87 protein-coding genes (2 of these 87 only partly in view) are annotated in these 52,647 nt (G+C 42.4%); 79 read left to right on the forward strand and 8 right to left on the reverse strand.

The features are described from left to right. The 45 genes from HUG15_RS05280 to HUG15_RS05505 all read left to right on the forward strand — a co-directional run. A protein-coding gene (locus HUG15_RS05280; RefSeq protein WP_246516505.1) for a hypothetical protein crosses the window boundary here: on the forward strand, window positions 1-338 show its 3' portion. 1,171 nt of this gene lie to the left of the window's left edge; the window shows 338 of its 1,509 coding nt (coding positions 1,172-1,509); the start codon falls outside the window, past its left edge; its stop codon occupies window positions 336-338. 24 nt (window positions 339-362) lie between these two features. Beyond that, on the forward strand, window positions 363-2,192 hold the full coding sequence (locus HUG15_RS05285; protein WP_200127637.1) for a DNA primase family protein: 1,830 nt from the start codon (window positions 363-365) through the stop codon (window positions 2,190-2,192). A 504-nt stretch (window positions 2,193-2,696) separates the two neighbouring features. Then, complete coding sequence (locus tag HUG15_RS05290) at window positions 2,697-2,885, forward strand: hypothetical protein (protein WP_200127639.1); 189 nt, start codon at window positions 2,697-2,699, stop codon at window positions 2,883-2,885. Continuing rightward, window positions 2,882-3,451 carry a dUTP diphosphatase gene (locus HUG15_RS05295; RefSeq protein ID WP_200127641.1) on the forward strand — a complete coding sequence of 190 codons (570 nt, stop codon included), beginning with the start codon at window positions 2,882-2,884 and terminating at the stop codon, window positions 3,449-3,451. The genes HUG15_RS05290 and HUG15_RS05295 overlap by 4 nt, the downstream gene beginning before the upstream one ends. Further along, window positions 3,441-3,779 carry a deoxycytidylate deaminase gene (locus HUG15_RS05300; protein WP_200127643.1) on the forward strand — a complete coding sequence of 113 codons (339 nt, stop codon included), beginning with the start codon at window positions 3,441-3,443 and terminating at the stop codon, window positions 3,777-3,779. Before HUG15_RS05295 ends, HUG15_RS05300 begins: the two co-directional genes overlap by 11 nt. Continuing rightward, window positions 3,764-4,063, forward strand: coding sequence for a DUF3310 domain-containing protein (locus HUG15_RS05305; protein ID WP_200127645.1), 300 nt, complete (start codon window positions 3,764-3,766; stop codon window positions 4,061-4,063). Before HUG15_RS05300 ends, HUG15_RS05305 begins: the two co-directional genes overlap by 16 nt. Then, on the forward strand, window positions 4,044-4,739 hold the full coding sequence (locus HUG15_RS05310; RefSeq protein WP_200127647.1) for a sigma-70 family RNA polymerase sigma factor: 696 nt from the start codon (window positions 4,044-4,046) through the stop codon (window positions 4,737-4,739). Before HUG15_RS05305 ends, HUG15_RS05310 begins: the two co-directional genes overlap by 20 nt. A gap of 82 nt (window positions 4,740-4,821) precedes the next feature. Beyond that, window positions 4,822-5,172, forward strand: a complete 351-nt coding sequence (locus tag HUG15_RS05315; RefSeq protein ID WP_200127649.1) for a hypothetical protein — start codon at window positions 4,822-4,824, stop codon at window positions 5,170-5,172. 223 nt (window positions 5,173-5,395) lie between these two features. After that, window positions 5,396-5,599, forward strand: coding sequence for a hypothetical protein (locus tag HUG15_RS05320; RefSeq protein WP_200127651.1), 204 nt, complete (start codon window positions 5,396-5,398; stop codon window positions 5,597-5,599). A gap of 3 nt (window positions 5,600-5,602) precedes the next feature. After that, on the forward strand, window positions 5,603-5,908 hold the full coding sequence (locus tag HUG15_RS05325; RefSeq protein WP_200127653.1) for a hypothetical protein: 306 nt from the start codon (window positions 5,603-5,605) through the stop codon (window positions 5,906-5,908). Continuing rightward, on the forward strand, window positions 5,905-6,048 hold the full coding sequence (locus HUG15_RS05330; RefSeq protein ID WP_200127654.1) for a hypothetical protein: 144 nt from the start codon (window positions 5,905-5,907) through the stop codon (window positions 6,046-6,048). Before HUG15_RS05325 ends, HUG15_RS05330 begins: the two co-directional genes overlap by 4 nt. Further along, window positions 6,041-6,265 (forward strand): hypothetical protein, encoded by a 225-nt coding sequence (locus HUG15_RS05335; protein ID WP_200127656.1) that lies wholly within the window; start codon window positions 6,041-6,043, stop codon window positions 6,263-6,265. Before HUG15_RS05330 ends, HUG15_RS05335 begins: the two co-directional genes overlap by 8 nt. Further along, window positions 6,262-6,459, forward strand: a complete 198-nt coding sequence (locus HUG15_RS05340; RefSeq protein WP_200127658.1) for a hypothetical protein — start codon at window positions 6,262-6,264, stop codon at window positions 6,457-6,459. Before HUG15_RS05335 ends, HUG15_RS05340 begins: the two co-directional genes overlap by 4 nt. Before the next feature lie 276 nt (window positions 6,460-6,735). Further along, window positions 6,736-7,164 (forward strand): DUF722 domain-containing protein, encoded by a 429-nt coding sequence (locus tag HUG15_RS05345; RefSeq protein WP_200127659.1) that lies wholly within the window; start codon window positions 6,736-6,738, stop codon window positions 7,162-7,164. 458 nt (window positions 7,165-7,622) lie between these two features. Further along, window positions 7,623-7,817, forward strand: coding sequence for an HNH endonuclease (locus HUG15_RS23470; RefSeq protein ID WP_343073149.1), 195 nt, complete (start codon window positions 7,623-7,625; stop codon window positions 7,815-7,817). Next, a complete protein-coding gene (locus tag HUG15_RS05355) occupies window positions 7,810-8,025 on the forward strand; it encodes a hypothetical protein (protein WP_200127661.1) in 216 nt (71 codons plus the stop codon). The genes HUG15_RS23470 and HUG15_RS05355 overlap by 8 nt, the downstream gene beginning before the upstream one ends. A 204-nt stretch (window positions 8,026-8,229) precedes the next feature. Next, window positions 8,230-8,883, forward strand: coding sequence for a hypothetical protein (locus tag HUG15_RS05360; protein ID WP_200127662.1), 654 nt, complete (start codon window positions 8,230-8,232; stop codon window positions 8,881-8,883). Window positions 8,884-8,898: 15 nt separating this feature from the next. Beyond that, a complete protein-coding gene (locus tag HUG15_RS05365) occupies window positions 8,899-9,393 on the forward strand; it encodes a phage terminase small subunit P27 family (protein ID WP_200127663.1) in 495 nt (164 codons plus the stop codon). Further along, window positions 9,383-10,933, forward strand: coding sequence for a terminase large subunit (locus HUG15_RS05370; RefSeq protein ID WP_200127665.1), 1,551 nt, complete (start codon window positions 9,383-9,385; stop codon window positions 10,931-10,933). Before HUG15_RS05365 ends, HUG15_RS05370 begins: the two co-directional genes overlap by 11 nt. A gap of 9 nt (window positions 10,934-10,942) precedes the next feature. Next, a complete protein-coding gene (locus HUG15_RS05375) occupies window positions 10,943-11,113 on the forward strand; it encodes a hypothetical protein (RefSeq protein ID WP_200127667.1) in 171 nt (56 codons plus the stop codon). Continuing rightward, window positions 11,082-13,109: a phage portal protein gene (locus HUG15_RS05380; RefSeq protein WP_211202349.1), complete on the forward strand. Its 2,028-nt coding sequence runs from the start codon at window positions 11,082-11,084 to the stop codon at window positions 13,107-13,109. Before HUG15_RS05375 ends, HUG15_RS05380 begins: the two co-directional genes overlap by 32 nt. Window positions 13,110-13,124: 15 nt before the next feature. Then, on the forward strand, window positions 13,125-13,817 hold the full coding sequence (locus tag HUG15_RS05385) for an HK97 family phage prohead protease (protein WP_200127672.1): 693 nt from the start codon (window positions 13,125-13,127) through the stop codon (window positions 13,815-13,817). Further along, window positions 13,814-15,049, forward strand: coding sequence for a phage major capsid protein (locus HUG15_RS05390; protein ID WP_200127674.1), 1,236 nt, complete (start codon window positions 13,814-13,816; stop codon window positions 15,047-15,049). Before HUG15_RS05385 ends, HUG15_RS05390 begins: the two co-directional genes overlap by 4 nt. After that, window positions 15,049-15,324: a hypothetical protein gene (locus HUG15_RS05395; protein ID WP_200127676.1), complete on the forward strand. Its 276-nt coding sequence runs from the start codon at window positions 15,049-15,051 to the stop codon at window positions 15,322-15,324. Before HUG15_RS05390 ends, HUG15_RS05395 begins: the two co-directional genes overlap by 1 nt. Further along, window positions 15,317-15,808 (forward strand): head-tail connector protein, encoded by a 492-nt coding sequence (locus HUG15_RS05400; RefSeq protein WP_200127678.1) that lies wholly within the window; start codon window positions 15,317-15,319, stop codon window positions 15,806-15,808. The genes HUG15_RS05395 and HUG15_RS05400 overlap by 8 nt, the downstream gene beginning before the upstream one ends. Beyond that, window positions 15,808-16,140 carry a phage head closure protein gene (locus HUG15_RS05405; RefSeq protein ID WP_200127680.1) on the forward strand — a complete coding sequence of 111 codons (333 nt, stop codon included), beginning with the start codon at window positions 15,808-15,810 and terminating at the stop codon, window positions 16,138-16,140. The genes HUG15_RS05400 and HUG15_RS05405 overlap by 1 nt, the downstream gene beginning before the upstream one ends. After that, entirely contained in the window at window positions 16,133-16,492 is a 360-nt protein-coding gene (locus HUG15_RS05410; RefSeq protein ID WP_200127682.1) for an HK97-gp10 family putative phage morphogenesis protein, read from the forward strand. Before HUG15_RS05405 ends, HUG15_RS05410 begins: the two co-directional genes overlap by 8 nt. Further along, window positions 16,489-16,905 carry a DUF3168 domain-containing protein gene (locus HUG15_RS05415; RefSeq protein WP_200127684.1) on the forward strand — a complete coding sequence of 139 codons (417 nt, stop codon included), beginning with the start codon at window positions 16,489-16,491 and terminating at the stop codon, window positions 16,903-16,905. Before HUG15_RS05410 ends, HUG15_RS05415 begins: the two co-directional genes overlap by 4 nt. 2 nt (window positions 16,906-16,907) lie before the next feature. Next, window positions 16,908-17,453, forward strand: a complete 546-nt coding sequence (locus tag HUG15_RS05420; protein WP_200127686.1) for a phage tail tube protein — start codon at window positions 16,908-16,910, stop codon at window positions 17,451-17,453. A gap of 1 nt (window position 17,454) precedes the next feature. Then, window positions 17,455-17,709 carry a hypothetical protein gene (locus tag HUG15_RS05425; RefSeq protein WP_200127688.1) on the forward strand — a complete coding sequence of 85 codons (255 nt, stop codon included), beginning with the start codon at window positions 17,455-17,457 and terminating at the stop codon, window positions 17,707-17,709. A 49-nt stretch (window positions 17,710-17,758) separates the two neighbouring features. Next, the gene (locus tag HUG15_RS05430; RefSeq protein WP_200127690.1) at window positions 17,759-18,124 is read left to right on the forward strand and encodes a hypothetical protein; all 366 of its coding nucleotides are present in this window, start codon (window positions 17,759-17,761) and stop codon (window positions 18,122-18,124) included. A 23-nt stretch (window positions 18,125-18,147) separates the two neighbouring features. After that, window positions 18,148-18,450, forward strand: coding sequence for a hypothetical protein (locus tag HUG15_RS05435; protein ID WP_211202350.1), 303 nt, complete (start codon window positions 18,148-18,150; stop codon window positions 18,448-18,450). A 46-nt stretch (window positions 18,451-18,496) separates the two neighbouring features. Further along, entirely contained in the window at window positions 18,497-22,705 is a 4,209-nt protein-coding gene (locus tag HUG15_RS05440) for a phage tail tape measure protein (protein ID WP_200127694.1), read from the forward strand. A gap of 133 nt (window positions 22,706-22,838) precedes the next feature. Next, window positions 22,839-23,687 carry a phage tail family protein gene (locus tag HUG15_RS05450; RefSeq protein WP_200127698.1) on the forward strand — a complete coding sequence of 283 codons (849 nt, stop codon included), beginning with the start codon at window positions 22,839-22,841 and terminating at the stop codon, window positions 23,685-23,687. A 13-nt stretch (window positions 23,688-23,700) separates the two neighbouring features. After that, a complete protein-coding gene (locus tag HUG15_RS05455) occupies window positions 23,701-23,838 on the forward strand; it encodes a hypothetical protein (RefSeq protein WP_200127700.1) in 138 nt (45 codons plus the stop codon). Window positions 23,839-23,940: 102 nt separating this feature from the next. After that, entirely contained in the window at window positions 23,941-25,110 is a 1,170-nt protein-coding gene (locus tag HUG15_RS05460; RefSeq protein ID WP_200127702.1) for a hypothetical protein, read from the forward strand. Continuing rightward, window positions 25,110-25,442, forward strand: coding sequence for a hypothetical protein (locus HUG15_RS05465; protein ID WP_200127704.1), 333 nt, complete (start codon window positions 25,110-25,112; stop codon window positions 25,440-25,442). The genes HUG15_RS05460 and HUG15_RS05465 overlap by 1 nt, the downstream gene beginning before the upstream one ends. Further along, the gene (locus HUG15_RS05470; RefSeq protein WP_200127706.1) at window positions 25,414-25,668 is read left to right on the forward strand and encodes a Gp37-like protein; all 255 of its coding nucleotides are present in this window, start codon (window positions 25,414-25,416) and stop codon (window positions 25,666-25,668) included. Before HUG15_RS05465 ends, HUG15_RS05470 begins: the two co-directional genes overlap by 29 nt. Window positions 25,669-25,708: 40 nt before the next feature. After that, a complete protein-coding gene (locus tag HUG15_RS05475; protein ID WP_200127708.1) occupies window positions 25,709-26,458 on the forward strand; it encodes a hypothetical protein in 750 nt (249 codons plus the stop codon). 1 nt (window position 26,459) lies between these two features. Next, window positions 26,460-26,633, forward strand: coding sequence for a hypothetical protein (locus tag HUG15_RS05480; protein WP_200127709.1), 174 nt, complete (start codon window positions 26,460-26,462; stop codon window positions 26,631-26,633). Window positions 26,634-26,719: 86 nt separating this feature from the next. Then, window positions 26,720-28,447, forward strand: a complete 1,728-nt coding sequence (locus HUG15_RS05485; protein ID WP_200127710.1) for a Gp37-like protein — start codon at window positions 26,720-26,722, stop codon at window positions 28,445-28,447. A gap of 10 nt (window positions 28,448-28,457) precedes the next feature. Continuing rightward, complete coding sequence (locus tag HUG15_RS05490; protein WP_200127711.1) at window positions 28,458-28,781, forward strand: hypothetical protein; 324 nt, start codon at window positions 28,458-28,460, stop codon at window positions 28,779-28,781. 13 nt (window positions 28,782-28,794) lie between these two features. Then, window positions 28,795-29,130: a Gp37-like protein gene (locus HUG15_RS05495; protein WP_200127712.1), complete on the forward strand. Its 336-nt coding sequence runs from the start codon at window positions 28,795-28,797 to the stop codon at window positions 29,128-29,130. Then, the gene (locus HUG15_RS05500) at window positions 29,131-29,505 is read left to right on the forward strand and encodes a phage holin, LLH family (protein ID WP_200127713.1); all 375 of its coding nucleotides are present in this window, start codon (window positions 29,131-29,133) and stop codon (window positions 29,503-29,505) included. It begins immediately after the preceding gene. 41 nt (window positions 29,506-29,546) lie between these two features. Further along, the gene (locus HUG15_RS05505) at window positions 29,547-30,518 is read left to right on the forward strand and encodes a peptidoglycan recognition protein family protein (RefSeq protein WP_211202351.1); all 972 of its coding nucleotides are present in this window, start codon (window positions 29,547-29,549) and stop codon (window positions 30,516-30,518) included. Window positions 30,519-30,634: 116 nt separating this feature from the next. Here HUG15_RS05505 and HUG15_RS05510 read toward each other — a convergent pair whose 3' ends face one another. From HUG15_RS05510 to HUG15_RS05535, 6 genes are all read right to left on the reverse strand, one after another. Beyond that, window positions 30,635-30,817 (reverse strand): hypothetical protein, encoded by a 183-nt coding sequence (locus HUG15_RS05510; RefSeq protein WP_200127715.1) that lies wholly within the window; start codon window positions 30,815-30,817, stop codon window positions 30,635-30,637. Window positions 30,818-30,846: 29 nt separating this feature from the next. After that, entirely contained in the window at window positions 30,847-31,119 is a 273-nt protein-coding gene (locus HUG15_RS05515; protein WP_200127717.1) for a hypothetical protein, read from the reverse strand. A 32-nt stretch (window positions 31,120-31,151) separates the two neighbouring features. Beyond that, complete coding sequence (locus HUG15_RS05520; protein WP_200127719.1) at window positions 31,152-31,367, reverse strand: hypothetical protein; 216 nt, start codon at window positions 31,365-31,367, stop codon at window positions 31,152-31,154. A gap of 386 nt (window positions 31,368-31,753) precedes the next feature. After that, the gene (gene sda / locus HUG15_RS05525; RefSeq protein WP_200128852.1) at window positions 31,754-31,888 is read right to left on the reverse strand and encodes a sporulation histidine kinase inhibitor Sda; all 135 of its coding nucleotides are present in this window, start codon (window positions 31,886-31,888) and stop codon (window positions 31,754-31,756) included. A 455-nt stretch (window positions 31,889-32,343) separates the two neighbouring features. Further along, window positions 32,344-33,312 carry a hypothetical protein gene (locus tag HUG15_RS05530; protein ID WP_200127721.1) on the reverse strand — a complete coding sequence of 323 codons (969 nt, stop codon included), beginning with the start codon at window positions 33,310-33,312 and terminating at the stop codon, window positions 32,344-32,346. A 12-nt stretch (window positions 33,313-33,324) separates the two neighbouring features. Beyond that, a complete protein-coding gene (locus tag HUG15_RS05535; RefSeq protein ID WP_200127723.1) occupies window positions 33,325-33,717 on the reverse strand; it encodes a hypothetical protein in 393 nt (130 codons plus the stop codon). A gap of 120 nt (window positions 33,718-33,837) precedes the next feature. Here HUG15_RS05535 and HUG15_RS05540 point away from each other — a divergent pair, with 120 nt between their 5' ends. Next, window positions 33,838-34,014 (forward strand): helix-turn-helix transcriptional regulator, encoded by a 177-nt coding sequence (locus HUG15_RS05540; RefSeq protein ID WP_200127725.1) that lies wholly within the window; start codon window positions 33,838-33,840, stop codon window positions 34,012-34,014. 239 nt (window positions 34,015-34,253) lie between these two features. Here the strand turns inward: HUG15_RS05540 and HUG15_RS05545 are convergent, their stop codons facing one another. Together HUG15_RS05545 and HUG15_RS05550 are read right to left on the reverse strand one after the other, a co-directional pair. Beyond that, window positions 34,254-35,348: a site-specific integrase gene (locus HUG15_RS05545; RefSeq protein ID WP_200127727.1), complete on the reverse strand. Its 1,095-nt coding sequence runs from the start codon at window positions 35,346-35,348 to the stop codon at window positions 34,254-34,256. A 14-nt stretch (window positions 35,349-35,362) separates the two neighbouring features. Beyond that, complete coding sequence (locus HUG15_RS05550; RefSeq protein ID WP_200127729.1) at window positions 35,363-36,232, reverse strand: XRE family transcriptional regulator; 870 nt, start codon at window positions 36,230-36,232, stop codon at window positions 35,363-35,365. A gap of 198 nt (window positions 36,233-36,430) precedes the next feature. On the opposite strand from HUG15_RS05550, the gene HUG15_RS05555 reads away from it, so the two are divergent. The 33 genes from HUG15_RS05555 to HUG15_RS05700 all read left to right on the forward strand — a co-directional run. Then, the gene (locus HUG15_RS05555; protein WP_200128849.1) at window positions 36,431-36,658 is read left to right on the forward strand and encodes an XRE family transcriptional regulator; all 228 of its coding nucleotides are present in this window, start codon (window positions 36,431-36,433) and stop codon (window positions 36,656-36,658) included. Next, entirely contained in the window at window positions 36,655-36,975 is a 321-nt protein-coding gene (locus tag HUG15_RS05560; protein WP_200127619.1) for a DUF771 domain-containing protein, read from the forward strand. The genes HUG15_RS05555 and HUG15_RS05560 overlap by 4 nt, the downstream gene beginning before the upstream one ends. Before the next feature lie 13 nt (window positions 36,976-36,988). After that, window positions 36,989-37,705, forward strand: a complete 717-nt coding sequence (locus tag HUG15_RS05565) for a phage antirepressor KilAC domain-containing protein (RefSeq protein WP_200127621.1) — start codon at window positions 36,989-36,991, stop codon at window positions 37,703-37,705. A gap of 86 nt (window positions 37,706-37,791) precedes the next feature. Further along, a complete protein-coding gene (locus HUG15_RS05570) occupies window positions 37,792-37,965 on the forward strand; it encodes a hypothetical protein (RefSeq protein WP_200127623.1) in 174 nt (57 codons plus the stop codon). A gap of 2 nt (window positions 37,966-37,967) precedes the next feature. Further along, window positions 37,968-38,165 carry a hypothetical protein gene (locus HUG15_RS05575; RefSeq protein ID WP_211202348.1) on the forward strand — a complete coding sequence of 66 codons (198 nt, stop codon included), beginning with the start codon at window positions 37,968-37,970 and terminating at the stop codon, window positions 38,163-38,165. Continuing rightward, window positions 38,166-38,510 (forward strand): hypothetical protein, encoded by a 345-nt coding sequence (locus tag HUG15_RS05580; RefSeq protein WP_200127627.1) that lies wholly within the window; start codon window positions 38,166-38,168, stop codon window positions 38,508-38,510. After that, entirely contained in the window at window positions 38,495-38,632 is a 138-nt protein-coding gene (locus HUG15_RS05585; protein ID WP_200127629.1) for a hypothetical protein, read from the forward strand. The genes HUG15_RS05580 and HUG15_RS05585 overlap by 16 nt, the downstream gene beginning before the upstream one ends. Next, window positions 38,629-38,931, forward strand: coding sequence for a hypothetical protein (locus tag HUG15_RS05590; RefSeq protein ID WP_200127631.1), 303 nt, complete (start codon window positions 38,629-38,631; stop codon window positions 38,929-38,931). Before HUG15_RS05585 ends, HUG15_RS05590 begins: the two co-directional genes overlap by 4 nt. A 53-nt stretch (window positions 38,932-38,984) precedes the next feature. Beyond that, a complete protein-coding gene (locus HUG15_RS05595) occupies window positions 38,985-39,599 on the forward strand; it encodes an MBL fold metallo-hydrolase (protein WP_246516503.1) in 615 nt (204 codons plus the stop codon). Window positions 39,600-39,610: 11 nt separating this feature from the next. Then, window positions 39,611-40,378 carry a DUF1351 domain-containing protein gene (locus tag HUG15_RS05600; RefSeq protein ID WP_200127633.1) on the forward strand — a complete coding sequence of 256 codons (768 nt, stop codon included), beginning with the start codon at window positions 39,611-39,613 and terminating at the stop codon, window positions 40,376-40,378. Window position 40,379: 1 nt separating this feature from the next. Further along, on the forward strand, window positions 40,380-41,012 hold the full coding sequence (locus tag HUG15_RS05605; protein ID WP_246516504.1) for a hypothetical protein: 633 nt from the start codon (window positions 40,380-40,382) through the stop codon (window positions 41,010-41,012). A gap of 45 nt (window positions 41,013-41,057) precedes the next feature. Further along, window positions 41,058-41,840 carry a hypothetical protein gene (locus HUG15_RS22840; protein WP_246516506.1) on the forward strand — a complete coding sequence of 261 codons (783 nt, stop codon included), beginning with the start codon at window positions 41,058-41,060 and terminating at the stop codon, window positions 41,838-41,840. A gap of 108 nt (window positions 41,841-41,948) precedes the next feature. Beyond that, window positions 41,949-42,740, forward strand: coding sequence for a hypothetical protein (locus HUG15_RS22845; protein WP_246516507.1), 792 nt, complete (start codon window positions 41,949-41,951; stop codon window positions 42,738-42,740). A gap of 24 nt (window positions 42,741-42,764) precedes the next feature. Then, window positions 42,765-44,594, forward strand: a complete 1,830-nt coding sequence (locus HUG15_RS05615) for a DNA primase family protein (protein ID WP_200127637.1) — start codon at window positions 42,765-42,767, stop codon at window positions 44,592-44,594. 504 nt (window positions 44,595-45,098) lie between these two features. Further along, complete coding sequence (locus HUG15_RS05620; RefSeq protein ID WP_200127639.1) at window positions 45,099-45,287, forward strand: hypothetical protein; 189 nt, start codon at window positions 45,099-45,101, stop codon at window positions 45,285-45,287. Beyond that, complete coding sequence (locus tag HUG15_RS22850) at window positions 45,284-45,379, forward strand: dUTP diphosphatase (RefSeq protein WP_246516508.1); 96 nt, start codon at window positions 45,284-45,286, stop codon at window positions 45,377-45,379. Before HUG15_RS05620 ends, HUG15_RS22850 begins: the two co-directional genes overlap by 4 nt. Before the next feature lie 14 nt (window positions 45,380-45,393). Then, a complete protein-coding gene (locus HUG15_RS23320) occupies window positions 45,394-45,630 on the forward strand; it encodes a dUTP diphosphatase (protein ID WP_281393596.1) in 237 nt (78 codons plus the stop codon). Further along, a complete protein-coding gene (locus HUG15_RS05625) occupies window positions 45,545-45,850 on the forward strand; it encodes a dUTP diphosphatase (RefSeq protein ID WP_281393597.1) in 306 nt (101 codons plus the stop codon). Before HUG15_RS23320 ends, HUG15_RS05625 begins: the two co-directional genes overlap by 86 nt. After that, window positions 45,840-46,178: a deoxycytidylate deaminase gene (locus tag HUG15_RS05630; protein WP_200127643.1), complete on the forward strand. Its 339-nt coding sequence runs from the start codon at window positions 45,840-45,842 to the stop codon at window positions 46,176-46,178. Before HUG15_RS05625 ends, HUG15_RS05630 begins: the two co-directional genes overlap by 11 nt. Beyond that, window positions 46,163-46,462, forward strand: coding sequence for a DUF3310 domain-containing protein (locus HUG15_RS05635; RefSeq protein WP_200127645.1), 300 nt, complete (start codon window positions 46,163-46,165; stop codon window positions 46,460-46,462). The genes HUG15_RS05630 and HUG15_RS05635 overlap by 16 nt, the downstream gene beginning before the upstream one ends. Beyond that, entirely contained in the window at window positions 46,443-47,138 is a 696-nt protein-coding gene (locus HUG15_RS05640; protein ID WP_200127647.1) for a sigma-70 family RNA polymerase sigma factor, read from the forward strand. The genes HUG15_RS05635 and HUG15_RS05640 overlap by 20 nt, the downstream gene beginning before the upstream one ends. A gap of 82 nt (window positions 47,139-47,220) precedes the next feature. Then, a complete protein-coding gene (locus HUG15_RS05645; RefSeq protein ID WP_200127649.1) occupies window positions 47,221-47,571 on the forward strand; it encodes a hypothetical protein in 351 nt (116 codons plus the stop codon). A 223-nt stretch (window positions 47,572-47,794) separates the two neighbouring features. Beyond that, on the forward strand, window positions 47,795-47,998 hold the full coding sequence (locus HUG15_RS05650; protein ID WP_200127651.1) for a hypothetical protein: 204 nt from the start codon (window positions 47,795-47,797) through the stop codon (window positions 47,996-47,998). Window positions 47,999-48,001: 3 nt separating this feature from the next. Next, entirely contained in the window at window positions 48,002-48,307 is a 306-nt protein-coding gene (locus HUG15_RS05655) for a hypothetical protein (RefSeq protein ID WP_200127653.1), read from the forward strand. After that, window positions 48,304-48,447, forward strand: a complete 144-nt coding sequence (locus HUG15_RS05660) for a hypothetical protein (protein WP_200127654.1) — start codon at window positions 48,304-48,306, stop codon at window positions 48,445-48,447. Before HUG15_RS05655 ends, HUG15_RS05660 begins: the two co-directional genes overlap by 4 nt. Further along, a complete protein-coding gene (locus HUG15_RS05665) occupies window positions 48,440-48,664 on the forward strand; it encodes a hypothetical protein (protein WP_200127656.1) in 225 nt (74 codons plus the stop codon). The genes HUG15_RS05660 and HUG15_RS05665 overlap by 8 nt, the downstream gene beginning before the upstream one ends. After that, a complete protein-coding gene (locus HUG15_RS05670; protein WP_200127658.1) occupies window positions 48,661-48,858 on the forward strand; it encodes a hypothetical protein in 198 nt (65 codons plus the stop codon). Before HUG15_RS05665 ends, HUG15_RS05670 begins: the two co-directional genes overlap by 4 nt. Before the next feature lie 276 nt (window positions 48,859-49,134). After that, window positions 49,135-49,563: a DUF722 domain-containing protein gene (locus HUG15_RS05675; RefSeq protein WP_200127659.1), complete on the forward strand. Its 429-nt coding sequence runs from the start codon at window positions 49,135-49,137 to the stop codon at window positions 49,561-49,563. Between the two features lie 458 nt (window positions 49,564-50,021). Then, on the forward strand, window positions 50,022-50,216 hold the full coding sequence (locus HUG15_RS23475; protein WP_343073149.1) for an HNH endonuclease: 195 nt from the start codon (window positions 50,022-50,024) through the stop codon (window positions 50,214-50,216). Further along, complete coding sequence (locus HUG15_RS05685) at window positions 50,209-50,424, forward strand: hypothetical protein (RefSeq protein ID WP_200127661.1); 216 nt, start codon at window positions 50,209-50,211, stop codon at window positions 50,422-50,424. Before HUG15_RS23475 ends, HUG15_RS05685 begins: the two co-directional genes overlap by 8 nt. Window positions 50,425-51,050: 626 nt before the next feature. Then, on the forward strand, window positions 51,051-51,284 hold the full coding sequence (locus HUG15_RS22725; RefSeq protein ID WP_211202352.1) for a hypothetical protein: 234 nt from the start codon (window positions 51,051-51,053) through the stop codon (window positions 51,282-51,284). Between the two features lie 15 nt (window positions 51,285-51,299). Beyond that, window positions 51,300-51,794 carry a phage terminase small subunit P27 family gene (locus HUG15_RS05695; RefSeq protein WP_200127663.1) on the forward strand — a complete coding sequence of 165 codons (495 nt, stop codon included), beginning with the start codon at window positions 51,300-51,302 and terminating at the stop codon, window positions 51,792-51,794. Then, window positions 51,784-52,647, forward strand: the 5' portion of a protein-coding gene (locus HUG15_RS05700; protein ID WP_200127665.1) for a terminase large subunit. The gene runs 687 nt beyond the window's last position; 864 of the gene's 1,551 nt are visible here — the first part of the coding sequence; the start codon lies at window positions 51,784-51,786; its stop codon lies beyond the right edge, outside the window. Before HUG15_RS05695 ends, HUG15_RS05700 begins: the two co-directional genes overlap by 11 nt.

The raw sequence follows: 52,647 nt of genomic DNA on the forward strand, positions 1-52,647 counted from the left end.
TTGTTTATGGTAAGGACATTATTGACAACCTACAAGAACATTTAGATAAACCGATGTTGTTCCAATATGTACTCCAAGCTGGTTCAACTTACCAAGGAACTTTTGACGATAAGGGTAATCAGTATAACAAAGTGAATCGGGTTTTCCCAACGTTTCCGGGGAAAGGAACCACTCTATACAAAAAGAGGGAAGACGGAGGTTTGGTTATGTTCCCCGATATGTCAAACGACATGTATTTGTTTAATGGGGAATTAACCGAGTTCCACGATTTTAAAAAGATCATTAACATTGATCACTATTACCAAATCGTGTTGAAACGTCTGGAACGCTGGGGCTAATGAAAATTAAGAAGGAGTATGTATATGTATGTCGAGTTTAAAGCAGGTGAAAAACATGCCGCCAAAGGTGCTGATATAGCAGAGACTCATGACGCTTTCCAAGATGCTGGATACATCCTAACAACGGATGACCTTGTTGTTGACATTGACGATTTACCAAAAGAGACTATCCAAAATATATTAGACATCTTTAACATCCGAACAGAAAGGGTCTGGACGACAAGGGGTGTCCATCTCTACTTTAAAAAGCCCGACGGTTTTAAAGGTGCTTCAAAGGTTATTCCACTAGGGTTTAACGTGGAGTTTAAACATAACAAAAACACCTACGCAACAGCCGTCAAACAAAATGGAGAGGAGCGTCTAATAGAGAACCCAGGAATTAGAGAAGACTTACCCTCCATTTTGCATACAAGGAAAACATTACAGAACTTACAAGGGTTATCCGACGGTGATGGTAGGAATAACGCCATGTTCAACCATCGGGTCAAGATACAGGGTTTGGTGGACAACTGGGAGCAAGTCTTACGTTTCATCAACAATCACATTTTCGCCGATCCATTGAGTGACCAAGAATTTCAGACGTTGGCTAGGGATGACATTCCCGTGGACAAGAAGGACATGAAAGAGCCTGATTATGCTAATTTGATCATGCGTAAGTACAACGTAGTGATGTTTACAAATAACCTCTATTTCCGTTTAAACGATGAATATACAAATGATGAGCACAGGCTTAGACGAATGGTGGCAAATGAGGTAGGGGCTGTAAAAACAACATTTATGGACGAGGTGATTAAGCAGATGCGTTATACGGCTCCGCTTATTGAGGATGATAAGGCGTTTGATATTAAATTTTCCAACGGTATTTTAAGAAATGGTAAGTTCATCCCTATTGACTTCAAAGAGTTTACGCCCTATTACGTCAAGATCCCGTACACCCCGGATGCCGAGCCTGTCAAAGAAGTGGACGACTACCTATACATGCTGACAGAAGGCGATGAACAATATAAAAACCTAGTGTTAGAAGTTTTAGGACATACTCTCGTTACGGATAAAGAGTTTAAAAGGTTGTTGGCCAAGTTTTTTGTGTTCGTTGGCAGCGGCGGGAACGGTAAGGGAACGTTGCTGGAAATCATAAGGAACATTTTAGGTAGGGATAACTGTTCGTCACTAAGTATTAAAGACATGGCTGATGAAAGGTATCTTTACAACATTAAAGGTAATTTGGCCAACTTGGGTGATGACATTGAAGACGAGCCTATTAATAACGAGCGGATCAAAATATTGAAGAACATCAGCACATGTGACGACATTAGTATCCGTGCGATGAGGGAGAACTCTGAAACAGTTTCGATTACAACGTCATTAATATTTACCTCAAATCATCTCCTTAAATCGTGGGAAAAAGGGGATGCATATAAGAGGCGTATATTATGGCTCCCGATGTATACAAAACCGACCAATAAGGACCCAAAGTTTATCACCAAGATTACAACGGACAAAGCGCTAGAATATTGGGTGAAATTGGTTGTTGAAGGTTATTTCAGGCTTTATGAAAATAACGGGTTTACCCATTCAGACAAGGTTGAACAGTTCAACCAGGAGTATCACTATGAGAACGATTCTATACAACAATATTTGGAGTTGGTCGAACAAGACGATTTTATTAATCAGCCCGTGGCAGACGCTTTTAAAGTGTATGAGGAATGGTGTGAGGATAACCTGATTAAACCTAGGAGTACAAGGGCGTTTTCCAAAGATATAAAGGAAAAATATAATTTAACAGCTAAACAAAGGAAGGTTAACGGTAGGAATAAGAAGACGTTTTTACTTTCTGAATCTGAAATAAAACCATAACAAAGGTAGGTTTGCAAATGTTCATAGAAGTGACGAGCAAAACAAACGGGGAGAAGATCATGGTTAACCTCCATAATGTTGAACAAATAAAAAGTCATACTGGTCATGATTGTATTATGTATTTCGGCCAAGGTAACCATTCAAAGGTGATTATCGAGGAAAATTATGACTGGATCAAAAGTTTATTACGTACAAAAGGGATCATCTTTTAACAATAAGTATTACTTTATTTCGGTTACCCTAGTTACCTCTTGGTTACTATTTCGGTTACCTAGTCAAAGTACTGTCGAATTAGTATTTACTCGGTTAAGGTAACCGAGTAACCGAAATATAACACTATTAGAATATAAGAATAAAAAGTAAGTGTTTAAAGACTTACTCTGTAAAACGTAAATGGAATGGGTTTTGAACGGTTACGGATACCTACCAATCATGAACCCTGTTGTGATAAGGATTTGGATGGGTAACCAATTATAAAACTTGAACGAATGAAGGAGCAATAACATGCCAAAAACAAGCCAAATGCACACCCTGCAAATAAGAATCACACGCTGCACATTGCAAGAAGCTTATGCGTCAATTCTGGAAAATGAAAAACGAGGCTATCAGCAAGTGGGGGATATTGGAGAGACCAGAGATCAAAATGGTGCTCCCCGGTATATTGTGACGATGAGGAAGGTGGCGGAGGAATGAACCTAACCAAACTATTTGAAACGCAGAAAGCATTAGATGATCGCATCATTGAAAAACATGGTTTGCAGGACATGGACAGACTCCCCTATTTAATTATAGCACTCCAAGTGGAATTGGGCGAGTGCGCCAACGAGCATAGAGGATTCAAATATTGGTCGGAGGATCAGGAACCGAGAAATAAAGTTTTTACAATGAACCCCGGAGAAAACGATCAGGAAGCACCTTTAGGCGGATATAAAAACCCACTCCTCGAAGAATACGTGGACTGCCTGCATTTTATCCTATCTATTGGCTTGGAACTGAACATCACAGAAAAACAACCGTTGAAGCCGAAGTTTCCAAATAACGATGTCACAAAGCAATTTATTTACGTGATGGATAAGGTGACCGGGCTGTACAAAAACATAAAATTAAGCTTTGGAAACAACAAAGATCAAATTTGGCAAAGGATATTTTCAGAGTTTGTCAGATTAGGCGAGAGCATGGGCTTTTCCTGGAACGAAGTCGAACAAGCCTATTTTGCCAAAAACAAAGTAAATCACGAAAGACAAGCAAATGGCTACTGAGCGTTGCCAAAAGTTATACGTCAAAGCTGTGGTCTATAAAGGCAATCGAATATTAGGGGCGGGCGAGAACCGCCCCATCACTCCATGCGATGATCATACGTGCCATCACAACAATCATTGTATTAACAGTGTCCATGCAGAAGCCAAGGCGCTACTGGAAGCAGGAAAGCAAGCAAAAGGTGCAAGTATGCGAACGACGCATGAACCCTGTCACCAGTGCAGGAAGCTGATTATAGCGGCTGGTATTGAAAAGGTCTATTACGAAAATGAAAAGCACGATCCACTTAATTATAAATTTAGAGGTGAGGTTAAATGGGTGAAGGTTTGACAAAAGAAGGTAAAAGAGAGATTGGTCAGGCTTATTGGAATGCTATTAAACCGGATAAAGATAATATCAACTCCCCTGATCACTACACGTCCGGCGATATCGAATGCATCGATGCAATCAAGGAAGCAACAAAACACTTAGACGGATTTGAAGGCTACCTTACCGGAAACATTATGAAATATCTGTGGCGGTACAAGCACAAGAACGGTGTGGAGGATTTAAAAAAAGCTTCTGTTTATCTGAAATGGTTGGAGGAATATGTAAATGGAAACGAAAAACCTTGACGGAAAGGATTTGACCATAGAAGAAGCATTAACCCAATACCGAAACTTGATCAAGAAGATAACAAACAAAATGTTCATCGAAGGTAAGTATCGTGATATGGACCGAGAAGATGTGTCTCAATTAGTCTCTATGTCTTTAGTCCATGCTTATAACACGTACGATCATGAGCGAGGTAAAACGTTTTTGGCATATGCGTATTTTATTATGATAAGGCAAACATTAAATCAGATGAGAGGTTACAACAACGGTATCCACATTCCTCCACGTGTGCGGGAAACGATGGGGAAGATTCGGAAGCATGAAATGGAAGACTATAGCGCTGATATTATTAGCAAAACGTTTAACCAATCACTCGTGGATGCTCAAAGGGCGCTGAAGTATCTATCATATTTTTCCATACGAACGTTTTCTGACTTTGAATATGACGATGACGAAGAAAGTTATATCTTGGAGGGGGCGTTAAGCGATTCGGATGATTTTACATCACCTGTGGTTAACGATTTTATAAAGTCCTTGGATGATGGTCAACAAACAATCGTTCGTATGCGCCTGTCTGGGTTTAAACTAAGGGAGATTGGTGATGTGTTTGGGATCACACATCAGGCGACTCAAAGGCGACTTATGGTAATCAGGAAACGATGGTATGAATTTAAAGGAGATATAGCGCATGTTTAGGCGTATAGGCGTTGGTAAGATTTTGTTTATTTTACTGTTCGTCTGGATATTTGTGGAATTGATAATAAGGGAGTGGTAGAGGGTGAAAGATTTAAAAGATGATCAAAAAAGCGGTCTAGTATCAACGGTTAATTTCATTTCTAGGGTTGGTTATTTCTTCTTAGTTGCTTTTGTTTTGATGAAGATATGGGGATGGTTTGTGACTCCTTTTGGAATTACTGAGCTATCTTATGCCCATTCTTTAGGTTTATTGTTTTTCTTTCGATTGATCAAAACAAAAGGTACTGAGGTTGAAACGCTAAATATGTTAGGCCAGTTCGTGGGAATAGGTAGAGGATGGAAACAGGAAGCAAATTTAATGAACACCCTCGCTTCAATAATTGTTGTATTGCTCTTTTTAGGATTCGGTTGGATTATTCAATTGTTTATGTAGGAGGGGTAGCGAATGAGTGAACCATGCTATGTCCGCATAAAAAAAGACTAGATCGAAGGCTAGTGTGTAGGCGTGTTCCAGTATTCGAAACCTCATGATGCATCGTTGATGGTCGGTGGCCACCCAGGTGGAATTGTTGCGTACCCTGTTGCAGTTGTAAAGGTGGACAAAAAGTTCCTAGAGGTCAGAGTAAATGATGTGATTTTTATGGAGGGTGAAATTAATGGCAACTAAACAAGAGTTGATAGATTTTTACCACAGCGAGTGCGAGAGGTACTTTGAAGCGGCGCAAGACGGAAGGGTAAAAGCAGCAAATGCAGCAGATGAAGAAGATGCACACTTCTATTCTAAAGCAATCAGAGAAAATGCATTGATTGCGTCGATATGCAAACAGTTTGTGAAAAACTTGGAGGAAATGGAGGGGTAGCGAATGAGCGAGCGGTTAGACAACAAAGTAATCATACGTGACGCAAACGGCAACATCATCGCTAAAAATGAAAACATGATAACGAGTGATGATTTGAGCAGGGATACGCACCCTGTCCATATGACGGAAAATCAATATCGGTGGTATCGGGAGCAAGCCGAGAAAGCGGAGCGGTATGAACGGTTTCATAAAGATGTGTTAAATGCCTTTTATCCTATCCTAGAACCTCCTGCTACACAAGAAACGAACGAGAAATCTCTAAAAGAAATAGGTAGATTATTACAAGAATTGGAGGATGACAGCGAATGAAAACCTTAACGCTAGGTGAAGCGATTATCTATATTTGCAAGCAAACAGGAAAAACCGAGGAGGAAGTCTTTGAAATGCCTCTACAAAAAATCATGGCATTGATGATGTCTAATCAAATGGAGGACGTAGGTGATGAATAAAGACACGTGGATTAAAACGAAAGATTTGGATACACCTTTAAATCAGGTATTCCCCGGAACTATGACCAGGAACACTGTTCGTGATTTTGTTCGTCGGTCTGAAAAAGTGCTGTCCATAACACCGGAAAACATTGAAAAGATGGGATATATAAAGCTTAATCGTTATGTAGACAAGCTAGATAAAAAATTAATGGAATTGGAGGGTGAATACGAATGAAAATATACGAATTGACCATCCACGCAGATGATGTTGAATGGGACGGCGTAGTGGGAGCGACTGTACTTGCCCACGATGAAAACGAAGCTATCCAGATAGCTGAAAGTGAACACCCTGATTTGCGGTGGTTTTTGCTGGACGTTTATGAGATAGACGAGCCTAAGTTGATTGGTGTCTATACTATAGATGGTTAAATTTTAAAGGGGTGTTAGCGATTGAAACTGTATCTTTATGAATGTGGCAATTGTTCAGACCAATATGCTGTTGATTATGAAGGACCTCTATCCTGTCCGTATTGTGATGCTGGCGCCAGTAAAAAAGATTATATCAGAGAACTTTTAACAAAGGAGGACGATGGTGAATGACCCTACCAGATTGGTTAATCACAATCGGATTGATACTAACAGCGCTCGTAACGATACCTCTTATAGCTATTGCCATCATGTACAAAAGGAAGTAGGAGTGGTTGGATGCAAGGAACGGAATTGAAAGGTGCCACCTTTAAATATATAGAGTCCGAACTATATGCTTATCCTGATTATCAGAGAGAGATAAGACAGATAAGGGATGAGATCATACACGGACAAGGAGAAGTTGATGAGAATATAGGCGCTGGTAAGAACTCTTACCGAAGTCCAGGCCAACCCACTGAAATAAGAGCAACAAAACTAGAAGCTAACAAAAGGCTCAGGAGATTAGAGGAGATAAGTAATGCCATTGAACGGGTGTATGAGCAGTTAGATGACACACAAAAGAACCTAGTGCATCTTAGGTATTGGTCTAAGCGTGGTGCTAACTGGGAATATGTTGCTGATGAATGTTTTGTAAGTAGGCGTACAGCTTTTAATTATCGGCGGGAGATTGTTTATGCTATTGCTCATTTACTAGGAGAAAATTAACTTGCACTCCTGTTGCACTTTTGGGGTCAACTTAGGTGTTATTATGATAGTGTGCCAAATGACTGACAGCATAAGCTGACCATCATGCACATGACATATCTCCCTCCTTTGTCCATTAGTGTGCCCTGGGTTGTTAACTATACCCGGGGTATTCTTGTGTGGGTGCCGAGTGCTATGCAGTGGCAGGCCCTATGTATATATGGCAGTACCCCTGTTTGTATATAGAGGTACCCCTATCACATATACACATAGCCCCTATTGATATATACATACTCCCCAGACATTGATAGGAGGTATAACTCATGCCTGTACGACCAGGGAGAGCATGTCAGTACGGAGGTTGCGCAAACATAACTGTAGGATCATTCTATTGCGATGAGCATAAGAACATAAGCGAGCGCTCTCGTCTCTCATCTACAGAGCGTGGATACAATCGAACATGGCAGAAGGCGAGACTAATGTTTCTTAGAAGGAATCCTTTATGTGTTCATTGTGAGGAAGATGGATTGTTAACGCCAGCGACTGAAGTGGATCACATTGTTCCGCACAAAGGTGACAAGGAATTGTTTTGGGATAGTGAAAACAATTGGCAATCATTATGTAAGTCTTGCCATTCGATAAAGACAAATAAGGAGATGGATAGACATGGATAACGGATTGATTGACGTTAAGGATAAAGCTTTGGTGTTTGTGCAGGAATATTGCGGCGAGCACTGCCGAGTATTTCAGGATGGAAAGGAATTACATGGCGTAACAGGCGTTCGTATTACAGCAGACGAGGGAGAACCCACTTATCATGAGATTGAATATCTAACAGGAAAAACAAACAGGAAAAATAAAATTCCTGAGTTTCGTGGATAAAATAGATTTTCCAGTTTCAGATTTTCAGATTTTGATTTTCAGATTTCAAAAATAAAATTTCAAAAATATATTTGTTGAGAAATTCCCGGAAGGGATAGGGGATTAAATCGATGGCTGGAAAGCCCGTCATACCGGCGGCCAGCTTCGCGTGAAATTTTTCGCAGGTTTTTACGAACGTGTTTTCGACGGCAAGGAGGGGTAGATATGCAAACATATCGGCGTGAGGGCACAAATCGTGAACTTAGAGCGATCATGCGTGGGGAAAGCGCAAGGGAAGCAATAGGGGAACTCTATCCTGGTTGTGAAATTTTCGGTTTAACAAAAGGACAGTTCTCGTTGATCCACTTGCTTAAAAATATCTTACATCAAACGGGGCCGGCTAACGTTTCTCTCGCTACATGGACAGCGGCGAAAGCAGAAATAAACGCCGCCTACCGTTTGCTTAACGAAGGGAGTATCACTCACCTTCGTTTTTTAGTGGATCGTAGCTTCCCGACTCGACAGCCTGCCTATTGTCAACAGTTAATAGATACGTTTGGGGCAGATAGTTTAAGACTCACTCGTACCCACGCAAAATTTATATTGCTTGATAACGATGATTGGCATTTAGTAATCAGGACAAGTATGAACTTAAATGAAAACGCCCGTGTGGAAAACTTTGAAATAAGCGATGATCCTGACATGCACGCATTTATGATGCAGTTAGTCGATGAAGTTTGGGATCAAGGTGATTGGGATGAATCTAATTTTGAAGATTTATCCATGGGGAAAGAACGGATAAACAAACGAACTGATAATCGCAAGGTTTACAAAGATGAATTTCCGGGCGATCTTGAATTAGATCAACCCGGTTTGTGAAAGGAGGTAAAATAGATGGGAAAACGAGGACCAGCACCTAAGCCAACAAACTTGAAAGTCATGGAAGGGAATCCGGGGAAACGTCCTTTGAATGAGAACGAACCGGAACCAACTAAAGAAACACCTGAATGTCCTGAATGGTTGACAGATGAAGCTAAGGAAGAATGGGATCGGGTTGTTCCAGAACTTGAACGGTTAGGATTGCTTACCGTCGTTGACGGCGCATCATTAGCTAGTTACTGCGCATCTTGGGCCAGAGCTGTGGAAGCAGAATCATGGATGGCCAAGAATGGGCGATACTATGTCACCCGTGATAAAGATGGGGACATTAAATCGATGAGTAAAGTACCTCACGTTGCCATTGCTGAAAAATCATTTGCTGAAGTGCGAGCATTTGCGAAAGAGTTCGGCCTAACGCCATCCTCCCGATCTGAATTGTCTGCTGTTGCGAAGGATGAGAAAAAGTCGCCAATGGCAGAGTTTTTGGAGCGAAAGAAAAATGGTTCATGACAAAGAAAAAGCAATGGAGCCTATTGAATTTTTACAGATGCTCAAACTCACTGATGACTTTTTCGGCGAACCTTTTGTTTTGATGGATTGGCAGCATGACGTGCTTTGGGATGTATACGGAACCGTAAAGGATGATGGTTATCGTCAATATCAGTATGCATATCTGGAAATTCCTAAGAAGAACGCAAAAACAACCACCATAGCTGGTCTGGCTGTCTATCATCTTACATGCGATGGTCCGGAAGGTCAGATTTATTGTTGTGCTGCTGACAGAGGTCAAGCAACACTTGTGTATAAAGCAGCTAGAAGCATGATAGACCAAGATGAAGTGCTTGGCGATTTGTTGAAAGTTACAGACAGTCGAAAAGAGATTATGAACCGTGAAACAGGAACGGTTTTGAAGGTGTTGTCTGCCGAGGCGTATTCCAAGCACGGGATTAATCCTTCGGTCGTCATATTCGACGAGTTACACGCCCAGCCCAACCGTGACCTTTGGGATGTCATGACCTTTGGTGCTGGATCATCCCGCAAGGAACCTCTTTGGTGGGTGATTACAACGGCTGGTGATGACCCCGATCGGCACAGCATCGGTTGGGAAGTACACGACTACGCTCAAAGATTGATTGATGGCGAGATTGAAGATCCCATTTGGTATGCAAAAATATTTGGGGCGGACGAGGAAGATGATATTTACGACGAGCGGACATGGTATAAAGCGAATCCATCATTAGGTAAGACGATTGATATTAATACATTGCGTCAAGAATCCGTAACAGCCCGAAACAGCGAATCATCTGAACGTTTATTCCGTTGGTTAAGACTGAATCAATGGATATCACTAAAACGTGATGGGTGGCTCCCTCTCTCTCTGTGGGATCAGACGCAGGGTGAATGGGATTTGTCCGAACTGGTTGGCAAACGTTGTTATGTCGGCCTGGACTTGGCAAGCACGATTGATATTACAGGGGCTTGCTATCTGTTCCCGCCACAATCAGGCGTGGACGAGTGGAGAGCCATTTTTGATGCATGGATACCCGAGGATAATATGAAAGAGCGGATCAAGCGGGATAAAGCGCCGTATGATCGTTTTGTGAATGAAAAGATACTGCAAGCTACACCCGGTGATGTGGTTGACTATGAGTTTGTAGAAAGCCGTTTGATTGGAGCGAGCAAGCAATATAATATTCAAACGCTCGGCACCGACCCATGGAATAGCCGGATGCTTACCCAACGCTTAATGAAGCAGGGTGTTAACGTCATTGAAATATCCCAAACGATCAAAGGGTTAACTGAAGCTATGAAAATGATCGAACGTATGATGCGGTCAGGGCAGTTTACGCATGAAAAAAACTCTCTCGCTCGTTGGTGCTTCGGGAATATGATCGTTTCCACAGATGGTAATGAAAACATTAAACCTATGAAAAATAAATCAAGGGAACGCATTGACGTTGCTGTGGCACTTATCAATGCAATGGCAACGGCGCTTATGTACGAGGAGTCTAGATCCGTATACAACGTACGTGGTATTCGGGCGTTTTAGGAGGGAGACATGGATCTAAGGGACATAACCGCACTGATAGGAATATTACTTATCTCTGTCGGTGTGGGATTAATCTATATACCAGCAGCGCTAATTATATTAGGGCTGTTTTTTATATTACTAGCATTCTTCGGTATTGGAGGTGATGATGATAGGGATAATTACGAGAATGAAGGGTGAGTTTCGTTCGTCTGATGGTGAACGGTTCACGCTAAAAGACGGAAGTTCTATTTTCGGTGGCGGCACCAATACTAATTCAGGCGTGAATGTCTCTGAATCAAGGGCGATGCAGTTAACCGCCGTGTACGCATGCGTACGTATATTATCAGAGACTGTGGCACATTTACCGTTCCCTGTATATAAGCGTGTTAATCACGGTAAGGAAAAGGCGACAGATCACCATTTATATAATATTTTGCAGAGTCGGGCTAACCCGCATATGACGGCGTTTAATTTTAGAGAAACGGCGATGAATCACCTGTTATTGCGTGGGAATTTCTACGCTGAAATTGAGCGAGATGAAGCCAACCGACCTAAGGCGTTATGGCCTCTCCGCCCGGACAAAATGGATGTAAAACGAACGAGAGACGATAGAGGATTGGAATACTATTATGTTGATCCTGATGGCGGTAATAAAATTTTCCCTAACCACCTCATTTTGCATATTCCGGGTATGGGATTTGATGGATTGCTCGGTTATAGCCCTCTCACACTCGCCCGTGAAGCTATCGGAATGGGCGTTGCGGCCGAGAAATACGGTGCAAGCTTTTACAAAAATGGCGGGCGACCATCTGGCGTGCTTGAAAGCCCTCAAGCGATTGGTGATGAAGGGGCAACGCGCATGCAAGAGGATTGGGAAAGGTTGCATGATGGTCTTGAAAATAAGCACCGTGTAGCTTTATTGGAGCAAGGAACAACGTACAGGGAGATTGGCGTTACCCCTGACGAAGCCCAATTTTTGAGCACAAGGAAGTTTCAAACAGAGGAAATCGCGCGGTTTTTCCGTGTTCCTCCTCATATGCTTGGCGATTTAGAACGCGCTACTTTTAGTAACATTGAACAGCAATCCATTGATTTTGTCACCCACTCTATAACCCCATGGATTAAGAGATGGGAGCAAAATGTACACATGCAGCTATTCGGGCAAGGAACACAAAAGACACACTTCCCGGAATTCGTACTTGAAGGATTGCTTCGCGGAGATACTGAAAGTCGATATAATGCTTACTCGAAAGCTATACAAGATGGTTGGATGAGCCCGAATGATGCCCGAGAAAAAGAAAATAAGAACCATGTTGACGGGTTAGATATTTACAGATTCCCTGTTAACATGGTGCCGGCTGATAAGGCGTATGAAAGGATGGAACAACAACCCACGCCGCCTGATAATAACAGTCCGTTTGAGCAAGAGGGCGAAGATCGCTCCATTAAGTACCACACGCAACAATTAAAACCTGCTCAAAAGCGGGCTATTCATTATAGATCAAATATCCGTGACTCGAATAAGAAAATTATTCGTAGCACCTTAAAACGTATTTTTGAACGAGAAGAAAAAGACGTGATGGCTAAGGTCAAGGATACGTTTGAAGAACGAAACGTCGATGAAACCTTTGCGTCTTGGCTCTCTGACTATTACGGGGAAGAACGAGAAACAATTGAACAAGAAATGGCTCCGGTTATGGAATCGATAGGAACACAGGTTTATGCTTCTGTTCAAGATGAATTGGGAACAGCAAGCGATATGCCGACAAGTGTTCAAGATTTCATCCAAGACTATATACAGGGTATGGCGAAACGGATTAGTGGTAACTCGTTTAGTCGATTGATAACCCAATTAGAAAATAACCCTGATGATGTGGTTTCAGCTTTTCAAGGTGAATTTAATCACTGGCAGGAAAATCGTATTGATTCAGTTGCTGACGAAGAAACCGTACGATCGAGCGGTGCTATTACAACGACGGCTTTTGTGTTACTCGGTGTTGTTACTATGCGCTGGGTGTCACAAGGATCAGAGTCTTGCCCGTATTGTCAAGAAATGAACGGAACGGTTGTGGGTGTGAATCAGAAGTTTGTTAATAGTGGCGATACAGTTGGCGAGGATTTTGTAACAAGTAATGATGTTGGGCATCCGCCCCTCCACGGCGGTTGTATTTGTGAAATCGTTGCGGAAGATTAGAAAGGTGGTGAGCAGATGAAAGAACGGCGCTATTTTGAAACAAAGATTGAGTTACGGGATGAAGGTGAAGATAAACCGTCATCTATCATTGGATACCCTGCTTTATATAACTCACTAAGTGAGGATTTAGGCGGTTTCCGTGAAAAAATTGCAGAAGGAGCATTTACACGGACATTGCAAGAGGGTTCAGACGTTCGTGCATTAATGAATCACGACCCCAATTATGTTCTTGGTCGTAACAAATCAGGAACATTGAAACTTGAAGAAGATGGTCGTGGTTTACGCATGGAAGTTGATCCACCTGACACTGGATGGGCAAATGATTTGCGAACATCCATGTCCCGTGGCGATATCAACCAAATGAGTTTTGGTTTTATGGTTGACCGTGATAACTGGGAAGTCCAAGGCGGTCAAAATATACGAACGCTGGAAGAAGTTGAACTATTTGATGTATCGGTAGTCACTTACCCAGCTTACCCCGAAACGAGCGCAAATGTGCGTTCGTTTTTTAATGATGTTGGATTGGAATTTGACCAGATCGCGGCGATCATTGCCCGGTCAAAGCACGGGTTGGATGTATCCGACGCTGACCGGGAGGTGGTTAAGCGGTCGATTGGCTACCTTGAAAGTCTTCTGAAAGATGGAAATCAAGAATCTATGAATCTTAGAAAAGCAAGACTCAAATTACTGGAGGTCGAAAATACATGAATGTACAAGAAATGAGAGAAAAACGGGCGAATCTCGTTAGCCAAGCCCGTGATTTGATTGAGACAGCGGAAAAAGAAAACCGAGAACTGGACACGAAGCAATATGACAAAATCATGGCTGATGTGGACGATCTGAAAGCCAAAATTGACCGTCAAGAAACACTTGAGCAAGAGGAACGTTTTCTTGAGCAATCTCAAGGGCGCGTTGCTACAAATTATCAACCGGGTGAAATGCCTGGTGAAGAACGTGAAACTAATCCACGCAAAACAGAACAGTACCGTAGTGCGTTCTGGGAAGCGCAGCGGAAAGGCAAAAATGCGATCAATTCAGAACAGCATAATCTATTGCACCGCCAAGACGTTCGCTCCCTTGCTATCGGTAATGACGCTGTGGGCGGTTATATTGTTCCGGATGAATTTGAAGCTAATCTCATTCGATTAGTAGAAGATAACAACGTCATGCGTGGATTAGCTACAACCATTCAAACCGGAAGCGGTGTGCGTGAATTCCCGATTGAACGTGATCGTGGCGAAGCGTTTTGGATTGGTGAGGAAGAAGATTATGAGACTAGTGACGCTGAGTTCGGAAACATCACGCTTGGTGCTCACAAGCTGACAACTGCAACGTTTGCGTCGGAAGAACTTTTAAACGACGCTTTCTTCGACATTGAAGCGTATGTATCTGACATTTTCGGAACCCGGATTGCGGAGAAAGAAGAACTGGCGTTTATTGATGGTGATGGAGATAACAAACCGACAGGCGTACTTGAAGATGCTACGGACGAAGTGGAAGTTTCTTCAGCTAGTCAACTAAAAGCGGACAAGCTGCTTGATTTGTACCATTCCTTGCGTCGGAATCATCGCCGAAACTCCACATTCTTGATTCATGATTCGATGGCTAAAGCGATCCGTAAATTGAAAGACGGAAACGGTCAGTTTATCTGGGCGCCGGGCATCCAAGCTGGACAACCGGATACAATTTTAAACCGCCCTGTCGCTATATCTGACCACATGCCTGAGGCTGAAGCAGGCAACCAAGTGATTGCGTTTGGTGACTTTTCTCGTTACTACATTGCTGACCGTGTAGGTATGGCGATGCAACGGTTGGACGAAGTACGTGCCATGAGGGGGCAAATTGGTTTCCGTATGTATCGACGTTTGGACGGTCGATTGATGGATAGTACGGCTGTTAAAACACTATCATTTGCTGATTCGAGTGGAGGCGATAGCTAATGGCTCACGAACCTAAAAACTATAAGACAGACGGTGGCGACACATGGGTTGTCACCGGTAAATTAGATGTCACCGACGGCGAGATTGAAGGTGTTGACGGCGGGAGCGGTGAGAGAGGACCGGAAGGACCACAAGGTCCACCGGGCGAAGATGGCGAGCAAGGACCGCCCGGTGAAGATGGTTCGGACGGTGCTGATGGTTTCCCCTCTGAATCCGACTGGGATGACCTAGTAGCGAGGGTTGAAGCGCTAGAAAATGGTGGCGACGATGAGTAACCTCATGATCGTAACCTTAGATGAAGCAAAGTTATACCTCCGTATTGATAACGATATGGAGGATGACTTTATAAAAGGATTGATTATCACCGCCGAGGAACACATCAAAAACGTCACTCGTTCTAGCTTGAAAGTGCATGATAGAACGTATGTTGTGGATAACCCTGATTCGGTCGTGGAAATACCTGACAAAGACATTGTCCAACTTGACGAGGTGAAGGCATTCGATTCAAACGGTATTGGGTTTAAAACAAAAGCTTTCCGTGATGGAAACGTAATCACCCACACAACACCGGGAGTTCCGCAAATGGAAATCAAATATAAGGTGTATGACGAGTATGTGCCGGAACCATTACGGCAGGCAGCCCTTTTGCTGATTGCTCACCTATACGAAAACAGAGGTATTATCACAGATACCAACGCCACGCAAATACCGTTTACGTTCCAAGCCCTTGTCGCTCCCTATCGAAAGGGCTTTTTCTGATGCGTGCGGTCAGGATAGGTAAGCTGGACAAGCGTATCGAAATTGGCGATGTGGAGGAAGTGCGGCAGGAAAACGGGCGATATGAGGAAGAATTTGTTTCCTATCATAAGTGTTGGGCACGGGTACACCCTCTCTCTGGATCGGAAAAGTTTGCGGCACAGCAAATAGAGTCTGAACTCACGCATCGTGTGGAAATTAGGTATTTCCCCGGCATTCGTCCACAGCAGGTGATTAAATACGGCAGTCGAACGTTTGAAATTGAAGCTGTGATTGATTTGGATGAGCAGCACCGGGAAATGCATCTCGACTGTGTGGAGGTTGGTGATGGCTGATGTTGAAATCGAAGGTCTTGAAAAGGCTATGCGGAAGTTTTCTAAAATAGCTGGTCAATCGAAGAAAGACATGAAAGAAGCGATTAAGAAGAATGCAGAAGCGATTGAGCAGGATCAAAAAAGATCTGTAGCACAGCGATCAGGGGCGACTGAAGGAAGTATCTCCATTGAATATGAGGATGACGGTTTAACAGCCGACATTCGCCCACGAGGAAGCGAAGGGTTTCGCCGGCACTGGATCGAATTTGGAACGGTCAACCACGGAGCGCAGCCGTTTATGATACCCAGTTATGAAAAAAACAAAGATAACTACGTCAAAGATGCGAATGATGTATTGAGGAATCTCAAATGATTGTCGATTATCACGCAATACAAAACAATATTGACCACTTGCTTTACTACGATGACAAACTAAATAACCTTGTCAAAGGCATTTATATCAACAGGGGCGTACCTGACGGTGCGTCCTTTCCTTATGTCTCAAAAGGTTCGGGTTTCGCCAACCCCGGCGACACCAAGCAAACAGACGGTGCTAATGTCACCTATCAAATAGATGTTTGGGGTCGAAGGGATGACTGGGAAATCCACGAAATTATGATGGCGGTACAAGACGCCATGCAGGGCTTCCGGGCGGAGACAGACCGTACGGAAGTTTTTGATTGCCGTTTGAATTACACAGACGTGCAACTTGATCCCGATGGTTACACACGCCATGGGATTTTGCAGTATCGAATCTTTCAAACTCAAAAAGAAAGAAGGTTTTAGCTATGCCAAGAACAGGTGTAGACGTGCTCATTGCAATTGAGGATGAAGATGGGGACAAGAAGTTTATCGGTGGTCAGCGTGAAGCGACGTTGAACCGTGAAAAAGAGGAAATTGATGCTACTCATAAGCTTACGGCTGGTTGGGCTTACAATCTCGCTGGTCAGGGTTCATGGTCCATTGAAATGGATGGTGTCATGCTCGAAGATGATGAAAGCCTAGAATTGCTTGACGATGCTTTTGAAAACGATGAAACCATCCATGTCCACTGGACAAATAAAAGCGGCACGAACTACGAAGGTGACGCTATCCTAACAGATTACCCGATCGAAGCACCGATGGATGATGTTATGACTTACTCCATGACATTTAACGGTCAAGGAAAATACACCAAGACACGCAGGAGCGATAGTGACAATGGTGATGGCGGCGACGGTGGCGATGGGGAGAGTCCGACGGAGATTGAGGTGTCCCCGTCCTCAGTCTCCATGACAGTAGGGGATACCCAATCATTGACTGCCACAGCTATATATAGCGAGGAGGATGATTAACATGGACGTAACCGAGGAAGCAAGCTATGAAAGTGGCGATACAGATGTTGCGACGGTTAGTGATAGTGGAACGATTACTGCCGTTGGTGTTGGTGAAACTGAAATCACTGTTTCGTATGAAGGTGAAACCGCAACGGTATCTATCACTGTGGAAGAACCTGAGCCGGAAGTGCAAGGGATTTCGGCGTCACCTTCTGAAGCCACTATGGAAGAAGGCGACACCCAAGACATTGAAGTAACAGCAGATTATAGCTAATTCAGAGAGGGGCCTTCCCTCTCTTTTTAATTTATAGGAGGTATATGGAATGGCTAAAAATACAACAAAACCAGTACGTGTGGAATTGGACGGGGAAGAAAAGTTACTTAGGTTTGATTTTAATGCGATGGCGGACTTTGAGGACGTAATGGGGTACGGTTTGTTTGCGGCTGTGCAAGAAGGACAGATCGGATTTAGAACAATCCGTGCTTTTTATTGGGCTGGATTGAAGTGGAAGGAAAAAGGTTTAACTATAGATCGAACTGGACAAATCCTAGGCAAGGAATTGAACAACGGAACTGACTTACAGGATCTCATGTCACCAATTGAAAAAGCACTAACGAACTCCGGTATTATCCCCGATCAAGATGAAGAAGAGGACGTTAGCGAGGAAGATGAAGGAAAAAACGGGTAACTCAGTGGGAGTATGAGGATCTCATGAAATACGTTCTTAGCATCTCTGATATGAGACCATGGGAATTTTGGGAACTTACCCTCGCTGAGTTTAACGTTATGATTGATAGTTACTTATGGCTTGACTATCAGGAAAATGCGAAATTAGCTAAGCACGCACGATGGGTGATGAGCGCTCACGTTAAAGAAAACAAGATACCAGCTATTGAAAAGATGATCGGCAAACCACCGAAAACAGAAGCGGATAAAAAGAAAGAAAAAGAAGAAAAACCGGTCACAGCCAAGCAAGACTTGGAAGATATGAAAAAGAATATGGGAATGGGTTAAGTCTCGCTGTTAGCGGGGCTTTTTTATTTATAAGGAGGCCCTGCTTATGGCAGAGACAGCAAATCTAACGGTTAGAATCGGTGCAAATATATCCGAATTTGAAAAGAAAATGCAAGAGACGCAAAAGAATTTTGACAAACTTGGCGGCGCCCTAAAAACAGCCGGTAAAGGTATGACGGCGGCTGTTACGGCTCCAATTGTTGCTATCGGTGGCGCTGCATTTGCGGCGGCGAATGATTTTGACAAGGCGTATAACCAAATACAGGTGCAGACAGGCGCAACCGGAGATGATTTGGCAGGTCTTGAGAAAAATTTCAAAAGTGTTTTCCGGAGCATCCCGGTTGATAGCGAGACTGCATCATCTGCTATTGCATCTTTAAATAGTAGTACAGGTGCCACTGGCGAAACATTGGAAGGTATGACTACAAGCGTTCTTGAAGCTTCCCGAATGATGGGAGAGGATGGAGCGGCGAATGCCGAAGCATTTGGACGGGCTATGAACCAATGGCAAATACCGGCTGAAGAAGGCGAGCAAGCAATGGATCGCTTGTTTAAAGCCTCGCAAGAATATGACATCGGTATGGGCGATTTGATGGGAACTATGAGCGCTTATGGACCCGTTCTACAAAACGCTGGTTTTGAAATGCATGAAGCGGCTGACTTGTTCGCTCGCCTTGAAGACAGCGGTATATCTGTCTCCCGTGTCATGCCCGGGCTCAATAGTGCTTTTCGTAACTGGGCATCTGAAGGTAAGGATGCGAGAGAGGAATTTGACAAGGTCGTTGCCCAGATGCAGGATGCGGAAACAGAAACCGAAGCTTTGTCTATTGCCACTGAAGCATTTGGAGCAGAAGGTGCGCAACGATTGACCACAGCGATTAGAAACGGTGTTATTCCATCCACGGACGAACTAGGGGATGCATTGGAAGATTCTGAAGGGGCTATTTCTGATCTTTCAGAGGAAACCATGACTGTTGGCGATCGGTTTCAGTTGATGAAAAACCGTATACAAGAAGCGATAGCACCCCTCGGTGAAGTCTTTATGGATATTCTTGAGGATCTTGAACCTTTCTTCATGGATTTGATTGGATGGATAGAAGATTTAGGTAAATGGTTTAGCGATCTTAGTCCTGCGGCTCAACGTATGGTTATTGCTATAGGTGGAATTGCGGCGGCTATTGGTCCCTTGTTAGTCGTAGCCGGAACGCTCATATCATCTATAACAAAAATAGGTGCTGTGTTTAAACTATTCACACCAGTGGTGGCGGGAGTAGGAAAAGCGTTTGCGTTGTTGTCAAATCCAGTCGGATGGGTCATTGCGATTGTAGGCGCATTGATAGCCGTATTTACGTATCTATGGAACACCAACGAAGGATTTAGAAATGCCGTCATCAATATATGGGAAACCATTAGGGATGCAGCAATAGCGATATTCGAAGCAGTCGCTGGTTTTCTGACTGATACATGGGATTGGATTTCAGAAACGGCTATAACCGTGTGGAATTGGCTTAAAGATACCCTTTCCAGTATATGGAACTCTATTTATGACACTGTCGCCCCAATATTTTCTGCTATTGCAGATTTTCTCGCTGCTACGTGGGAAGTTATCTCAACTACAGCTCAAGCGTGGTGGAACGTTGTCACTACTATCCTGAGCGAAGCTTGGGAAGGTCTAATGGCTATTGTTATGCCGATATTCAACGCTATTTCTGATTTTATTTCCAGTGTGTGGGGAACGGTTAGCAGTACATCATCCAGTGTGTGGGGAACGATTACCGATGTCCTTAGTACAGTGTGGGGTTGGATTTCTGACACAGCACTAACCATTTTCGGGTACATTTCAGATTTTCTTACAACAATATGGGAGCCGATTAGAGATACAATCACCACGGTGTGGGGATTCATTTCAGATTACCTTTCTCATTTATGGACATTAATTGTTGACATAGCGGTCGCTGTTTTTGAGCCAATAGCGGCGTTTTTCTCTGGAATTTGGAACACGATTAGTGACGTCACGTCCACTGTATGGGATGGAATTACTAGTGCCCTTTCTTCCGTGTGGGAAATGATTAAAACGTTAGCTTCCGGAAACTTCGACTCGGTTAGAGATATTATTGACATTGTTTGGAATACCATTAAAGATGTTACATCCACAGTCTGGGATACGATTAGAAATATATTTTCAACCGTTGTGCGAGGAATTGTAAATACAGCGTCATCATGGTTCAGTTCTATGCAAGACAGTATTGTTTCAATATTTACTGCGATTTCCACCTTTTTCTCAAACATCTGGTCAACGATTCGTAACACCTTCCAGCGACTGATTCGCATAATCGTCAATTTTGTACGTGATCGCTGGAACGGCACTCTTGATACGACACGGAACATATTTAACAGCATAAGCACATTCTTCTCCAATATTTGGTCCAGCATCCGTGACGCCATATCTAATTTTGTTACCAGAATATGGAATAATATCCGTGATGCTTGGAACAACACAATGAGTACCACTCGAAACATATTCAACCGCCTATTTAACTGGCTATCTGATTTGTGGGACTCTCTCTGGTCTACTGTGACAGGTTTTGCAGATGATATCTGGTCAGGGGTGTCTGATGCGTGGGATAGCTTGTGGTCATCCACACGGCGGATGTTTAACCGGATTAAAAATTGGATATCTGACACATTTGACGATATTGTCGATTGGGCGAAGGAATTACCTGGTCGAATCGGTGATGCCATATCAAACATGGCGAGTGCAGCAGTCGATGGCGCTAAAAGCATGATAAACTCAATGGCTGACAGCTTAGAAGAAGGTGTCAATTTTGTTATTGGCGGCTTGAATGATTTGCTTTCAGCGATTGGCTTGAGTGTAAGCATTGATGAGTTATCTATCCCTCGATTGGCAAGAGGGACAAATAGCCATCCTGGTGGACCAGCTATGGTCAACGACGGGCGTGGTCCGGAACTCATTAAAACGCCCGGTAACCACCCCGGATTTGTGAGTGGTCAAAACAGAGTTGTAAACCTACCACGTGGCAGTAAAGTTGCTTCTTATGAAAAATCTAACCGCATGATGGGCGGTAACCTACCTGCTTACTCCGGCGGCATCGGTAGTTGGGCGTCAAATGCTTGGGATAATGTCACCTCGTTCGGAAGCGACGTTTGGGATGGTATTACAGGTACAGCGTCTGCGGCATGGGATTTTCTCTCAGACGGTGCGAGTGCGGCGATAGATGGATTGTTTGATATGGTCGGCTTTGATATACCAGACGGGGACGATTTCCTCTCTGGTTTAGGTAGAGGGGTCATAGAACAAATCAAAGAAGGTTTGATCGGGTTCACCGATGCGCAAACAATGGCTTTTTCTGATTTTCAAGGAATTGATTTTGGTGATGCCTTCACTCGGACAAGCGGATACGGATGGCGTGTCCACCCAATCACAGGCGACAGACGCCACCATTCAGGTGTTGACTACGCCGCTCCGATGGGTACGCCGTATCCTGCACAGGCAAGCGGTCGTGTGGTCACATCTGGATGGGCTGGCGGTTTAGGTAATTTGGTAGAAATACAGTCGGGAAATATCTTGTACCGTTACGGTCACAACAGCAAAAACCTTGTCGGCGTCGGTGATGAAGTTAGTCGTGGCGACATGATTGCAGAGGTTGGAAGCACAGGTAACAGCACAGGTCCTCACGTCCACTTTGAAATTCATGAGGATGGAGAATCTCAGAATCCAGAAACATGGACGCCGCCAACGTCTGATCCGGGTGGTTCAGGCGTGCAAAGATGGCGCTCGGTGATCCAACAAGCATCCGCACGTATGAATGCAAACGCAAGTTCTTCTGATATCAGCGCTATATTGTCACAAATACAGCTAGAATCAGGCGGGAACGAAAAGGCTGTGCAATCACCTGGGGTCAACGATATAAACATGCGGATGGGTAACCCGGCGCAGGGTCTATTACAGTATATCCCGTCCACATTCGCCGCCTATTCCATGCCCGGACATAGCAACATTTTGTCCGGTTTTGACCAATTGCTTGCGTTTTTTAACAACAGCACGTGGCGACGAGATAACCCAGGAGGCACACGGGGATGGAGCCCCGAGGTGCGAGAAGGTTCGCCCGTGGCGGTATTGTCAACCAGGATCAAATGGCAAGAGTCGGCGAGCGTGGACCGGAAGCGATTATACCGTTGTCCGCTAATCGACGTGGACGTGCCCAGCAACTCCACAGCGATGTTGGTCGCATGATTGGTGCTGATGACAGTGGCGGAGAAACAAACATCACAGTCAACAACACCTATACCGATGCCAATCCTACGCCAAGTCAATTGGCACGAAAACAAAAACAGCAGTTACGACGCCTCGGAATGGAGTGGGGTTGATGAATACAACACTAACGATTACGAACGCACGTGGAGAGTCCATGACGTTTACAAGCGAGGATCGAAAATGTAAACTCATGGACTTTGAATCAGAGTTGGATGCGGAAGTGCAAACAGAAAAGGCTCCGTTTCAGCAGGGTGAAAGTTATGTGGATAGCTTGTTAGAAACTAAATCTATGACGATGGAGTTTCTTCTATTAAATAAGGATCAAATGGAACTTGAAAAATTGAAACGGAAAGCGTCGAAAATCATGAATCCCACACTGGGATTGTGTGAATTGAAATACGAAAATGACGGCGGTGTGTGGGTGATCAATGCCGCCCCCGAAACGGCGGTTAGCTACCCTACAGGTAGTGAAAACCGTGTCCCGGGATTACAGAGGGGAATGGTTGATTTTCTTGCACCTTCGCCGTTTTGGAAATCGACAGAAATAACCACAGAATCCATGGACTCCTTCCGGGGTCTTTTTATTTTGCCTATGACATTTCCAACGCAGTTTGGGATACAGGGATCATCTGTGGTGATTGACAATACAGGAGACGTTCCTTGCCCTGTGCAAGTGGAATTTCAAGGTCCTTCAGATCGCCCAGAGATACGAAATAATCGAACCGGTGAATATATCCGAATCGATGATGAGTTGGGCGAGGATGATGTTTTGACGATCGATACCACGCAGGGGCAAAAACATGTTCGTATTAATGGCAGAAACGTGATCAACTGGATAGACAGAGGGTCAACATTTTGGCAATTAGAACCCGGAGATAATGAGGTCGAATATTTAGCATATGCAGGTTCGGAAGATGCACAGGTGACAATTAGTTATCAGTTCAGGTATGTGGGGATATAGGAGGGTTTATGTGATGGAAGGTGAATTCCACGGCCTTGAAATTTATGGTCATGAAGGGATGACATATCTCAAGTTTACCCTTATTGAAAAAGATGGCGATCGTATAGATTTTGATGAAATGATGCGAATTGAAAACCCAGAGGATTTGTGACCTATTGCGTTCTGTAGAGACATTCATCAATGAAAAAGTAAAGAAAGATTAAGAAGCCTTCCGGGGCTTCTTTTTTATGTCGGAATATAGGAGTGATAAGCAGTGGTTGAAGTATATAGATTCTTTAATTCCACCGAAGGCGACGAGCGGCTATACGAAGCCGATGATTTCGGTCAATTCTTCCAAAACTTTTTAAGCAATGGCTTTTTTATGGGGCTGGGTGTATCCCCTGAAGGTGGAAACATGGACGTCATTGTGTCCGAAGGCAGCGCATTTATTGAAGGTTATGATTACGCAAACACAGATGATCTTACCCTCACTCATGACAGCGCCGACGCACAGTATGACCGGATTGACCGGATTGTGATTAGATTGGATAGACGACAAGAAGAACGAACAATCCATGCTGCTATCTTGAAAGGCACAGCAGAAGGTGATGTGGAAGCGCCGGAGTTAACCCGGGATGATTATATATGGGAATTGTCGATTGCACAGGTACTCATTGAAGCAGGAAAGTCGTTTATTGAGGATAGTCAGATTACGGATGAGCGTGGGGATCGTGATGTATGTGGTCGTGTAGAGCGCCCGGCGAAAATTAATGATCAGGTCCATTCGGTTGATATTAAACGTCCGACCACACGAGCGTATCAATACCACCATGAGGCATCGGCTTTTTATATCCATGGGGATAACCAATCCGAGATATTTCAGGAGTGGTTAGATAGTATAGGCATTGATCATTATTATGGCAGGGATTTAAGTGATTTGCGCATGTACGTAGAAACTTACGCAAGTCAGACCGATACAGGTATCCAAACGGTCACCATTTTTGATTGGGCGCATCAGCAAAATTATCAAATATACGGTAAATTCAATCGTGCCTCCAATAGATTAGGTGCTGATTTGACCTGGGGAAGTTGGCACGAAGAAGTTTTGGAAGCTGAGAGAGTAGAAAGCAGCGCCGGATCGTACTGTATTAGGTATACAAACGGACAACAAGTTTGTTACCACAGTGGTAGAAGCATCACAGGTGTTTCCAACTCGGTTGGTGCTTTATACCGAACACAAGCGCAGAATTGGGTAGTACCATCTCCTTTTCTTGAAGGATCGGGTGTTTATGTGAGTATAACCACAACGGGCAATAACAGGTGGGCGGCTGTTACAGGTGGTACAAGCGATGGGGAAACAATCCCTTATCGTGTCTTTTCTGCGGAAAGTGACCCTAGTGTTAATACAGATATCCGTATTAAAGCAGAAGGCAGGTGGCGTTAATGAAAGTCCTTTTAACTCCGAGACAACATAAAGATCGTATTGAATACGTGTTCACAGATGAAAGGACGGTCGTTGTTACGTATAACGGCGAATTTGAAGAAACGTTTGATCTAATCAATGATTTTGAACAACCGTACGAAGGCGACGATATGATAACCCGGAAAAGGTCTGAAGTATTGCCGATTAATCCTATCATATCTGTACGTTATGAAAACGATGAAAGGCATGTGGATGTCTTTCGTTATCACGGACCGAACCCTTCCGATGACGTTGTGTTTCCTGACTGGCAAGAGGTGAGATTCGGTGAAACCTATCCGTATCCTCTCTCCTAACTTTGTCCTGCAAGCAGAAATAGACCGTTATTCATCTTATCAGCGTACCAACCGCTGGCATTCACCGGGCGAGTTTGAATTACACGTCAATCGGCATATGCAGGGAGCTGATTTATTAAGAAAAGGTAACTATATCGTGACCATGGAACCGGAAACGGAGCAAACGAGCATTGAACGGGATGAGGATTTAAGCAGTGGTATGCTGGCTAACTTGGAGGTTACGTAGCTAGATTAAGGCATGAAGCTAAGCAAAGGAGAGTGACATGATGAGCGTACAACCGCAGCAAATGATGCAACAGTGGGCGGATATGAATGAGAAATTGCAGGAACAGATTGAGAAGCAGGGTGAGATTATTGACCGATTGGGTGAGCAACTGTCCACACAGGATGAAGCCGTGGCTGAGCGGTTGCAGGCGATTGAGGATAGGTTGGATGAGCCGATAGATACTCGACTAACTGGGCGAAATGTTGAATTGATAACAATAGCTGAACAGGTTGAAATTCGGGATGAAAATGTCCATCCATTCTCCTTTAATATACCTGCCGGTTTAAGTGATTTTGATATTATCTTTACTGATACGCACGCAACAAATACTGGCGGAAATAGGTATACATCGTTTGATCTTTACTTTTCAATATATAGACACTCAACTTGGGCGTTTGGTGATTTTAGCGTTTTTGCAGATGATGGCGATTTTTATAATTGGGTGACGCGGACATGGGATTTTTCTAATTTACGCAGACTTAGAACAAAATTACCAGCTAACACGGGGAGAGAAGGAGAAAACAGGAAAAGATTAACGTTAGAACAAATGCTACGGGCAGCAGACCATGAATTTTTTGTAAATCAATCTTTACAAGAAACGAGTTTTGCGGATGCGGATTTTCCGGTTGAGGATATGAAACGGTCTGTTTTGTCGAATGACAGAATGCACTTCAATGTTCAATTTGATGGACTTCCCGAGGAGGATGATATACAAGGGAGCATCTCCGTAATATTTAGGGGGTATTATTAAAATGAAAGAAGCTATTGATTGGGCACTTGAAAATATGAATAAAAAAGGCATTGACTCACCAAAACAGCACGGTTTTATTGATTTAGTGAGGCGCTATTTTAATGAGAATGGTATTGATCACGAGCCGATGAATTTCCAAGATGTTAAGAGGTATTTGCCGGATAAATACAAATGACGTTATTCAACTAACTCCCCAATCATTTGAGTTTTAATAACCACACGCCGAAAGGCGTTTTTATTTTGCTTTCAAGGAGGTGACACATGCTAACCCTAACCTACCAACCCGCCTGGGAAAATGACCAATCACAGGATGATGACCACGATATTCCGCTTGACCGCAATTATTACGAATTTCATGAGGTCTGGGATGATATTTTCGGCGACCATCACCGCCAATACGACACCTACGGCGAGCGACTCTCGCAAAATATCAATCTATCGCCTATCGTCAATTATGTTGACAGCGAAATTACATGGGAGTCAGACGAACCGGATGACACAAGCGTCACTGTCGAAGCTCGTGTCAATGGCGGTGATTGGCGGCAGATCAGAAATGGCGGCAAAATACCATTGCAATCCGGCACGGAAACAAACGGTATGAGGGTCTGCACAAGGCAGATGCTACGAACGTCAAACAACCGTGTCACGCCTGAATTAACTCGGTTTGAAATCAATATATACGGCGAACATGAGGTCTTGCGAATGAACGGCGATAAGGTTGGCATGATCCGTCACAGAGAAATTGAAATGGATGATACCGGTAAAGCATCCGAAGTGTGGACGACACAAGGACCTGATCTTAAAGGTATTGCAGAACAGAGAATTACTGTGCCGCCAGAAGGTAGGGCAGAAGATAGACTCCAAGCGCCAGCCGAAACAATTATGAAACAGTGGGTGGAAAACAATCTTGTCAATCCCACAGACAGTGATCGTGCTATTCCTAACATGCGTATTGCTCCTGATCAAGAACGGGGAGAGACAATCAATAGGGGGACACGATACAAGAATCTTGCAGAAGAATTGGAATCCATCTCTCAATTTACGGGATTAGGCTGGAATATATACGCTGACTTTGAAGAAAATGAACTGGTATTTGACGTGTATGAAGGTGTGGACAGGACAGCCGGGCAGGACGAGAATCCACGGGTGATATTCAGTCCTGAGTTTGACACCCTTGGTGAACTCCATTTTGTGGACAGTCAAACGGATTATAAAAACACAGCTTATGTTGCCGGCCAAGGTGAAGGGGAAGAACGGTTAGTTACTATTACGGGTGAAGGAACAGGCCTTGATCGTCATGAAATATTTATTGATGCCCGTGATGTCGGTGATGAAGATGACGACGGCAACGAGATTGATGAGGATGAACAGATAGATATCCTTCAAGAACGTGGGCAAGAAGAATTGTCGGAAACTGAAGTGGAACAGATGCTTGAAGGTGGCATCCTTACACACTCCACATTTCAGTATGAGAGGGATTACCGATTGGGCGATAAAGTTACCCTCCAAAAAGAAGGTTGGCATTTCATCCCGACGGTTACCGGCAGACCGTTATACAATGGCGAAACTTTTGCAACAGCCCACGATGATTTGTGGCTTGCAGAGAGTGATTTTATTGGCGATTTGCAGGAGTTGCTGGTTAAAGCAGACCGTGACATTGGCGACCACGGGATAGATCGTGTGTTTGGTCAAAATACTTTGGACGCTGTCAGGGATTTTCAGGAGCGGTACGGTATCAGCTATCACGGAGACTATGAATATGGCGTACCCACGGATGAAACCATAGCGGCACTTGAAGCTGTGGTCAATGGCGATGAAGCCAATATACCAAAACCTGGTTTAGCCATAGACACACCCATCACAGAGATCAAGGAAGTATTTGAACCAGGGACCACTGAACTGGAAGCTGTATTCGGGAAGGAAATGCCTAACTTGATATCTAAAGTAAAACGTGAAATATCGCAAATTGGTAACGAAATAAGGCGTTAGGAGGCATACGGTGGATGGCGAAAATAACAAAGCTATGGCTGAAGTGCGTGAATGGCTGACACGCATTGATACGAAGCAAGAACACATCATCCAATTGCTAGAAGATAGCCGAGCAAGGGCAGATGATGCGTACGAAAAAGCAGACAAGGCAGAAGATGATGCGCAAGAAGCACTAAGAACTGTCTACGCTCACCAAAAGGAGTACTACAAGCGACTTGATCGGGACGACGCAAACCGGAAATTTACAATTAAAACGGCAGTAGGATTAATCGGGACGGTGGTGACCATCCTGATTTTTTTAACGCCAATTTTGATTAGTTATTACACGCCTTAAAGGAGAGATTTAAATGCCAGTCGTCGAACTGAACAGTACAGCAAGTCAACGTATCACAATGCCGCCCGAGGGTAAGCAGGCGGACGTGATCAAAGCGCCTGCTGAAACGGTTATGAAGCATCTGGTTCGGAGGAACCTTGTCGAAGCAACTGAACCAGGTAGAAACATTGCTGACCTTATTATTGCTCCTGATAAGGGTCGTGGTCCGGTGGTAGAGGTGACCACAAGATACAGAAATTTAGAGGATGAATTAAACGAGCTGTTAATGCGCTCGGGGTTATCGTGGTCATTTTATGAGTATAGAGAAGGAACGGTATTCGAAGTAAAAAGCATAAGGGAGGAAGCATAAATGGAATTTATCACAGAAAGTTTAATGGAATCCGTTTTTACGATCGTGGGTGTACTGATCGCCGCAATCGTTTCTTATTTAGCGCCGAAAGCTAAGCGGCTAATTGCCATTGCATCCGATGCTGACAATCTAGGGATCATCGACGCTATCACGGATTGGGCGGTTGAGTATGTGGAAGAAGAATTCCAAGGTAAGGAAGGGAAGGAAAAGTTTAACCAAGCGGCAACCGCAGCAGCTCAATTGCTGAACAATTATGGTATTGAGGTGTCAGACGAATTGATTAAAACATCCATTCAAAAAGGATACAACAACCTAGTTGCTGATGGCAAAGAGAAGAAAAAGCAACCTCATAACGGCGAGTTAGAGCAAGGGTAATAGCCTTTGCTCTTTTTAATCTTATAAAGGAGTGATCAATAATGAGTGAAATTAATTATCCTAACCTACGCTGGAACGGCAGTTTGACAAGCCTCAATCCTAGTAATATTAGAGGCACAGCCATACATCACTTGGCACACCCTTCTTGGGGATTGATGGATACTCACACTTATCACCGTGACACGCTGGGTTGGGCGGGTATTGGATATAATTACCTGATACTAAGAAGCGGCACAATTTACGAAGGTCGTGGAGATCATGTAGGCGCTCATGCAAGCGGGTATAATAGCACGTATATTGGCGTGGCGCTTACTGGTGACTTTGAAACAGGTAGCCAAACACCAACCAGTGATCAGATGGATTCGCTTTATTGGCTTATTCCAGAATTAAAAAAGACGTACCCCAACGCTGACAACATTGTCGGTCATTATGATTTGGGGCAGACAAGCTGCCCGGGCAGACGTTTTCCTATGTCTGAATTTAAGCGGAATGTTGGTAGCGGCGGATCAGGCGGTAGCGCACCACGATACGGAGATAACAACGAATCCTTTGCCAACTACCACAGTGATTGGTGGGGGCGAGATGACGAGACAGTAAAGACAATACAACGATTGTTGCAATTGGTCGATGAGCTTCCGTCCGGTTCGGCAGACAGCATATTTGGTCAGCAAACACTAGACGCTGTACGATCATTCCAGGATAAGCACAGCCTTTCTCAAAGTGGTGCTAACTTTTATGGCGTACCTGGACCAGCTACCCTCGAAAAACTTGCAGAAGAAGGAAACACCACAGCAGCTATGCCCGGTGATGTAGTGAGGATGATAAGAAGCTTCAACTATCGCAGTCGCGCCAATTGGGCCGACGATGCTATTGCCGGCACAGTCAGCGAGGGTGAAGCGTTTACGGTTGTGCGACGGGCGATCATGAGCCATACTGGCGATTTGTATGAAATCAAGTCAGGAAACTATATAAGCGTGCTCCCGAGCCATGTGGAAGTTGTTAAACAATCATGATATAATGCAATCAACAGAACCCGCCACGCCTCTCATTTGAAGCGGAAGTGGCGGGTCGTTCATTTTAGAGGTTAGGCTACCTCTAGTCGTGCCGGGGCAGTGGGAGCCTCGGTTTTTCATTCATCGTTTACATTCATTTCACGAAACATGCCTTCAATTTTCATCATTATCCCCGCCCATTCGTCAGTTGAAAAGATTTGCTCCAACACTTCTTTTTTCTGCTCGTCTGTAACTTCAAAATCTAAATTTTGCGCCACATCGTTGATTGTGTCTTTCATAAGTTCTAAGCTTTGTTCCATTTCAATCAACCTTTCGGGCGTTTGCCCAGTTAAATATTTAGATCCCCTTTAATTTTATAAGCCCTTTGCCTTTTGCGCGGGCGATCCCAGTCATAATAACGCAGATCAAATTCCAATATTCCCACAATATATTCAGATGAATTTTTAACGGTTAGTTGATTATCACTAGTTTTTTCAGCATATAACCCTTTATCGTACTTATGCTGTAACACGTTATTTACATCCTTGATCATATCGGCATCGCGAAGTCTCTCTGGCGGTTTATCACCGCCCATTATATTTACCGTGTACTCAAACTTCATTGAAATATCCTCCCTAAAGGAGCGCCTCGGTTTCATTCATAAAATGCTTCTTTGAGTGCTTGTTCAAAACTACCACACTTTTCGCATATTGTCTCTACATCCGGCAAAGCTGCAATAAAAAGATCAAGTTCAATAAATATATACCGCAACCGTTCATACGTTTCTTGATTGATAGGATCGTCCAGTTCCTCGCTTGCTAATCGTAAAGCATTTAAACAGTCATCTTTTGTGTAATTTATTGCGGTCACTCCTCTCTAAAAACGGAGAATGGTGAATTAATTGACTGTCTATTTATCGTACATTTTACTATATATGCAAAGATAAAGTCACACTAAAGCAAAAAACACGAGCCGTAGCCCGTGTAAAAAAATCATCTATTTAATATTTCATAGACGATTCAAGTACATCTAAAAACTCATCAAAAGTTTCAACCTCATTAATTTTATCTTCATCAACCGGCAGAAGATGAGTTATACCTTTCGCCTCATTAAGTAATTCTTTGTTCTGATCGTTAATGAAAATACCTCCATAACGACCCTTCTTGATACGCAGACAATACCAATTGTAGGATAATTATGTAAATGTGACAAGTGCTATAAAAAAACACGAGCCGAAGCCCGCGCTGTTTATAAAATTAATCGTTGTTCAAATCTCGACGTTGGATTTCGCTTTCTAAATGCATGAGAAAGTCTTTATTTAAGTTTAGCTTTTTTGCTTTCTCGTAAGCTTCTGCTAGCAATTCATCAGATAAGGCTTTGAGGGTATTCATGTTCACCTGCTTATAATCTATTGGATTTCTCTTTTGCATATTTTTCAGTGAGCCATTCTAGGAATTCTTTTTCATCATCTGATAAACCTCGTCTAAGACCATCTTCGAATTCACGTTCTAAATTAACGTATATAGATGTTTCGAAGTCTTTGATCAAATTCCTATAAACCCCCTATCCCGAGCTTATTTGTAGTATACCATAACTTAATTTTCACACAACAAAAAACACGAGCGTTGGCCCGTATTAAAAGGGAGTTGTTTTTTGTATAAATAGGCACATGCATTACATACAAAATACAACCTTACATAAAGTACTACATACCCCATTGAGAATAGAAGTGTTTTCAGCGCTTTCTAACTGATCAATGGTATCAGGCAGTTCCCCTATCGCATTCCCTCGGATTTTGTCCGGGGGTTTTTTACATACTCACAAAAACACGAGCCGGAGCCCGTGTTTAGTCGAGTGCTTGATTTTCCATCTGCCTAAATGTTTCGGCGTTTATCGATAACATTTCCATGTCGTGCGTTAGCGCATCATAATCCATGTTTTCTGGGTCGTAATCCAATTCATCTGATATGTTTTGAGCATGTTCACTGAGCGTTTCAGTATTGTTTACGTAAGCATCATGAAAGTCTTCATGTTCCTCCGGTATGTCTCCGTCATAGTCTCTGGCTTGGTCGTGCCAATTGGTGATGTGGGCTAAATCTTCCTGCATTTCCTCGACCCATAAGTCATCTTCGAATGCGCCTTCCTGCATAGTCATACCCACTAAAGACAAAGCGTTGTCCATATAATCGTAGTTTTCTTGTATGAATTCTTTATATTCCTCTGTAGATGATTCATTATCCCCGCCTGTAAATGTAATCTCAAACTCAGCCCTCAAATTATGTCTATAACCATCTTCAGCTTCTTCCTGATTGTAATAACTGGAACTAGAATAAATGTTCTCGCCTGTTTCACCATAGATATTTTGTATATCTTCGCTTTGCACGGAAGGTTCAAAAAGGACGATCATTTCAGCTTGCGACCATGCAGTTTGATCTAAAGCAGGGAAATCAGAAATATCTATTTCCTCGCTTAAATTGGAGTTTGTAACTTCAATTTCTCCGGTTGAAAAATCGTCAATATCTTCACCGATAATATCATAATGAAGAACCGAACCTTCGGCTAGGTTTGTATTAATGTCGAGTTGTATGATGTCATCGCCCATTTCTGCATCGACACTCATTTCAACCTCTTGGTTTCCTTCGTATTCTTCCGTTTCTGTGGACGAAGACGCATCCACACTTTCGTCTTCATCCCCGTCGTCCGCAACTTCTTCACCGTCATCAACAAATGCTCCAAATATCCCCATTACCAGGATGATGGCTCCCCAAAATGTCCACCGTTTATAAATCGGCTTTTTTTGTTTTTCTTCCGCCATATTAACCCCTCTTTATTTCTTTTTCTTCTTTTTCTTATCCTGCATCCACTCAGGTTTATTCGTCCATTCAATGCGGAAGTGGTTTTTACAAGCGCTACACTTTCCGTTTTCAGTTATGAAGTTAGATGCATATTTTGCGCTCTCTTTCCCGCATGCAGGGCAGTCAACACCGACGATTGGTATAGCTAAAACAAAGAACAGGGCGCTTGTTATAACCATTCCGATTCCCGGTATTATCCCGAGGATTGTAAATATGAGAAATAACCCAGCGATTAAAATAGCAGCACCGGTTGTACCTAAAATAATCCCTTTCGGTAATGTCCACAGATAAAATGTTTTCTTACCCGGTCTTTTTCCTTCGGCGTATGCAATGTTTGGGTTTGGTTGTGTTGCTTGATCTTCCATGTGATTCCTCCTTTTCCTATTATATATCTACGTATATAGTACTACAAATTGCATATTGTTGGTAGTCTAAAGTTATGCGTATAATAAATTAAACTGTCTTAAAAATGAGGAGCGATTCAAGTGCGCAAAGTACGAGGCGTCAAAAAAGTTGCTGAATATCTAGAATCTATAAACTGCCCAATCAGTATATCCACGATTCAACGTTACATGCGAGAAGGCGATTTTCCTTATTCCAAACCGACCGAAAGAATTGTGATTTTTGATTTAGACGAAATCGACAAGTGGTTAGGGGAGTGAATCTTTACACTTAAAACTTTTTTACACATATTTTACACACGGTTAAAGTAAAACCCTAATTAGAAGCGGGTTTCTTTCATTATATAGAAGCCTCTCTGAAACGTTTTCACGTTAAATGAGGGTAAGATAAAAATTGATTTAAATCCCTGGAATGTTGTCATATCAGCGTTCTTAGGGATTTTCTTTGTGTGGAGAATACGGCAAGAAACAGCAGGATTTCATTTTGTTTTACACAAAATTTACACAAGCATACTGTTAAACACCTCCACGCTTCTTTGCTCATCCCTCTCCTCCATTTCTTTTATCAGGTGTGAATACGTGTTTAACGTGGTATCGATGTCAGCGTGCCCCAGCCTACGTGATATATATTGTATGGATACATCTTTGTACAACAGTACGCTGGCATGCGTGTGCCTTAATCCATGTACAGTTATACGTTGTGCTTTTAATTCATCCAACATGCCAACCAGCACATTATTCGCCGTCCCGTTGTTTATGACTTTATATTTTGACGAAGGACTGTAAAAAACAAGTTGATAAATGTTTTCTGGTGTGTTTTTAAATAGCTGTTTAAATCGCCTCATTGTTTCATGATCAATTTTTATTTTGCGTACAGATGCTTCGTTTTTTGTCTCGCCGAAACCATCTTGCATATTTTTCTTATAACCCCATGATTTGTTTATGTTGATTATACCGTTAAAAAAATCGAAATCGTTTCTTTGCAAACCAACAATCTCCCCGAACCTCATTCCCGATGTCAGCGCAAGCAAAAGCAAGTAGTGCGTTGTCGATCTGTCCAACCTGTCATAAATCATTTGCAACAATTGCTTGCTTTCATCGTATCCCAGATGTTTGTCCGATGCTTTTTTAGATGGCGTACCAGTGTAAACCACATCCCTCGTAAAATCAACACGTATGATCCCTTCGTCAATGGCATCTTTGATACAAGCCCGTATGTGCGAATTTAACTTTTGGGCCGACGTTTTGGCGTGGTTTTTTCCGTAGTTATTCAAAAAATCTTGGTACGCATTCCTTGTTATACTTTGAAGCGGCTCATCTCCAAAATAACGCTTTACCGCTCCGAGCGAATCCATATACTTTTGTAGCGTGATGCTTTCGATATCTGTCTTAAATCTCTTTATCCAATTCTCTAAATACTCATCAAACGGTACAGGTTGGAGTTGAGGTGCAACCCCCTTCCTCATTTCAGTTTCGACTTCCGCAGCAGCCGCCTGCGCTTCTTTCTTGGTGCGGAAACCACTCTTTCGGATCGGCTTAGGTTTTGCGCTAATGGTGTATTGCCACGTTTTACCACGCTTTTGGAAACTAGCCATTTTTCACCCCTCCTTTATAGAATATACTCATTGATCAAATCTTCCGGAATATTATATTCGTGCAAAGCTTCGCTGATTGTTGTGTTTTCTACTTCCAATCGTTCTGCAAGCAGGTTTACAGCAAAGAGATTCGCTTCTTTCTCTATTCTGTCTGTGGAAAATAGCGTATTACGTCGCAAAAAAGGTGTGCTTGCGTCCGTATGTAAAACTGAATGCCCGAGTTCATGAGCACAAATAAACAGCCTTTCTTTCTCACTTACTTGCTCATTGATATGAATGCTTTTCATTCTAAACTGCTTCGTATAAAAACCAAGTATGCTGCCTAAAGGTCTGTTCAAAACCGTGATATTTAAACTGTCAGCGATTTCAAAAGGGCAGCTTGTTTCATATTTTCTTTTTAATTGATTGACTTTCCCCTTGATCATCTTGTTCACTCCTTTACTTGCGGTATTTATAGGGGGTGAACTTTTGTTTTGCCATTTCTTAGCGATACGCATGGAATACTCCAATGATTGGATTAACATTTCACGATCCTCTTCGTTCATATCACCCATTTCTTTCCCGTCAAACGCGGCATATCCATCATTACTTAAGCCGTCGATCATTTTTTGTAGTTCTTTTTGTATGTCTTGTTCGTCCTTATTCGTAAGCTCTGGTAGATCCACTGTATTATTTTCAGCCATTTCTTGAAGTTCATCCGTGGTGATGTTCAAAGCTTTACATACCTTCATGACATTATCGACAGAGGCATTACCGATTCCTCGTTGTAGCATAGATCGCAATGTTGTATATGGTAAGCCTGCTTTTTCCGCAAAAGCTTTTGTGCTTAGCTCAGTTTCTCCGATTAGTTTCTTAACTATTTCAGTTCGTTTGTCGGGTTGCATATCGATACCTCCAATTTATACGAAAAACCGTATCCCTACATATTATTATATACTATTCTGCGCATTTGTAAACACCTTATGCACGAAATTTCATATTTATTTTCTATTTTCCTGTTGACATAACACGAAATTGAGTATATTATTTGGTCATGATACGAAATTGAGTATATCAAATTAATAAAGGAAGTGGGTGTAAACATGCTCAGAAATCTACGTGCGGAATTAGCGCGTCGCAGTATTCTAGTTAAGGATGTTGCGGAGCTTTTAAATGTTCGTGCTGCAACTGTGTCCGACAAAATCAACGGATATTATGACTTTACGTATGATGAAGCTTATCTAGTTAAGCGCACATATTTTCCAGATATAAACATCGAATATCTGTTTGAAAAGTCCACGGAGAATGCCAGAAAGGAGGCGGTGAAATGACCGCCCAGCAACAATTAGATGTGAATTTGTCCATTTCGATCCCGGAAGATAAGGTGCTTGTTTCAAAAGTTGAGTTGCAGACTTTGAAAGAGCAGCAACTATCCGGAGTCTACTGGAGCATGAAAGAGTTTGAAGAACGGACAGGAAAAAAACAAGAATGGCTAAAAGAAAACATTCTTTACCGTCCTAAATTCAAAAAGGAACTTGAAGGATTCGTTTACTATCCACAGTCACAAGGGCAAACATGGAGTTTTCAGGCTAAAGAAATGGCGGCGTTCTTGGATAAGAATTTTAATCAAATATTTAACGGGGACTGAAAGGAGCGAGCGCATGAACGAACTAATCGCAACACAAGAAAGCGAAAGCGGAGATATTTTAGTTAGTGGTCGAGAACTGCATGAGTTTTTGGAGGTGAACAGCAACTACACAACATGGTTTAACCGAATGACTGGTTACGGTTTTGAGGAAGGGTCTGACTTTATTCCAATTATGGAAGAAAGTCGAGGTGGCAGGCCTTCGCAAGACCACCACCTAAAACTAGACATGGCAAAAGAAATATCCATGCTTCAACGAACCGACAAAGGTAAACAGGCTCGCCAGTACTTTTTGCAACTAGAAAAACTATGGAACAGCCCAGAAGCAGTTATGAGACGAGCGTTACAATACGCTGACCAAAAAGTGACCGAACTCGAACAGAAAATGCAGCTAGACAAACCCAAAGTTATGTTCGCCGACGCCGTCGAAACATCAACATCTAGCGTCCTTGTCGGGGAGTTATCAAAAGTCCTCAAACAAAACGGGGTCGAGATTGGTCAAAATCGCCTTTTCAAATGGCTTAGAGGAAATGGATACCTCATTAAGCAAAACGGCGAATCTTACAATCTACCGACTCAGCGGAGCATGGACAAAGAATTATTTGAGATTAAGAAACGGACCATTAATAACCCAGACGGGTCTATACGAACAACACGAACACCGAAGGTTACCGGGAAAGGGCAGGTCTATTTTGTGAATAAGTTTCTGGAGGACCAACCCCATGCAACCTAAACCCACAACCATCCTGCACCTATTCTATTGTTCTATCATCGGTTGCATGGTATTAGCGGCGATATTCTAAAGGGAGGTGAATCAACATGCCAATAAACGCAGAAAACTGGATTAGTCGAGTTATTGAAAATAAAGAGAATATCACAAACGTGATCGCTGAAAAAGAGACAAAAAGTAAACCAAATCATGAAACAGGTTGGATGGATACGGACACGACAGGCAGACAATGGATCACATTTGAGATTGTAAAGAAGCGATAAACATGTTTGGAGATATGGCAGAAAGCTCATCGGATCGATTGCAAAACAAAGTGTCTCAGATGGAAAGGCTAGCTGAATTGGCAAAACAACACAGGCCAATCATGGGCATCGGCGGCGACAAACTTGCTTACATGCAAACAATGTCCGCTTATAACAGACTGGCAGAGTCGATTGAAAAGGAGAGGGAGGAGGACGAATAAATGAACATTGAAAAACCGGTGCTTACGAGGGAGCAGGCGGAGAGGTTGGAAGAAAGGCTCGCAGGAAGGGAAGAAGTATTTGAATACGATGATCTAGTGATAGCACATGCGCTAGATTCATGGCTTTATCCAAAAAACGCCTGTTTCAACGATCTATCAATCAAAGACTTCGCTACTGCTGTTTATTACGGATACGAAGTCGAGCAAACGCCGGAGGAAGCAGCCAAACAGTATTTCGACTGCCTAAATCCCAGGCAAAGGTTTTCCGCAAGAAATATATTAGACATCCTCGACATCAAAATCGAAGGCATTAATAAGGAGGACCCAAAATGCAACGAATCTTAAGCGATCTCAGCGAAGATGTAGAACTCATGAGCAGTGATGCGATGTTGTCCGTGAAAGTCGAGCATTTAGAGCGGATGCTTAGTTACATCCATGAATTACGAGCAGAAGGGGTGGTTTTGTGAGTTATAAAGTAGCGGTGATGGAAACTGCGAGGGAATTGGATTATGTGTGGGGCGAACTTCAAAGTGCTGGTTGCATCGGGGTTAGTCGAAACTTCTTAACCGGACAAATGGAAATTCAGATGCGTGAAGATGCGTTTTTTCAACTGTTTTCAAAGTATGAAATAGAACCATGGGAACATGAGGGAAGTGAAAATGAGTATCATGTAAAAGCTTTGAACGGTGATCTCATTTTCTTCACGCTCCTAACCGAATCCGAATACCAGTATTACGTACAAAACGCCGACCAAGCGGCAACTTGATCGGCAGAAAAACAATATTTAGTTGTGGACATTGTAACACAGGTGGTGAGGGATTGGAATATAAAATTATACAGAGCGGTAGCAAAGGTAATTGCGTGATTATAGATGATGTAATGGTGGATTGTGGTGTGGGAATGAAGGCGATCAAAGAACACCTTTACGACGTTAAATATTTGCTGTTGACCCACACGCATAGTGACCATATGAAAAGACCCACGTTAGCGGGTATTAGAACGTTCTTTCCGAAAATACAAATTCTAGGAAACTATGAAGTACACCAATACTTTCCTGTAGATACCATTGTCAACGCTGGGTTTGATGTTGTGACAGACGACTACACGTTTCTTCCGTTTGAGTGTGAGCATCCGGTTTTGACGTATGGGTTTACATGGACAAGCAAGGATAACGAAAAGCTTATTTACGCTACCGACACTGCCAGTATGAGCGACGCTCCAAAAGGTCCCTATGATTGGGTGTTTCTAGAGTCCAACTACGATCCCAAAAAGATTGAGCAGGTCAAAAACAACTGGTCAGGTCGATATAACCCGTATTTGTCGGCAACAATGACACATTTGAGTACGAAACAGTGTAAGGAATTTTACTTTATGAACCGAAGGGACAAGGATTCAAAACTGATAGAGCTTCACAAGTCCAGTCGGTTTTATTAGGAGGGGATCACATGGAAGAACAACAACTAACCATTGATGTAAGTAGCATTCAAGTTCAACCCGGAAATGTAACCTTCGATGGTTATGAAAATCTGAAAGACGAAGCGCTATATCTAGCTAAACAGATTGAGGTTTTGAAGGTCGACGAGGAAAATATCAAAACATCTAAAAAGATGCTGGCAACGATAAACAGCCGTGTGAAAGAACTTGAAGATAAGCGCATCTCCATCAAAAAACAGATGCTTGAGCCTTATAACGAGTTTGAAAAACAGGTTAAAGAGATTGTCAAGATTGTCAAAGAAGCGGATGAAACGGTCAGGGGTCAGGTTAGACAGCTTGAGGAAGAAGAAAGGCAAAGTAAACGTGAGCAGATTGAAATCCTTTGGGATAAGCGTATTGGACAATACCAATTTAAAGACTTCTTCCGGTTTGAGGATTTTCTACAAGCAAAACACCTCAATAAGTCAACATCCTTAAACACAGTCGAGAAGGAACTTGTCGATTGGTTAGAACAGCGGGATCAAGAAATTAAACACCTTCAGACACTGGACAATAAGGACGAAATCCTTGCTGAGTACAAGCAATCTATGAATCTAGTTGATTCGATCAATACGGTCCAGAACCGTCACAAGGAAAAGGAACAGGTTAGTCAGCAGATGGACAAGGGGAGTAAGAGTAAGTCTTACATGATTGTATTCAGTAATGAGGCAGAATATGAGTTTGCAAAAATGCTCCTTAACGAGAAGGAATTAAACTTTGAAACAAAGGTGGATGAATAACATGGGTGAACAAATATTAGAGCAATTGGAATTGGTAGACGTAGAAAACGACGGTAACAAAGCGGTGCTTACATTTTTAGATGAGGACAACGGCGAAATCCGGGAAGTCAATTTTAACAAACAATCGTTCGATCAGGATAAAGGAAAATTTGTTGATGATCCTGACAAAGCCGAAAAGGTTGAGGAATGGAGTCAAGAATATTTTAACCTTCCTTTTGATCAACTGGGACAAGCTGTCGGGGATCGTAAAGATGTTTACGCCTACGACCGGTTTAACGCTCTCTGGCCTGTGAAAATGATCAGCAAATTTTCCAAGGACGATGAGGGTCAGATTTTTGAAACGGAAGTCACAAAGGTACATGACGACGGTAAAGCGATGCATATTGAATTTGAGTACGAAGGCGACACTTACGAAAGTAAGATGACTTATGCGGATTACTTGGAAGCTAAAAAACAATGGTTCGTTAATCCACAAAAGCAGAAAAAGCAATACGCGAAGTTTGAAGATAAGTTTGGGATTTCTCCGGATAACATGGAGGAATTAGAAGGTAAATCGATCATGGTGGAAGTCAAGGTCGCTTTTGGTAAGTTCCCTTATGCAGAGATCAAACCGTTTGCTAAGAAAAAGAAATAAGGTAGGGGTTCTTCCCCTCCTTTCTCTTCAAAGGAAGGTGAGACAGTGACAGACAATCTATTGTTCTACGACGTGGAAGTGTTTAAACATGACAGCATGGTTGTTTTCAAAGACATTAACAAAGCCACTATACGCACATTTCTTAATGGCTTTTCCCAATTAGGTGAATTCATTCAAGACAAGGTGTTAGTGGGTTTCAACAACTATGGTTATGATGATGTGATTTTATATGAAATGACCAAGAATGTTCCTCAATCAAAAATCAAAAAAACCAACGACGACATTATAGGCGGAGATCGAAAACGAACAAACCAACTCCCTTGTAAAACTTATGATTGTTTCCAGCAAATTGATGTCAGCCGTCCAAGTCTGAAAAAAATTGAAGCCAACATGGGACGTGCTATTTACGAATCTCAAATACCGTTTGATATCGACAGGAAATTAACTGACGAAGAACTGGAAGAGACATTGAACTATTGTGCCTATGACGTTGAACAGACGATTGATGTTTATAAGCAGCGCGTGAACAGTTATTTCAAACCCAAGGAATATCTTGTCAGTATGTTGGATAAGTCTTTCCCGGATAACGCATATAAGTGGAACACAACGACTATCTCTTCAAATATCTTGGTAGACAAGTCTCTTACAAAATGGGCTTGGTTGGAAGTGCCGGAACATATCCTAAACCTTGCTCCTGCTGAGGTTGTCGATATGTGGAAAACCAAAGACAAGGGTAAGAAAGTTACGCATGAGTTCGACAACAAAATTGAATGGGGCTTCGGGGGTTGCATGGGGTACACCATTCCATCAAAGAAGCGGATAACGTAAAACTTCTGGATGTTGGTTCACTGTATCCCAGTATCATCAAAAATCTAACCCACAAAAAAAGTGCTTGAGGACGGTACACGCAAATACATCCAAATGATTCAAGACCGCATGGAAGCGAAAGAAAACGGCGATAAAGAAAGATCGGACGCTCTAAAGCTGATTTTAAACAGTGTATATGGAAACTTGAAAAATAAGTATAGCGATCTGCTAAACCCGAACGCTTCTAAGACCATTTGTGCCTACGGTCAGTGTATTTTGTATGAATTATGCCGGAGACTTTCACACCATGCAACGATCATTAATATTAACACAGATGGTGTGGCGTTTGTTCCCCATAATAACGAGTTCCATAGAATATGGAAAGATTGGGAACAGGAGTTTAACTTTACCCTAGAATTGGATGAGTTTGACAAATGGTTTCAAAGGGATGTTAACAACTATATCGCTGTGGGAAAAGATGGAAGCATTAAAACCAAAGGTGGGGACACGAACAGATACGGCGGGAACAGGTTCTTTCAAAACAACAGCGCTAGAATATTGGACATTTGCCTTGTTGATTATCTTGTTTATGGTAAGGACATTATTGACAACCTACAAGAACATTTAGATAAACCGATGTTGTTCCAATATGTACTCCAAGCTGGTTCAACTTACCAAGGAACTTTTGACGATAAGGGTAATCAGTATAACAAAGTGAATCGGGTTTTCCCAACGTTTCCGGGGAAAGGAACCACTCTATACAAAAAGAGGGAAGACGGAGGTTTGGTTATGTTCCCCGATATGTCAAACGACATGTATTTGTTTAATGGGGAATTAACCGAGTTCCACGATTTTAAAAAGATCATTAACATTGATCACTATTACCAAATCGTGTTGAAACGTCTGGAACGCTGGGGCTAATGAAAATTAAGAAGGAGTATGTATATGTATGTCGAGTTTAAAGCAGGTGAAAAACATGCCGCCAAAGGTGCTGATATAGCAGAGACTCATGACGCTTTCCAAGATGCTGGATACATCCTAACAACGGATGACCTTGTTGTTGACATTGACGATTTACCAAAAGAGACTATCCAAAATATATTAGACATCTTTAACATCCGAACAGAAAGGGTCTGGACGACAAGGGGTGTCCATCTCTACTTTAAAAAGCCCGACGGTTTTAAAGGTGCTTCAAAGGTTATTCCACTAGGGTTTAACGTGGAGTTTAAACATAACAAAAACACCTACGCAACAGCCGTCAAACAAAATGGAGAGGAGCGTCTAATAGAGAACCCAGGAATTAGAGAAGACTTACCCTCCATTTTGCATACAAGGAAAACATTACAGAACTTACAAGGGTTATCCGACGGTGATGGTAGGAATAACGCCATGTTCAACCATCGGGTCAAGATACAGGGTTTGGTGGACAACTGGGAGCAAGTCTTACGTTTCATCAACAATCACATTTTCGCCGATCCATTGAGTGACCAAGAATTTCAGACGTTGGCTAGGGATGACATTCCCGTGGACAAGAAGGACATGAAAGAGCCTGATTATGCTAATTTGATCATGCGTAAGTACAACGTAGTGATGTTTACAAATAACCTCTATTTCCGTTTAAACGATGAATATACAAATGATGAGCACAGGCTTAGACGAATGGTGGCAAATGAGGTAGGGGCTGTAAAAACAACATTTATGGACGAGGTGATTAAGCAGATGCGTTATACGGCTCCGCTTATTGAGGATGATAAGGCGTTTGATATTAAATTTTCCAACGGTATTTTAAGAAATGGTAAGTTCATCCCTATTGACTTCAAAGAGTTTACGCCCTATTACGTCAAGATCCCGTACACCCCGGATGCCGAGCCTGTCAAAGAAGTGGACGACTACCTATACATGCTGACAGAAGGCGATGAACAATATAAAAACCTAGTGTTAGAAGTTTTAGGACATACTCTCGTTACGGATAAAGAGTTTAAAAGGTTGTTGGCCAAGTTTTTTGTGTTCGTTGGCAGCGGCGGGAACGGTAAGGGAACGTTGCTGGAAATCATAAGGAACATTTTAGGTAGGGATAACTGTTCGTCACTAAGTATTAAAGACATGGCTGATGAAAGGTATCTTTACAACATTAAAGGTAATTTGGCCAACTTGGGTGATGACATTGAAGACGAGCCTATTAATAACGAGCGGATCAAAATATTGAAGAACATCAGCACATGTGACGACATTAGTATCCGTGCGATGAGGGAGAACTCTGAAACAGTTTCGATTACAACGTCATTAATATTTACCTCAAATCATCTCCTTAAATCGTGGGAAAAAGGGGATGCATATAAGAGGCGTATATTATGGCTCCCGATGTATACAAAACCGACCAATAAGGACCCAAAGTTTATCACCAAGATTACAACGGACAAAGCGCTAGAATATTGGGTGAAATTGGTTGTTGAAGGTTATTTCAGGCTTTATGAAAATAACGGGTTTACCCATTCAGACAAGGTTGAACAGTTCAACCAGGAGTATCACTATGAGAACGATTCTATACAACAATATTTGGAGTTGGTCGAACAAGACGATTTTATTAATCAGCCCGTGGCAGACGCTTTTAAAGTGTATGAGGAATGGTGTGAGGATAACCTGATTAAACCTAGGAGTACAAGGGCGTTTTCCAAAGATATAAAGGAAAAATATAATTTAACAGCTAAACAAAGGAAGGTTAACGGTAGGAATAAGAAGACGTTTTTACTTTCTGAATCTGAAATAAAACCATAACAAAGGTAGGTTTGCAAATGTTCATAGAAGTGACGAGCAAAACAAACGGGGAGAAGATCATGGTTAACCTCCATAATGTTGAACAAATAAAAAGTCATACTGGTCATGATTGTATTATGTATTTCGGCCAAGGTAACCATTCAAAGGTGATTATCGAGGAAAATTATGACTGGATCAAAAGTTTATTACGTACAAAAGGGATCATCTTTTAACAATAAGTATTACTTTATTTCGGTTACCCTAGTTACCTCTTGGTTACTATTTCGGTTACCTAGTCAAAGTACTGTCGAATTAGTATTTACTCGGTTAAGGTAACCGAGTAACCGAAATATAACACTATTAGAATATAAGAATAAAAAGTAAGTGTTTAAAGACTTACTCTGTAAAACGTAAATGGAATGGGTTTTGAACGGTTACGGATACCTACCAATCATGAACCCTGTTGTGATAAGGATTTGGATGGGTAACCAATTATAAAACTTGAACGAATGAAGGAGCAATAACATGCCAAAAACAAGCCAAATGCACACCCTGCAAATAAGAATCACACGCTGCACATTGCAAGAAGCTTATGCGTCAATTCTGGAAAATGAAAAACGAGGCTATCAGCAAGTGGGGGATATTGGAGAGACCAGAGATCAAAATGGTGCTCCCCGGTATATTGTGACGATGAGGAAGGTGGCGGAGGAATGAACCTAACCAAACTATTTGAAACGCAGAAAGCATTAGATGATCGCATCATTGAAAAACATGGTTTGCAGGACATGGACAGACTCCCTATTTAATTATAGCACTCCAAGTGGAATTGGGCGAGTGCGCCAACGAGCATAGAGGATTCAAATATTGGTCGGAGGATCAGGAACCGAGAAATAAAGTTTTTACAATGAACCCCGGAGAAAACGATCAGGAAGCACCTTTAGGCGGATATAAAAACCCACTCCTCGAAGAACGTGGACTGCCTGCATTTTATCCTATCTATTGGCTTGGAACTGAACATCACAGAAAAACAACCGTTGAAGCCGAAGTTTCCAAATAACGATGTCACAAAGCAATTTATTTACGTGATGGATAAGGTGACCGGGCTGTACAAAAACATAAAATTAAGCTTTGGAAACAACAAAGATCAAATTTGGCAAAGGATATTTTCAGAGTTTGTCAGATTAGGCGAGAGCATGGGCTTTTCCTGGAACGAAGTCGAACAAGCCTATTTTGCCAAAAACAAAGTAAATCACGAAAGACAAGCAAATGGCTACTGAGCGTTGCCAAAAGTTATACGTCAAAGCTGTGGTCTATAAAGGCAATCGAATATTAGGGGCGGGCGAGAACCGCCCCATCACTCCATGCGATGATCATACGTGCCATCACAACAATCATTGTATTAACAGTGTCCATGCAGAAGCCAAGGCGCTACTGGAAGCAGGAAAGCAAGCAAAAGGTGCAAGTATGCGAACGACGCATGAACCCTGTCACCAGTGCAGGAAGCTGATTATAGCGGCTGGTATTGAAAAGGTCTATTACGAAAATGAAAAGCACGATCCACTTAATTATAAATTTAGAGGTGAGGTTAAATGGGTGAAGGTTTGACAAAAGAAGGTAAAAGAGAGATTGGTCAGGCTTATTGGAATGCTATTAAACCGGATAAAGATAATATCAACTCCCCTGATCACTACACGTCCGGCGATATCGAATGCATCGATGCAATCAAGGAAGCAACAAAACACTTAGACGGATTTGAAGGCTACCTTACCGGAAACATTATGAAATATCTGTGGCGGTACAAGCACAAGAACGGTGTGGAGGATTTAAAAAAAGCTTCTGTTTATCTGAAATGGTTGGAGGAATATGTAAATGGAAACGAAAAACCTTGACGGAAAGGATTTGACCATAGAAGAAGCATTAACCCAATACCGAAACTTGATCAAGAAGATAACAAACAAAATGTTCATCGAAGGTAAGTATCGTGATATGGACCGAGAAGATGTGTCTCAATTAGTCTCTATGTCTTTAGTCCATGCTTATAACACGTACGATCATGAGCGAGGTAAAACGTTTTTGGCATATGCGTATTTTATTATGATAAGGCAAACATTAAATCAGATGAGAGGTTACAACAACGGTATCCACATTCCTCCACGTGTGCGGGAAACGATGGGGAAGATTCGGAAGCATGAAATGGAAGACTATAGCGCTGATATTATTAGCAAAACGTTTAACCAATCACTCGTGGATGCTCAAAGGGCGCTGAAGTATCTATCATATTTTTCCATACGAACGTTTTCTGACTTTGAATATGACGATGACGAAGAAAGTTATATCTTGGAGGGGGCGTTAAGCGATTCGGATGATTTTACATCACCTGTGGTTAACGATTTTATAAAGTCCTTGGATGATGGTCAACAAACAATCGTTCGTATGCGCCTGTCTGGGTTTAAACTAAGGGAGATTGGTGATGTGTTTGGGATCACACATCAGGCGACTCAAAGGCGACTTATGGTAATCAGGAAACGATGGTATGAATTTAAAGGAGATATAGCGCATGTTTAGGCGTATAGGCGTTGGTAAGATTTTGTTTATTTTACTGTTCGTCTGGATATTTGTGGAATTGATAATAAGGGAGTGGTAGAGGGTGAAAGATTTAAAAGATGATCAAAAAAGCGGTCTAGTATCAACGGTTAATTTCATTTCTAGGGTTGGTTATTTCTTCTTAGTTGCTTTTGTTTTGATGAAGATATGGGGATGGTTTGTGACTCCTTTTGGAATTACTGAGCTATCTTATGCCCATTCTTTAGGTTTATTGTTTTTCTTTCGATTGATCAAAACAAAAGGTACTGAGGTTGAAACGCTAAATATGTTAGGCCAGTTCGTGGGAATAGGTAGAGGATGGAAACAGGAAGCAAATTTAATGAACACCCTCGCTTCAATAATTGTTGTATTGCTCTTTTTAGGATTCGGTTGGATTATTCAATTGTTTATGTAGGAGGGGTAGCGAATGAGTGAACCATGCTATGTCCGCATAAAAAAAGACTAGATCGAAGGCTAGTGTGTAGGCGTGTTCCAGTATTCGAAACCTCATGATGCATCGTTGATGGTCGGTGGCCACCCAGGTGGAATTGTTGCGTACCCTGTTGCAGTTGTAAAGGTGGACAAAAAGTTCCTAGAGGTCAGAGTAAATGATGTGATTTTTATGGAGGGTGAAATTAATGGCAACTAAACAAGAGTTGATAGATTTTTACCACAGCGAGTGCGAGAGGTACTTTGAAGCGGCGCAAGACGGAAGGGTAAAAGCAGCAAATGCAGCAGATGAAGAAGATGCACACTTCTATTCTAAAGCAATCAGAGAAAATGCATTGATTGCGTCGATATGCAAACAGTTTGTGAAAAACTTGGAGGAAATGGAGGGGTAGCGAATGAGCGAGCGGTTAGACAACAAAGTAATCATACGTGACGCAAACGGCAACATCATCGCTAAAAATGAAAACATGATAACGAGTGATGATTTGAGCAGGGATACGCACCCTGTCCATATGACGGAAAATCAATATCGGTGGTATCGGGAGCAAGCCGAGAAAGCGGAGCGGTATGAACGGTTTCATAAAGATGTGTTAAATGCCTTTTATCCTATCCTAGAACCTCCTGCTACACAAGAAACGAACGAGAAATCTCTAAAAGAAATAGGTAGATTATTACAAGAATTGGAGGATGACAGCGAATGAAAACCTTAACGCTAGGTGAAGCGATTATCTATATTTGCAAGCAAACAGGAAAAACCGAGGAGGAAGTCTTTGAAATGCCTCTACAAAAAATCATGGCATTGATGATGTCTAATCAAATGGAGGACGTAGGTGATGAATAAAGACACGTGGATTAAAACGAAAGATTTGGATACACCTTTAAATCAGGTATTCCCCGGAACTATGACCAGGAACACTGTTCGTGATTTTGTTCGTCGGTCTGAAAAAGTGCTGTCCATAACACCGGAAAACATTGAAAAGATGGGATATATAAAGCTTAATCGTTATGTAGACAAGCTAGATAAAAAATTAATGGAATTGGAGGGTGAATACGAATGAAAATATACGAATTGACCATCCACGCAGATGATGTTGAATGGGACGGCGTAGTGGGAGCGACTGTACTTGCCCACGATGAAAACGAAGCTATCCAGATAGCTGAAAGTGAACACCCTGATTTGCGGTGGTTTTTGCTGGACGTTTATGAGATAGACGAGCCTAAGTTGATTGGTGTCTATACTATAGATGGTTAAATTTTAAAGGGGTGTTAGCGATTGAAACTGTATCTTTATGAATGTGGCAATTGTTCAGACCAATATGCTGTTGATTATGAAGGACCTCTATCCTGTCCGTATTGTGATGCTGGCGCCAGTAAAAAAGATTATATCAGAGAACTTTTAACAAAGGAGGACGATGGTGAATGACCCTACCAGATTGGTTAATCACAATCGGATTGATACTAACAGCGCTCGTAACGATACCTCTTATAGCTATTGCCATCATGTACAAAAGGAAGTAGGAGTGGTTGGATGCAAGGAACGGAATTGAAAGGTGCCACCTTTAAATATATAGAGTCCGAACTATATGCTTATCCTGATTATCAGAGAGAGATAAGACAGATAAGGGATGAGATCATACACGGACAAGGAGAAGTTGATGAGAATATAGGCGCTGGTAAGAACTCTTACCGAAGTCCAGGCCAACCCACTGAAATAAGAGCAACAAAACTAGAAGCTAACAAAAGGCTCAGGAGATTAGAGGAGATAAGTAATGCCATTGAACGGGTGTATGAGCAGTTAGATGACACACAAAAGAACCTAGTGCATCTTAGGTATTGGTCTAAGCGTGGTGCTAACTGGGAATATGTTGCTGATGAATGTTTTGTAAGTAGGCGTACAGCTTTTAATTATCGGCGGGAGATTGTTTATGCTATTGCTCATTTACTAGGAGAAAATTAACTTGCACTCCTGTTGCACTTTTGGGGTCAACTTAGGTGTTATTATGATAGTGTGCCAAATGACTGACAGCATAAGCTGACCATCATGCACATGACATATCTCCCTCCTTTGTCCATTAGTGTGCCCTGGGTTGTTAACTATACCCGGGGTATTCTTGTGTGGGTGCCGAGTGCTATGCAGTGGCAGGCCCTATGTATATATGGCAGTACCCCTGTTTGTATATAGAGGTACCCCTATCACATATACACATAGCCCCTATTGATATATACATACTCCCCAGACATTGATAGGAGGTATAACTCATGCCTGTACGACCAGGGAGAGCATGTCAGTACGGAGGTTGCGCAAACATAACTGTAGGATCATTCTATTGCGATGAGCATAAGAACATAAGCGAGCGCTCTCGTCTCTCATCTACAGAGCGTGGATACAATCGAACATGGCAGAAGGCGAGACTAATGTTTCTTAGAAGGAATCCTTTATGTGTTCATTGTGAGGAAGATGGATTGTTAACGCCAGCGACTGAAGTGGATCACATTGTTCCGCACAAAGGTGACAAGGAATTGTTTTGGGATAGTGAAAACAATTGGCAATCATTATGTAAGTCTTGCCATTCGATAAAGACAAATAAGGAGATGGATAGACATGGATAACGGATTGATTGACGTTAAGGATAAAGCTTTGGTGTTTGTGCAGGAATATTGCGGCGAGCACTGCCGAGTATTTCAGGATGGAAAGGAATTACATGGCGTAACAGGCGTTCGTATTACAGCAGACGAGGGAGAACCCACTTATCATGAGATTGAATATCTAACAGGAAAAACAAACAGGAAAAATAAAATTCCTGAGTTTCGTGGATAAAATAGATTTTCCAGTTTCAGATTTTCAGATTTTGATTTTCAGATTTCAAAAATAAAATTTCAAAAATATATTTGTTGAGAAATTCCCGGAAGGGATAGGGGATTAAATCGATGGCTGGAAAGCCCGTCATACCGGCGGCCAGCTTCGCGTGAAATTTTTCGCAGGTTTTTACGAACGTGTTTTTCGACGGCAAGGAGGGGTAGATATGCAAACATATCGGCGTGAGGGCACAAATCGTGAACTTAGAGCGATCATGCTGGGGAAAGCGCAAGGGAAGCAATAGGGGAACTCTATCCTGGTTGTGAAATTTTCGGTTTAACAAAAGGACAGTTCTCGTTGATCCACTTGCTTAAAAATATCTTACATCAAACGGGGCCGGCTAACGTTTCTCTCTCGCTACATGGACAGCGGCGAAAGCAGAAATAAACGCCGCCTACCGTTTGCTTAACGAAGGGAGTATCACTCACCTTCGTTTTTTAGTGGATCGTAGCTTCCCGACTCGACAGCCTGCCTATTGTCAACAGTTAATAGATACGTTTGGGGCAGATAGTTTAAGACTCACTCGTACCCACGCAAAATTTATATTGCTTGATAACGATGATTGGCATTTAGTAATCAGGACAAGTATGAACTTAAATGAAAACGCCCGTGTGGAAAACTTTGAAATAAGCGATGATCCTGACATGCACGCATTTATGATGCAGTTAGTCGATGAAGTTTGGGATCAAGGTGATTGGGATGAATCTAATTTTGAAGATTTATCCATGGGGAAAGAACGGATAAACAAACGAACTGATAATCGCAAGGTTTACAAAGATGAATTTCCGGGCGATCTTGAATTAGATCAACCCGGTTTGTGAAAGGAGGTAAAATAGATGGGAAAACGAGGACCAGCACCTAAGCCAACAAACTTGAAAGTCATGGAAGGGAATCCGGGGAAACGTCCTTTGAATGAGAACGAACCGGAACCAACTAAAGAAACACCTGAATGTCCTGAATGGTTGACAGATGAAGCTAAGGAAGAATGGGATCGGGTTGTTCCAGAACTTGAACGGTTAGGATTGCTTACCGTCGTTGACGGCGCATCATTAGCTAGTTACTGCGCATCTTGGGCCAGAGCTGTGGAAGCAGAATCATGGATGGCCAAGAATGGGCGATACTATGTCACCCGTGATAAAGATGGGGACATTAAATCGATGAGTAAAGTACCTCACGTTGCCATTGCTGAAAAATCATTTGCTGAAGTGCGAGCATTTGCGAAAGAGTTCGGCCTAACGCCATCCTCCCGATCTGAATTGTCTGCTGTTGCGAAGGATGAGAAAAAGTCGCCAATGGCAGAGTTTTTGGAGCGAAAGAAAAATGGTTCATGACAAAGAAAAAGCAATGGAGCCTATTGAATTTTTACAGATGCTCAAACTCACTGATGACTTTTTCGGCGAACCTTTTGTTTTGATGGATTGGCAGCATGACGTGCTTTGGGATGTATACGGAACCGTAAAGGATGATGGTTATCGTCAATATCAGTATGCATATCTGGAAATTCCTAAGAAGAACGCAAAAACAACCACCATAGCTGGTCTGGCTGTCTATCATCTTACATGCGATGGTCCGGAAGGTCAGATTTATTGTTGTGCTGCTGACAGAGGTCAAGCAACACTTGTGTATAAAGCAGCTAGAAGCATGATAGACCAAGATGAAGTGCTTGGCGATTTGTTGAAAGTTACAGACAGTCGAAAAGAGATTATGAACCGTGAAACAGGAACGGTTTTGAAGGTGTTGTCTGCCGAGGCGTATTCCAAGCACGGGATTAATCCTTCGGTCGTCATATTCGACGAGTTACACGCCCAGCCCAACCGTGACCTTTGGGATGTCATGACCTTTGGTGCTGGATCATCCCGCAAGGAACCTCTTTGGTGGGTGATTACAACGGCTGGTGATGACCCCGATCGGCACAGCATCGGTTGGGAAGTACACGACTACGCTCAAAGATTGATTGATGGCGAGATTGAAGATCCCATTTGGTATGCAAAAATATTTGGGGCGGACGAGGAAGATGATATTTACGACGAGCGGACATGGTATAAAGCGAATCCATCATTAGGTAAGACGATTGATATTAATACATTGCGTCAAGAATCCGTAACAGCCCGAAACAGCGAATCATCTGAACGTTTATTCCGTTGGTTAAGACTGAATCAATGGATATCACTAAAACGTGATGGG

The sequence above is a fragment of the Salicibibacter cibarius genome (assembly GCF_016495725.1).
Lineage (GTDB): Bacteria > Bacillota > Bacilli > Bacillales > Marinococcaceae > Salicibibacter > Salicibibacter cibarius.

Bases quoted from the DNA above. Each gene is read 5' to 3' on its own strand.
- HUG15_RS05285 (WP_200127637.1), top strand. From the start codon at position 363: ATGTATGTCGAGTTTAAAGCAGGTGAAAAACATGCCGCCAAAGGTGCT.
- HUG15_RS05290 (WP_200127639.1), top strand. From the start codon at position 2,697: ATGCCAAAAACAAGCCAAATGCACACCCTGCAAATAAGAATCACACGC.
- HUG15_RS05295 (WP_200127641.1), top strand. From the start codon at position 2,882: ATGAACCTAACCAAACTATTTGAAACGCAGAAAGCATTAGATGATCGC.
- HUG15_RS05300 (WP_200127643.1), top strand. From the start codon at position 3,441: ATGGCTACTGAGCGTTGCCAAAAGTTATACGTCAAAGCTGTGGTCTAT.
- HUG15_RS05305 (WP_200127645.1), top strand. From the start codon at position 3,764: ATGGGTGAAGGTTTGACAAAAGAAGGTAAAAGAGAGATTGGTCAGGCT.
- HUG15_RS05310 (WP_200127647.1), top strand. From the start codon at position 4,044: ATGGAAACGAAAAACCTTGACGGAAAGGATTTGACCATAGAAGAAGCA.
- HUG15_RS05320 (WP_200127651.1), top strand. From the start codon at position 5,396: ATGGCAACTAAACAAGAGTTGATAGATTTTTACCACAGCGAGTGCGAG.
- HUG15_RS05325 (WP_200127653.1), top strand. From the start codon at position 5,603: ATGAGCGAGCGGTTAGACAACAAAGTAATCATACGTGACGCAAACGGC.
- HUG15_RS05330 (WP_200127654.1), top strand. From the start codon at position 5,905: ATGAAAACCTTAACGCTAGGTGAAGCGATTATCTATATTTGCAAGCAA.
- HUG15_RS05335 (WP_200127656.1), top strand. From the start codon at position 6,041: ATGAATAAAGACACGTGGATTAAAACGAAAGATTTGGATACACCTTTA.
- HUG15_RS05340 (WP_200127658.1), top strand. From the start codon at position 6,262: ATGAAAATATACGAATTGACCATCCACGCAGATGATGTTGAATGGGAC.
- HUG15_RS05345 (WP_200127659.1), top strand. From the start codon at position 6,736: ATGCAAGGAACGGAATTGAAAGGTGCCACCTTTAAATATATAGAGTCC.
- HUG15_RS23470 (WP_343073149.1), top strand. From the start codon at position 7,623: ATGTTTCTTAGAAGGAATCCTTTATGTGTTCATTGTGAGGAAGATGGA.
- HUG15_RS05355 (WP_200127661.1), top strand. From the start codon at position 7,810: ATGGATAACGGATTGATTGACGTTAAGGATAAAGCTTTGGTGTTTGTG.
- HUG15_RS05360 (WP_200127662.1), top strand. From the start codon at position 8,230: ATGCAAACATATCGGCGTGAGGGCACAAATCGTGAACTTAGAGCGATC.
- HUG15_RS05365 (WP_200127663.1), top strand. From the start codon at position 8,899: ATGGGAAAACGAGGACCAGCACCTAAGCCAACAAACTTGAAAGTCATG.
- HUG15_RS05370 (WP_200127665.1), top strand. From the start codon at position 9,383: ATGGTTCATGACAAAGAAAAAGCAATGGAGCCTATTGAATTTTTACAG.
- HUG15_RS05375 (WP_200127667.1), top strand. From the start codon at position 10,943: ATGGATCTAAGGGACATAACCGCACTGATAGGAATATTACTTATCTCT.
- HUG15_RS05380 (WP_211202349.1), top strand. From the start codon at position 11,082: ATGATAGGGATAATTACGAGAATGAAGGGTGAGTTTCGTTCGTCTGAT.
- HUG15_RS05385 (WP_200127672.1), top strand. From the start codon at position 13,125: ATGAAAGAACGGCGCTATTTTGAAACAAAGATTGAGTTACGGGATGAA.
- HUG15_RS05390 (WP_200127674.1), top strand. From the start codon at position 13,814: ATGAATGTACAAGAAATGAGAGAAAAACGGGCGAATCTCGTTAGCCAA.
- HUG15_RS05395 (WP_200127676.1), top strand. From the start codon at position 15,049: ATGGCTCACGAACCTAAAAACTATAAGACAGACGGTGGCGACACATGG.
- HUG15_RS05400 (WP_200127678.1), top strand. From the start codon at position 15,317: ATGAGTAACCTCATGATCGTAACCTTAGATGAAGCAAAGTTATACCTC.
- HUG15_RS05405 (WP_200127680.1), top strand. From the start codon at position 15,808: ATGCGTGCGGTCAGGATAGGTAAGCTGGACAAGCGTATCGAAATTGGC.
- HUG15_RS05410 (WP_200127682.1), top strand. From the start codon at position 16,133: ATGGCTGATGTTGAAATCGAAGGTCTTGAAAAGGCTATGCGGAAGTTT.
- HUG15_RS05415 (WP_200127684.1), top strand. From the start codon at position 16,489: ATGATTGTCGATTATCACGCAATACAAAACAATATTGACCACTTGCTT.
- HUG15_RS05420 (WP_200127686.1), top strand. From the start codon at position 16,908: ATGCCAAGAACAGGTGTAGACGTGCTCATTGCAATTGAGGATGAAGAT.
- HUG15_RS05425 (WP_200127688.1), top strand. From the start codon at position 17,455: ATGGACGTAACCGAGGAAGCAAGCTATGAAAGTGGCGATACAGATGTT.
- HUG15_RS05430 (WP_200127690.1), top strand. From the start codon at position 17,759: ATGGCTAAAAATACAACAAAACCAGTACGTGTGGAATTGGACGGGGAA.
- HUG15_RS05435 (WP_211202350.1), top strand. From the start codon at position 18,148: ATGAAATACGTTCTTAGCATCTCTGATATGAGACCATGGGAATTTTGG.
- HUG15_RS05440 (WP_200127694.1), top strand. From the start codon at position 18,497: ATGGCAGAGACAGCAAATCTAACGGTTAGAATCGGTGCAAATATATCC.
- HUG15_RS05450 (WP_200127698.1), top strand. From the start codon at position 22,839: ATGAATACAACACTAACGATTACGAACGCACGTGGAGAGTCCATGACG.
- HUG15_RS05455 (WP_200127700.1), top strand. From the start codon at position 23,701: ATGGAAGGTGAATTCCACGGCCTTGAAATTTATGGTCATGAAGGGATG.
- HUG15_RS05465 (WP_200127704.1), top strand. From the start codon at position 25,110: ATGAAAGTCCTTTTAACTCCGAGACAACATAAAGATCGTATTGAATAC.
- HUG15_RS05475 (WP_200127708.1), top strand. From the start codon at position 25,709: ATGAGCGTACAACCGCAGCAAATGATGCAACAGTGGGCGGATATGAAT.
- HUG15_RS05480 (WP_200127709.1), top strand. From the start codon at position 26,460: ATGAAAGAAGCTATTGATTGGGCACTTGAAAATATGAATAAAAAAGGC.
- HUG15_RS05485 (WP_200127710.1), top strand. From the start codon at position 26,720: ATGCTAACCCTAACCTACCAACCCGCCTGGGAAAATGACCAATCACAG.
- HUG15_RS05495 (WP_200127712.1), top strand. From the start codon at position 28,795: ATGCCAGTCGTCGAACTGAACAGTACAGCAAGTCAACGTATCACAATG.
- HUG15_RS05500 (WP_200127713.1), top strand. From the start codon at position 29,131: ATGGAATTTATCACAGAAAGTTTAATGGAATCCGTTTTTACGATCGTG.
- HUG15_RS05505 (WP_211202351.1), top strand. From the start codon at position 29,547: ATGAGTGAAATTAATTATCCTAACCTACGCTGGAACGGCAGTTTGACA.
- HUG15_RS05510 (WP_200127715.1), bottom strand. From the start codon at position 30,817: ATGGAACAAAGCTTAGAACTTATGAAAGACACAATCAACGATGTGGCG.
- HUG15_RS05515 (WP_200127717.1), bottom strand. From the start codon at position 31,119: ATGAAGTTTGAGTACACGGTAAATATAATGGGCGGTGATAAACCGCCA.
- sda (WP_200128852.1), bottom strand. From the start codon at position 31,888: ATGAATACCCTCAAAGCCTTATCTGATGAATTGCTAGCAGAAGCTTAC.
- HUG15_RS05530 (WP_200127721.1), bottom strand. From the start codon at position 33,312: ATGGCGGAAGAAAAACAAAAAAAGCCGATTTATAAACGGTGGACATTT.
- HUG15_RS05535 (WP_200127723.1), bottom strand. From the start codon at position 33,717: ATGGAAGATCAAGCAACACAACCAAACCCAAACATTGCATACGCCGAA.
- HUG15_RS05545 (WP_200127727.1), bottom strand. From the start codon at position 35,348: ATGGCTAGTTTCCAAAAGCGTGGTAAAACGTGGCAATACACCATTAGC.
- HUG15_RS05550 (WP_200127729.1), bottom strand. From the start codon at position 36,232: ATGCAACCCGACAAACGAACTGAAATAGTTAAGAAACTAATCGGAGAA.
- HUG15_RS05555 (WP_200128849.1), top strand. From the start codon at position 36,431: ATGCTCAGAAATCTACGTGCGGAATTAGCGCGTCGCAGTATTCTAGTT.
- HUG15_RS05560 (WP_200127619.1), top strand. From the start codon at position 36,655: ATGACCGCCCAGCAACAATTAGATGTGAATTTGTCCATTTCGATCCCG.
- HUG15_RS05565 (WP_200127621.1), top strand. From the start codon at position 36,989: ATGAACGAACTAATCGCAACACAAGAAAGCGAAAGCGGAGATATTTTA.
- HUG15_RS05570 (WP_200127623.1), top strand. From the start codon at position 37,792: ATGCCAATAAACGCAGAAAACTGGATTAGTCGAGTTATTGAAAATAAA.
- HUG15_RS05575 (WP_211202348.1), top strand. From the start codon at position 37,968: ATGTTTGGAGATATGGCAGAAAGCTCATCGGATCGATTGCAAAACAAA.
- HUG15_RS05580 (WP_200127627.1), top strand. From the start codon at position 38,166: ATGAACATTGAAAAACCGGTGCTTACGAGGGAGCAGGCGGAGAGGTTG.
- HUG15_RS05585 (WP_200127629.1), top strand. From the start codon at position 38,495: ATGCAACGAATCTTAAGCGATCTCAGCGAAGATGTAGAACTCATGAGC.
- HUG15_RS05600 (WP_200127633.1), top strand. From the start codon at position 39,611: ATGGAAGAACAACAACTAACCATTGATGTAAGTAGCATTCAAGTTCAA.
- HUG15_RS05605 (WP_246516504.1), top strand. From the start codon at position 40,380: ATGGGTGAACAAATATTAGAGCAATTGGAATTGGTAGACGTAGAAAAC.
- HUG15_RS22845 (WP_246516507.1), top strand. From the start codon at position 41,949: ATGGAAGCGAAAGAAAACGGCGATAAAGAAAGATCGGACGCTCTAAAG.
- HUG15_RS05615 (WP_200127637.1), top strand. From the start codon at position 42,765: ATGTATGTCGAGTTTAAAGCAGGTGAAAAACATGCCGCCAAAGGTGCT.
- HUG15_RS05620 (WP_200127639.1), top strand. From the start codon at position 45,099: ATGCCAAAAACAAGCCAAATGCACACCCTGCAAATAAGAATCACACGC.
- HUG15_RS22850 (WP_246516508.1), top strand. From the start codon at position 45,284: ATGAACCTAACCAAACTATTTGAAACGCAGAAAGCATTAGATGATCGC.
- HUG15_RS05630 (WP_200127643.1), top strand. From the start codon at position 45,840: ATGGCTACTGAGCGTTGCCAAAAGTTATACGTCAAAGCTGTGGTCTAT.
- HUG15_RS05635 (WP_200127645.1), top strand. From the start codon at position 46,163: ATGGGTGAAGGTTTGACAAAAGAAGGTAAAAGAGAGATTGGTCAGGCT.
- HUG15_RS05640 (WP_200127647.1), top strand. From the start codon at position 46,443: ATGGAAACGAAAAACCTTGACGGAAAGGATTTGACCATAGAAGAAGCA.
- HUG15_RS05650 (WP_200127651.1), top strand. From the start codon at position 47,795: ATGGCAACTAAACAAGAGTTGATAGATTTTTACCACAGCGAGTGCGAG.
- HUG15_RS05655 (WP_200127653.1), top strand. From the start codon at position 48,002: ATGAGCGAGCGGTTAGACAACAAAGTAATCATACGTGACGCAAACGGC.
- HUG15_RS05660 (WP_200127654.1), top strand. From the start codon at position 48,304: ATGAAAACCTTAACGCTAGGTGAAGCGATTATCTATATTTGCAAGCAA.
- HUG15_RS05665 (WP_200127656.1), top strand. From the start codon at position 48,440: ATGAATAAAGACACGTGGATTAAAACGAAAGATTTGGATACACCTTTA.
- HUG15_RS05670 (WP_200127658.1), top strand. From the start codon at position 48,661: ATGAAAATATACGAATTGACCATCCACGCAGATGATGTTGAATGGGAC.
- HUG15_RS05675 (WP_200127659.1), top strand. From the start codon at position 49,135: ATGCAAGGAACGGAATTGAAAGGTGCCACCTTTAAATATATAGAGTCC.
- HUG15_RS23475 (WP_343073149.1), top strand. From the start codon at position 50,022: ATGTTTCTTAGAAGGAATCCTTTATGTGTTCATTGTGAGGAAGATGGA.
- HUG15_RS05685 (WP_200127661.1), top strand. From the start codon at position 50,209: ATGGATAACGGATTGATTGACGTTAAGGATAAAGCTTTGGTGTTTGTG.
- HUG15_RS22725 (WP_211202352.1), top strand. From the start codon at position 51,051: ATGAACTTAAATGAAAACGCCCGTGTGGAAAACTTTGAAATAAGCGAT.
- HUG15_RS05695 (WP_200127663.1), top strand. From the start codon at position 51,300: ATGGGAAAACGAGGACCAGCACCTAAGCCAACAAACTTGAAAGTCATG.